At 34.5% G+C, this 57,671-nt stretch carries 53 protein-coding genes, 1 pseudogene and 1 other annotated feature; of the genes and pseudogenes, 23 read left to right on the plus strand and 31 right to left on the minus strand.

All coding sequences use genetic code 11. The annotated features are described in order from the left end of the window. The coding region (locus tag AC1Q51_RS18820) for an SH3 domain-containing protein (RefSeq protein WP_492331640.1) at positions 1-815 on the minus strand (815 nt) is incomplete at its 3' end. A gap of 213 nt (positions 816-1,028) precedes the next feature. Continuing rightward, complete coding sequence (locus AC1Q51_RS18825; RefSeq protein WP_016512657.1) at positions 1,029-1,520, minus strand: hypothetical protein; 492 nt, start codon at positions 1,518-1,520, stop codon at positions 1,029-1,031. 97 nt (positions 1,521-1,617) lie between these two features. On the opposite strand from AC1Q51_RS18825, the pseudogene AC1Q51_RS18830 reads away from it, so the two are divergent. From AC1Q51_RS18830 to AC1Q51_RS18845, 4 genes and pseudogenes are all read left to right on the plus strand, one after another. Continuing rightward, positions 1,618-1,770: pseudogene (locus AC1Q51_RS18830) on the plus strand (GNAT family N-acetyltransferase); the annotation flags it as partial. A gap of 155 nt (positions 1,771-1,925) precedes the next feature. After that, entirely contained in the window at positions 1,926-3,263 is a 1,338-nt protein-coding gene (locus AC1Q51_RS18835; protein WP_016512656.1) for an FAD-binding oxidoreductase, read from the plus strand. 336 nt (positions 3,264-3,599) lie between these two features. Then, a complete protein-coding gene (locus AC1Q51_RS18840) occupies positions 3,600-4,082 on the plus strand; it encodes a hypothetical protein (RefSeq protein ID WP_016512655.1) in 483 nt (160 codons plus the stop codon). 121 nt (positions 4,083-4,203) lie between these two features. Continuing rightward, positions 4,204-4,554 carry a hypothetical protein gene (locus tag AC1Q51_RS18845; protein ID WP_003270899.1) on the plus strand — a complete coding sequence of 117 codons (351 nt, stop codon included), beginning with the start codon at positions 4,204-4,206 and terminating at the stop codon, positions 4,552-4,554. Positions 4,555-4,688: 134 nt separating this feature from the next. On the opposite strand, the gene AC1Q51_RS18850 is transcribed toward AC1Q51_RS18845, so the two are convergent. Next, positions 4,689-5,735, minus strand: coding sequence for a DUF2332 domain-containing protein (locus AC1Q51_RS18850; protein ID WP_090977735.1), 1,047 nt, complete (start codon positions 5,733-5,735; stop codon positions 4,689-4,691). A 382-nt stretch (positions 5,736-6,117) separates the two neighbouring features. Between AC1Q51_RS18850 and AC1Q51_RS18855 the strand changes: the two genes are divergently transcribed. Beyond that, positions 6,118-7,620, plus strand: coding sequence for a malate:quinone oxidoreductase (locus AC1Q51_RS18855; protein WP_023522282.1), 1,503 nt, complete (start codon positions 6,118-6,120; stop codon positions 7,618-7,620). Between the two features lie 49 nt (positions 7,621-7,669). Here the strand turns inward: AC1Q51_RS18855 and lsrB are convergent, their stop codons facing one another. Genes lsrB through AC1Q51_RS18875 form a run of 4 tightly spaced genes read right to left on the minus strand, consistent with a single transcriptional unit; the run spans position 7,670 to position 12,127 of the window. Next, positions 7,670-8,713, minus strand: a complete 1,044-nt coding sequence (lsrB, locus tag AC1Q51_RS18860) for an autoinducer 2 ABC transporter substrate-binding protein LsrB (protein WP_000823652.1) — start codon at positions 8,711-8,713, stop codon at positions 7,670-7,672. After that, complete coding sequence (locus AC1Q51_RS18865) at positions 8,710-9,699, minus strand: ABC transporter permease (protein WP_139213292.1); 990 nt, start codon at positions 9,697-9,699, stop codon at positions 8,710-8,712. Before AC1Q51_RS18865 ends, lsrB begins: the two co-directional genes overlap by 4 nt. Beyond that, positions 9,696-10,649, minus strand: coding sequence for an ABC transporter permease subunit (locus AC1Q51_RS18870; protein ID WP_492331641.1), 954 nt, complete (start codon positions 10,647-10,649; stop codon positions 9,696-9,698). The genes AC1Q51_RS18865 and AC1Q51_RS18870 overlap by 4 nt, the downstream gene beginning before the upstream one ends. Then, a complete protein-coding gene (locus AC1Q51_RS18875; protein ID WP_100910180.1) occupies positions 10,646-12,127 on the minus strand; it encodes a sugar ABC transporter ATP-binding protein in 1,482 nt (493 codons plus the stop codon). The genes AC1Q51_RS18870 and AC1Q51_RS18875 overlap by 4 nt, the downstream gene beginning before the upstream one ends. 179 nt (positions 12,128-12,306) lie before the next feature. Between AC1Q51_RS18875 and AC1Q51_RS18880 the strand changes: the two genes are divergently transcribed. The 5 genes from AC1Q51_RS18880 to AC1Q51_RS18900 all read left to right on the plus strand — a co-directional run bounded on the left by AC1Q51_RS18880 (position 12,307) and on the right by AC1Q51_RS18900 (position 16,667). Next, positions 12,307-13,257: a sugar-binding transcriptional regulator gene (locus tag AC1Q51_RS18880; RefSeq protein WP_139213291.1), complete on the plus strand. Its 951-nt coding sequence runs from the start codon at positions 12,307-12,309 to the stop codon at positions 13,255-13,257. Further along, on the plus strand, positions 13,257-14,819 hold the full coding sequence (lsrK, locus tag AC1Q51_RS18885) for an autoinducer-2 kinase (RefSeq protein ID WP_090977731.1): 1,563 nt from the start codon (positions 13,257-13,259) through the stop codon (positions 14,817-14,819). The genes AC1Q51_RS18880 and lsrK overlap by 1 nt, the downstream gene beginning before the upstream one ends. A 25-nt stretch (positions 14,820-14,844) precedes the next feature. Next, the gene (locus tag AC1Q51_RS18890; RefSeq protein ID WP_000909986.1) at positions 14,845-15,207 is read left to right on the plus strand and encodes a cupin domain-containing protein; all 363 of its coding nucleotides are present in this window, start codon (positions 14,845-14,847) and stop codon (positions 15,205-15,207) included. A 6-nt stretch (positions 15,208-15,213) separates the two neighbouring features. Beyond that, entirely contained in the window at positions 15,214-15,996 is a 783-nt protein-coding gene (lsrF, locus tag AC1Q51_RS18895; RefSeq protein WP_000219782.1) for a 3-hydroxy-5-phosphonooxypentane-2,4-dione thiolase, read from the plus strand. Between the two features lie 65 nt (positions 15,997-16,061). Next, entirely contained in the window at positions 16,062-16,667 is a 606-nt protein-coding gene (locus tag AC1Q51_RS18900; RefSeq protein WP_492331642.1) for a hypothetical protein, read from the plus strand. 104 nt (positions 16,668-16,771) lie between these two features. Here AC1Q51_RS18900 and AC1Q51_RS18905 read toward each other — a convergent pair whose 3' ends face one another. The 4 genes from AC1Q51_RS18905 to AC1Q51_RS18920 all read right to left on the minus strand — a co-directional run bounded on the left by AC1Q51_RS18905 (position 16,772) and on the right by AC1Q51_RS18920 (position 20,164). Continuing rightward, on the minus strand, positions 16,772-17,191 hold the full coding sequence (locus AC1Q51_RS18905; RefSeq protein ID WP_000773084.1) for a VOC family protein: 420 nt from the start codon (positions 17,189-17,191) through the stop codon (positions 16,772-16,774). Positions 17,192-17,425: 234 nt separating this feature from the next. Then, positions 17,426-17,752 (minus strand): heme-degrading monooxygenase HmoA, encoded by a 327-nt coding sequence (gene hmoA, locus AC1Q51_RS18910; RefSeq protein WP_000469496.1) that lies wholly within the window; start codon positions 17,750-17,752, stop codon positions 17,426-17,428. Positions 17,753-17,848: 96 nt separating this feature from the next. Next, complete coding sequence (locus AC1Q51_RS18915; RefSeq protein WP_000843810.1) at positions 17,849-19,063, minus strand: MFS transporter; 1,215 nt, start codon at positions 19,061-19,063, stop codon at positions 17,849-17,851. Between the two features lie 57 nt (positions 19,064-19,120). Beyond that, positions 19,121-20,164, minus strand: coding sequence for an ArsR/SmtB family transcription factor (locus AC1Q51_RS18920; protein WP_492331643.1), 1,044 nt, complete (start codon positions 20,162-20,164; stop codon positions 19,121-19,123). 165 nt (positions 20,165-20,329) lie between these two features. Between AC1Q51_RS18920 and AC1Q51_RS18925 the strand changes: the two genes are divergently transcribed. Then, positions 20,330-21,523, plus strand: a complete 1,194-nt coding sequence (locus AC1Q51_RS18925; RefSeq protein ID WP_000545482.1) for a NupC/NupG family nucleoside CNT transporter — start codon at positions 20,330-20,332, stop codon at positions 21,521-21,523. A gap of 49 nt (positions 21,524-21,572) precedes the next feature. On the opposite strand, the gene proA is transcribed toward AC1Q51_RS18925, so the two are convergent. Both proA and proB read right to left on the minus strand, forming a co-directional pair. Next, the gene (gene proA, locus AC1Q51_RS18930; protein ID WP_088022207.1) at positions 21,573-22,820 is read right to left on the minus strand and encodes a gamma-glutamyl phosphate reductase; all 1,248 of its coding nucleotides are present in this window, start codon (positions 22,818-22,820) and stop codon (positions 21,573-21,575) included. Positions 22,821-22,836: 16 nt separating this feature from the next. Then, complete coding sequence (gene proB / locus AC1Q51_RS18935; protein WP_098329298.1) at positions 22,837-23,940, minus strand: glutamate 5-kinase; 1,104 nt, start codon at positions 23,938-23,940, stop codon at positions 22,837-22,839. Between the two features lie 139 nt (positions 23,941-24,079). Continuing rightward, positions 24,080-24,290 (minus strand) — a binding site (T-box leader). A gap of 340 nt (positions 24,291-24,630) precedes the next feature. Between proB and proC the strand changes: the two genes are divergently transcribed. After that, entirely contained in the window at positions 24,631-25,449 is an 819-nt protein-coding gene (gene proC / locus AC1Q51_RS18940; protein WP_000360722.1) for a pyrroline-5-carboxylate reductase, read from the plus strand. Between the two features lie 179 nt (positions 25,450-25,628). Here the strand turns inward: proC and AC1Q51_RS18945 are convergent, their stop codons facing one another. After that, positions 25,629-27,293 (minus strand): M20/M25/M40 family metallo-hydrolase, encoded by a 1,665-nt coding sequence (locus AC1Q51_RS18945; RefSeq protein WP_003274521.1) that lies wholly within the window; start codon positions 27,291-27,293, stop codon positions 25,629-25,631. Between the two features lie 53 nt (positions 27,294-27,346). After that, on the minus strand, positions 27,347-28,096 hold the full coding sequence (locus AC1Q51_RS18950; RefSeq protein WP_000250751.1) for an IclR family transcriptional regulator: 750 nt from the start codon (positions 28,094-28,096) through the stop codon (positions 27,347-27,349). Positions 28,097-28,364: 268 nt separating this feature from the next. Here AC1Q51_RS18950 and AC1Q51_RS18955 point away from each other — a divergent pair, with 268 nt between their 5' ends. From AC1Q51_RS18955 to AC1Q51_RS18965, 3 genes are all read left to right on the plus strand, one after another. Continuing rightward, positions 28,365-29,789 carry an amino acid permease gene (locus AC1Q51_RS18955; protein WP_254488264.1) on the plus strand — a complete coding sequence of 475 codons (1,425 nt, stop codon included), beginning with the start codon at positions 28,365-28,367 and terminating at the stop codon, positions 29,787-29,789. 338 nt (positions 29,790-30,127) lie between these two features. Next, a complete protein-coding gene (locus tag AC1Q51_RS18960) occupies positions 30,128-30,475 on the plus strand; it encodes a VOC family protein (protein WP_098836304.1) in 348 nt (115 codons plus the stop codon). Positions 30,476-30,925: 450 nt separating this feature from the next. Continuing rightward, positions 30,926-31,384: a VOC family protein gene (locus AC1Q51_RS18965; protein ID WP_492331696.1), complete on the plus strand. Its 459-nt coding sequence runs from the start codon at positions 30,926-30,928 to the stop codon at positions 31,382-31,384. 247 nt (positions 31,385-31,631) lie between these two features. On the opposite strand, the gene desA is transcribed toward AC1Q51_RS18965, so the two are convergent. From desA to AC1Q51_RS18985, 4 genes are all read right to left on the minus strand, one after another. Beyond that, positions 31,632-32,663 (minus strand): Delta(5) desaturase DesA, encoded by a 1,032-nt coding sequence (gene desA / locus AC1Q51_RS18970; protein WP_090977721.1) that lies wholly within the window; start codon positions 32,661-32,663, stop codon positions 31,632-31,634. Positions 32,664-32,970: 307 nt separating this feature from the next. Next, a complete protein-coding gene (locus AC1Q51_RS18975; RefSeq protein ID WP_000727446.1) occupies positions 32,971-35,358 on the minus strand; it encodes an immune inhibitor A domain-containing protein in 2,388 nt (795 codons plus the stop codon). A gap of 289 nt (positions 35,359-35,647) precedes the next feature. Continuing rightward, entirely contained in the window at positions 35,648-36,478 is an 831-nt protein-coding gene (locus AC1Q51_RS18980; protein WP_016081140.1) for a VanW family protein, read from the minus strand. A 610-nt stretch (positions 36,479-37,088) separates the two neighbouring features. Next, positions 37,089-38,762, minus strand: coding sequence for an alkaline phosphatase (locus AC1Q51_RS18985; protein WP_097923925.1), 1,674 nt, complete (start codon positions 38,760-38,762; stop codon positions 37,089-37,091). Positions 38,763-39,059: 297 nt separating this feature from the next. Between AC1Q51_RS18985 and AC1Q51_RS18990 the strand changes: the two genes are divergently transcribed. Further along, the gene (locus AC1Q51_RS18990; protein ID WP_000809125.1) at positions 39,060-39,542 is read left to right on the plus strand and encodes a DUF2975 domain-containing protein; all 483 of its coding nucleotides are present in this window, start codon (positions 39,060-39,062) and stop codon (positions 39,540-39,542) included. A 10-nt stretch (positions 39,543-39,552) separates the two neighbouring features. Further along, positions 39,553-39,768, plus strand: a complete 216-nt coding sequence (locus AC1Q51_RS18995; protein WP_000974623.1) for a helix-turn-helix domain-containing protein — start codon at positions 39,553-39,555, stop codon at positions 39,766-39,768. 146 nt (positions 39,769-39,914) lie between these two features. Here the strand turns inward: AC1Q51_RS18995 and AC1Q51_RS19000 are convergent, their stop codons facing one another. From AC1Q51_RS19000 to AC1Q51_RS19025, 6 genes are all read right to left on the minus strand, one after another. After that, a complete protein-coding gene (locus tag AC1Q51_RS19000) occupies positions 39,915-40,763 on the minus strand; it encodes a P-loop NTPase family protein (RefSeq protein ID WP_001093199.1) in 849 nt (282 codons plus the stop codon). A gap of 364 nt (positions 40,764-41,127) precedes the next feature. After that, a complete protein-coding gene (locus AC1Q51_RS19005; RefSeq protein ID WP_000845548.1) occupies positions 41,128-41,439 on the minus strand; it encodes a hypothetical protein in 312 nt (103 codons plus the stop codon). A 256-nt stretch (positions 41,440-41,695) separates the two neighbouring features. After that, positions 41,696-42,274, minus strand: coding sequence for an HAD-IA family hydrolase (locus AC1Q51_RS19010; protein ID WP_016512647.1), 579 nt, complete (start codon positions 42,272-42,274; stop codon positions 41,696-41,698). Positions 42,275-42,297: 23 nt separating this feature from the next. Continuing rightward, positions 42,298-42,879 (minus strand): kinase, encoded by a 582-nt coding sequence (locus AC1Q51_RS19015; RefSeq protein ID WP_016512646.1) that lies wholly within the window; start codon positions 42,877-42,879, stop codon positions 42,298-42,300. Further along, positions 42,879-43,421 (minus strand): GNAT family N-acetyltransferase, encoded by a 543-nt coding sequence (locus AC1Q51_RS19020; RefSeq protein WP_000506652.1) that lies wholly within the window; start codon positions 43,419-43,421, stop codon positions 42,879-42,881. Before AC1Q51_RS19020 ends, AC1Q51_RS19015 begins: the two co-directional genes overlap by 1 nt. Before the next feature lie 14 nt (positions 43,422-43,435). Further along, positions 43,436-43,819, minus strand: a complete 384-nt coding sequence (locus AC1Q51_RS19025; RefSeq protein ID WP_492331644.1) for a VOC family protein — start codon at positions 43,817-43,819, stop codon at positions 43,436-43,438. 280 nt (positions 43,820-44,099) lie between these two features. Between AC1Q51_RS19025 and AC1Q51_RS19030 the strand changes: the two genes are divergently transcribed. Both AC1Q51_RS19030 and AC1Q51_RS19035 read left to right on the plus strand, forming a co-directional pair. Beyond that, positions 44,100-44,345: a hypothetical protein gene (locus tag AC1Q51_RS19030; protein ID WP_000433609.1), complete on the plus strand. Its 246-nt coding sequence runs from the start codon at positions 44,100-44,102 to the stop codon at positions 44,343-44,345. Between the two features lie 145 nt (positions 44,346-44,490). Next, positions 44,491-44,787, plus strand: a complete 297-nt coding sequence (locus AC1Q51_RS19035) for a hypothetical protein (RefSeq protein ID WP_075720573.1) — start codon at positions 44,491-44,493, stop codon at positions 44,785-44,787. Positions 44,788-44,900: 113 nt separating this feature from the next. Here AC1Q51_RS19035 and AC1Q51_RS19040 read toward each other — a convergent pair whose 3' ends face one another. Together AC1Q51_RS19040 and AC1Q51_RS19045 are read right to left on the minus strand one after the other, a co-directional pair. Beyond that, the gene (locus AC1Q51_RS19040) at positions 44,901-45,437 is read right to left on the minus strand and encodes a DUF2812 domain-containing protein (protein WP_075719993.1); all 537 of its coding nucleotides are present in this window, start codon (positions 45,435-45,437) and stop codon (positions 44,901-44,903) included. Between the two features lie 7 nt (positions 45,438-45,444). Beyond that, a complete protein-coding gene (locus AC1Q51_RS19045) occupies positions 45,445-45,762 on the minus strand; it encodes a PadR family transcriptional regulator (protein ID WP_000991891.1) in 318 nt (105 codons plus the stop codon). Between the two features lie 206 nt (positions 45,763-45,968). On the opposite strand from AC1Q51_RS19045, the gene AC1Q51_RS19050 reads away from it, so the two are divergent. From AC1Q51_RS19050 to AC1Q51_RS19060, 3 genes are read left to right on the plus strand one after another with little or no spacing between them, the layout of a single operon-like run. Continuing rightward, the gene (locus AC1Q51_RS19050; protein ID WP_098236888.1) at positions 45,969-46,898 is read left to right on the plus strand and encodes an AAA family ATPase; all 930 of its coding nucleotides are present in this window, start codon (positions 45,969-45,971) and stop codon (positions 46,896-46,898) included. Next, positions 46,895-48,058, plus strand: a complete 1,164-nt coding sequence (locus AC1Q51_RS19055) for a DUF58 domain-containing protein (RefSeq protein WP_089171324.1) — start codon at positions 46,895-46,897, stop codon at positions 48,056-48,058. The genes AC1Q51_RS19050 and AC1Q51_RS19055 overlap by 4 nt, the downstream gene beginning before the upstream one ends. Further along, positions 48,033-49,145 (plus strand): DUF4018 domain-containing protein, encoded by a 1,113-nt coding sequence (locus AC1Q51_RS19060; RefSeq protein WP_098236887.1) that lies wholly within the window; start codon positions 48,033-48,035, stop codon positions 49,143-49,145. Before AC1Q51_RS19055 ends, AC1Q51_RS19060 begins: the two co-directional genes overlap by 26 nt. Before the next feature lie 56 nt (positions 49,146-49,201). On the opposite strand, the gene AC1Q51_RS19065 is transcribed toward AC1Q51_RS19060, so the two are convergent. Further along, positions 49,202-50,659 (minus strand): MFS transporter, encoded by a 1,458-nt coding sequence (locus AC1Q51_RS19065; RefSeq protein WP_001186932.1) that lies wholly within the window; start codon positions 50,657-50,659, stop codon positions 49,202-49,204. 238 nt (positions 50,660-50,897) lie between these two features. Then, complete coding sequence (locus tag AC1Q51_RS19070) at positions 50,898-52,115, minus strand: aspartate aminotransferase family protein (RefSeq protein WP_492331645.1); 1,218 nt, start codon at positions 52,113-52,115, stop codon at positions 50,898-50,900. Positions 52,116-52,416: 301 nt separating this feature from the next. On the opposite strand from AC1Q51_RS19070, the gene AC1Q51_RS19075 reads away from it, so the two are divergent. Beyond that, positions 52,417-53,796, plus strand: a complete 1,380-nt coding sequence (locus AC1Q51_RS19075; RefSeq protein WP_098509126.1) for a catalase — start codon at positions 52,417-52,419, stop codon at positions 53,794-53,796. 218 nt (positions 53,797-54,014) lie between these two features. Here AC1Q51_RS19075 and colA read toward each other — a convergent pair whose 3' ends face one another. Together colA and AC1Q51_RS19085 are read right to left on the minus strand one after the other, a co-directional pair. Next, a complete protein-coding gene (gene colA, locus AC1Q51_RS19080; protein WP_098839829.1) occupies positions 54,015-56,651 on the minus strand; it encodes a collagenase ColA in 2,637 nt (878 codons plus the stop codon). A 504-nt stretch (positions 56,652-57,155) separates the two neighbouring features. Next, the gene (locus AC1Q51_RS19085; protein ID WP_000719367.1) at positions 57,156-57,668 is read right to left on the minus strand and encodes a hypothetical protein; all 513 of its coding nucleotides are present in this window, start codon (positions 57,666-57,668) and stop codon (positions 57,156-57,158) included. Positions 57,669-57,671: the final 3 nt, after the last annotated feature.

Below are 57,671 nucleotides of genomic sequence, written 5' to 3' on the forward strand. Positions count from 1 at the left end.
ATTTCTTGCGCTTTCGGTTCTTCTTTAACTTTTACTTCTTCTTTGACTTTTGCCTCTTCTTTAGGCTTTACTATTTCTTGCGCTTTTACTTCTTCTTTAACTTTTGCCTCTTCTTTAGGCTTTACTATTTCTTGTGCTTTCGGTTCTTCTTTAACTTTTACTTCTTCTTTGACTTTTGCCTCTTCTTTAGGCTTTACTATTTCTTGTGCTTTCGGTTCTTCTTTAACTTTTACTTCTTCTTTAGGCTTTACTATTTCTTGTGCTTTCGTTGTTTCTTTCGCTTTTGCTACTTTCTGCGTCTTTACTTCTTTCTTTTCTTTAACTGATTTTTGTACTTTCGCTACTTGCTTCGTTTTCTCTTCAGTTTTCTTTTCAGTTGGTGCTGTACTTGATAGGAAAGAAACGTTTGCATAAGCAATTTTTCCTTTATACTCAAATTCCAACCATCCGTCTTTTACTTGATGCGTTGATTCAATTACATCATCTTTTTTTAGTCTGCCAAGAATTTCTGAATCTGTGTTTGCTTCGGTACGTACATTTAACAAATTCGCCGTTACATGATACACATCTTTTGTAAACTCCGAACTTACAAACACTTCTTTACCGTTCAATTCAATTTTTGACCAGCCATCTTCGGTATTGATGACTTTTAACTCTTGCCCATTCTTTACTTTTTCGACCACTTTTGATTCTGTAGTCGGTTTTTCACGTACGTTAAGTACATCTGCTGTTACGATTGTTTCTGCGGTAGCAGTTGTGGTAAACGCCCCCAATCCAAAAATAGTTGCTGTTGCTGCGCCAATTACTTTTTTCATATTAGCCTCCATTATATTTTTTTGAATTTTATCAAATGTCTCTGTAAAATTGTATAATTTTACATAATATCAAAACATTTGCAACAGTATATTAATACGGCTTAATATACTGTTATTAAAACTCCTCACTTCAATACTAACAAATTCTTATTTCTAATTCTATATATTATAAATCTCCTTATCTTTTATAAAAGCTTCATGCCCTTCTTCACACTAAATAGTTGTTGCAATTCCCGCCAAAAATAAACTTACGATTGCTAAAATTTGAGTAGCGACTATAGCCCCTCTTAAATGAAACTTATAATCTTTATATCCTTTCATACCTGCCGTACTAGGAATCACAACAAACCTTGGAGTAATCCAGCAAAAAATTAGCCAATCAATTATAAGTAAATCTACTAAATTGAAAATCATTAAAATACCAAAAGTGTGTAAATAAGCATCAATATACAATAATTTTTCATGCTTATGTAATATATATGTAGAAACGAAAGGACAACCGAAAAGAATAGCATTGTATACAATATTAAAGTAAATGGTTTGCTTTTTTTCATGAATCGATTTTGGAAAAACTACTTTTTGAATATCTTTTGGATAATCAGTTAATGAAAGTCGAGGATTATAATATAAGGACCCTAAAATCATTACGGATAGTACAATAGACATGATGATACCAACGTACATCATTTGCTCAAATTGATTCATATGCTTCATTCACCCTTTTCTGTAATTACTATGTTAATCATTCACTTAATTACACATTGTATGTACGTACATAATCAAAAATTAACATCTAGCTTTAATAGTGAAGCAAACAGATGTAAACCTACTAAAAGCAATGATCGATCCAAATAATATCCCTTCTCGCAAAATTTTACTAAGCGTAGGTTTTACATCGGAGAAAGTTTGTGAGATTGATGGATTACCTGGGGAAATTTTGAGCACATACATATAATTACAAAAAGGCAGTGCTACTTAAGTAGCACTGCCTTTTTCTTTATTGGAATAATCCTTTTCCTTTATTCATTTACTTATAAAGTATTGTCAGTTCTTCTTTATGTTCTGTATTTCCACATTATAAATATTTCACGTCAAGGAGAGATGACTGAAATGAATAATCAAAAAATTGAACTTACTGGTCGTATCGTTACACCTAATGATCCTGATTATAATTCAGCGCGTGAAGAATTCAATACATTCTTCAACAAATTTCCGTTAATCATTATTTTTGCTCAAAATACGCAGGATGTAGTAAACGCTGTTCGCTGGTCAAGGCTACATAACGTTCCTATACGCATGCGCTCTGGACGTCATAATTATGAGGCATTATCCGTCAGTAATGCTGGTCTTGTAATTGATGTAAGTGAAATGAAGCAATTAGAAATAGATCACAATAATGGAACTGTAACTATCGGGACTGGATGGAGAAATATTTCTTTAATTGAAACACTTGCAGCTGAAGGATTAGTTGTGCCGAGTGGTGTTTGTCCTACTCCCGGGATTGCAGGTGTTACTTTAGGTGGCGGACATAGTATTCTCTCTCGTCCGTTTGGATTAACTCTCGATCATTTACTTGAATTAGAAATGGTAGACGCGAATGGTTGTATAATACGCGCTAACGCCAAGTGTAACTCCGATCTCTATTGGGCTTCGCGCGGTGCTGGTGGTGGTAACTTTGGAATATGTACTTCGTTTAAGTTTCGAACACATAAAATTAATACGGTAGGATTTGCAGAAATAAGCTGGGGGATATCAGATTTAAAACCTGTATTAACCTCTTGGCAAGAATATACGCTACCTTGCGCTAATAAACGACTTACAACTACTCTTTTTATGTCTGCAGGATTAGAACCATCATTATTAATGCAAGGTGTATTTCTCGGTTCTGTACAAGAATTGCAGTCGCTACTACAGCCATTACTAGAAGCCGGTTCACCACTGCAAGTAACTATCGAAGAGATACCATGGGCAGAAGCAGCAGCGAAAATAGCTGAGAAGCAACCTGCAACACCTTTACCATTTAAAAGTGTTGGTCCATATGTATATGAACTATTACCAGAAGAAGGACTATCCATTATCGATCACTTTATTAATAATGCACCTCCCTTTTCCACCACCTCCGTATTTTTCCACGGATTAGGCGGTGCTGTTGCTGAGGTGCCAAATGAGGCGACTGCTTACTTTTACCGAAAAGCACTATCAAACATGTCAATATTCGCTACTTGGGAGCAACCAGAAGGTGCTGGCGGAAGTATTCGATGGGTTGAAGACTTCCGTTTGGCAATGCTTCCATTTACAAAAGGTGTCTATGTTAATACTCCTGACCTATCCATTAAAAATTGGCCAGATGCATACTTCAGTTGCAACTTTGACCGATTAATGGAAGTAAAAGCAAAATATGATCCGAAAAATGTCTTTAACTTTCCGCAAAGTATTCCGCTTTTTTAAACTATATATTCCACCTAGTATATCAAAATATAAAACATCCATTTTTTAAATGGGTGTTTTATAAACTAAGTTTACATAATATAATTATTAGTTACTTTTTTTGCTAAATATCTATTCAACAATCCAAAGTAACACTTTCTCAAACTCTTTTTTGGGCAACATACTTTCTTTTATATAGCCATTCTTTTAATTGTACTTCATCCAAAGTTTCGTTCCCCTCTCGTAATCTTTCACACTATATTCGCTCGTTTTTCACAAAAGGTTCATTTTACATGAAAATTTATTTATTACAATAAAAATATAAGGTATATTTTTAAGAAAAGGAGGATTTCAAGAATGAATCAAGAGGATAAAATTTACGCTGAAAAAGTGTTGGAAAATCTATTCATCGGATCACAAGTTGATGGATTACAATTTGGTATTTCTCCAGCCGCTATAAAGATTCATTTCACAAACTTTCACGACTCAGTTGATTATGACGGACAATTATATATCAATATCGAATCCAAATGGTGTTTATTTAATAAACCTCAAAAAAGATACCCATTAAATGAAGATGAATTTGAAGTTTATTCTGAGGAAGAAGAATATGAAAGAATATTTAAGATAAGAAGACAAAAAGTTACCGATATACGACTCGGCTTAGAAAGCCCTCATTTAATTATTACATTAGAGAGTGGACAAATTATTTTTGTAAATGGTTTTCATGATTATTATGAATGTTGGCAATCTGGTGTTCTATGTGAGCAATGGCTTGTAGTCGCTGCACCTGGGAATGAAATCGCCACTTGGGCTCCCGATGAGTTTATCGATAAATAAACTGTCTTCACGAAGAAGAACCGAAGATATTTTATGAACTACATAACTATTTCTATTACACTTAAACGAATGACCATTTTACTTTAATAGAACTCACTTTATTAAAGCTGAAAGGATGATAATGATGGCATGTGTCCATGATTTTGGAATAATTGACGATTTTACTTCTCAAAAAAATTACGAAGATTATACACCAGAGAAATATCATTGTATTTCTGTTGATGATGATATTATCAGTAGCTTAAATCGAAATTTATCAATTATGAAAACCTACTTTCATACAGTCAAAAATCAAGAACACGGTTTAGCTCATTACGGTATTACAATTATCCCGCCTGAATCATTAGCAATTTTCTATGAAACAGTTACATCTTCAAAGTTCTTCAGAAAATATGATGAGCTGAATGAGTTAGCTTCAAAAATTGTACAAGCCGCAGCAGAACAGAAGTACATGATCCATTATGGGGTTTAAATGTAATTCAAAAAATGCTTAGGATTTCTCCGAAGCATTTTTTGTATGTTACTAATAAATTTATTTCCTTAACCATTTAGTCCATGATTGAGCCTATGGCCCCACCTTTTACAAGTGAGGGCGCCCCTATTAATCTAAATAGGCGTCTCATTTCCAATCTTCCAGCTAAACCATTTCCCATGCCCTTCTGTTTCTCCAACCGTTTCACGATATTCGTTTCCGTTAATATAATAATCAATATGAAGGTCACGATCCCACATGTTGTTATAAAGGTGGAATACATCACGTTTTGCGCCAATTTCTTGTATTTGTTTTTCTAACTTATGTTTTACTTGTTCTGGTATTTGATTTGCGACGTGTGTATGGAAAATACAAATAACAGCTTCTTCACTTATTTGTTCAATAATAGATGATAATAGCTCTACACCGTCTCCTTCTATGAATTGGACAGATTCATTTTTCACTAAAGATGCAGCTTGATCAAACATCTCAAGCCTTTCTTTATGTTCTGGCCAAATTAAAGCACGTAACCATAAATAATCTTCCTCATTATGTAAATCATTCACATGTAAGTCCAGTCCGATTCTTTCTACGACAGATGGGCCTTCTTTTAGAAAATGCGGTACATTCTCCCCTCTTATTTCAGAAGTTACATGCACATTTGAATTTATATTTCCGTACATTTCATCCGTCCCGTACGAATAACTATATTGGTCCCAGAACAGTTGCAACCCAGAACTTGTCCCAATTTCAATTAACGCTAACGGCTTCTTCACTTTGTTAAATATGTAGCAGAAACTTGGGTATAAGTATGCACACCGTCTTACTTCATTCGTTTGAACGAGTTTCGTTTGTAACAATGTAATGATTTCTTCTCGGTACTCTTTACAGAAATCTTTAAAATGATCAAAAGCTTTATTTAAATTTGTATCGGCATTTTCAACTAAACTACTATAATACGTTTTTAAATGATGTTCTTTCCCTGCTAACAATAAATAATGTACTGCACCTAATAGTAAGTTTGGGACTGGTTGACCTACCTGAGCACAGGACGATAGTGTAAGTACTTCCTCATCTTCAGCAATTTTCATTGATAAATATTCATATAAATCACTTGACCCTTTACATTCCTTTATTGAAAAGTTTCGAAATAAGTTTGAAATTTGTTCTTTTGTACACATTAGAGTCCCTCCTTTTTATTTTTTTCAGAATAATCTTACCATTACAGAAAGAATAATCCCATAAAAAGGTACTCGATTTAGTCACTTAAGGATACGTAAGCTTTTTCGAGATAATTTCAAACTGTAATTTTTTTCTATTTATCACCTTAAAAGAGCTTGTTAAATAAGATTTTTAGCGAATAAAACGTTAAATAGTTTAAAATTATCAGATAACACTAGATATTTTAGTCTATTAATTATTATAATAGAGTATGAGATGGTTATATAATTGAGACAAAAAAGGTATACACCTAGGTGGGGCCTAGGCGGTGTTTCTCTTTTACGGCTTAGACATAGAAAACACCTACACTTTTTTGCCAATATAGGGGATGGAGAGATTATCATGAGCAACATGCAGCAAAAAACAGACGTTATCTTAATTGGTGCAGGAATTATGAGTGCAACGTTAGGCTCATTACTAAAAGAATTAGCACCAGAATGGGAAATTAAAGTTTTTGAAAAACTCGCAAGTGCCGGGGAAGAAAGCTCTAACGAATGGAATAATGCAGGTACAGGGCATTCTGCGCTATGCGAACTGAACTATACTTCCGAAAAACCTGACGGATCTATAGATATTAGTAAGGCTGTAAAAGTGAATGAGCAATTCCAGCTTTCAAGACAATTTTGGGCATATCTTGTAAAGAGCAAATTAATTCGTAATCCACAAGATTTTATTATGCCACTACCTCATATGAGTTTAGTACAAGGGGAAAAAAATGTTGAGTTTCTAAAAAACCGTTTTGAAGCGCTTTCGAAAAATCCACTGTTTCAAGGTATGGAATTTTCCGATGCTCCTGAAACATTAAAAAAATGGCTTCCACTCATTATGGAAGGCCGCACATCTAATGAATCGATGGCGGCAACGAAGATTGACTCTGGAACAGATGTTAACTTCGGTGCATTAACACGTATGTTGTTTGATTACTTAAAAACAAAAAATGTCGAGCTAAACTACAAGCATAGTGTTGAAAATATTAAGCGCACGAAAAATGGTTTGTGGGACGTGAAAGTACACGATATGAATAGTGGTAAAATTGAGCATCATACTGCTAAATTCGTCTTTATTGGCGGCGGTGGCGGTAGTCTACCTCTACTTCAAAAGACTGGTATCCCTGAATCAAAGCATATCGGTGGATTCCCGGTAAGTGGACTATTTATGGTATGTAAAAACCAAAAAGTTGTAGAGCAGCATCATGCGAAAGTGTACGGTAAAGCTAAAGTTGGCGCTCCGCCAATGTCTGTACCTCATCTAGATACGAGATATATAGACAATAAAAAAGCTTTACTGTTTGGACCATTCGCAGGCTTTTCACCTAAATTCTTAAAAACTGGTTCAAATCTTGACTTAATCGGTTCTGTAAAACCGAATAACGTCTTAACGATGTTAGCTGCTGGTGTAAAAGAAATGGGACTTACAAAATACTTAATTCAGCAAGTTATGTTATCGCACGAAAAACGTATGGAAGAATTACGCGAATTCATTCCGAACGCGAAAAGTGAAGATTGGGATATTGTAGTTGCTGGACAACGTGTACAAGTAATTAAAGATACTGATGCTGGCGGTAAAGGAACACTTCAATTTGGTACAGAAGTAGTAAGTGCAGCTGACGGCTCAATCGCCGCATTACTAGGTGCATCACCAGGTGCTTCTACTGCTGTTCACGTCATGCTTGAAGTATTAGAAAAATGTTTCCCAAGCCGCATGGTAGAATGGGAAGAAAAAATAAAAGAAATGATTCCTTCATATGGCATTTCACTAACTGAAAATCCAAGATTGTTCCAAGATCTTCACACTTCGACTGGTCGTACACTTGGATTAAACGAAAAAGAAACTGTTCATAATTAATGAAGAAATAAAAAAAACGTCCGATATATTCGGACGTTTTTTTTGTCTACTAAAAATTATACTTATCAATATTATCTTTCGTAAATACAACTCGTTCTGGCAATACGATAATTCCGTTTCCTTCTGCCTCATAATCATATCCTTGAATGGAGTTTGGCTCTACTTTCACTTTTCCGATTCCTTTTACTTCAAAGCTATCCCCTACTTTTAACTTCTTTCCTTTTACAACAATCTCATTTGCTACATAAGTTGCCAACGCACCTTGCTGTTTGACATCCCATAATCCGAATTGTTGTACTGTTCCTCGTTTTACATAATCACGCATAACGTTCGGTGTAGAAAATCCAGTTACCACTACTTTTTTATCCATTTTTAAGTTTTCAGCTGCTTGCGCCATGGCTGGGAGTGCTGTTGCATCTGGACAAATAACTGCGTTAATATCTGGATACGTTTTTAATATGTTCTCCCCTACGGATAAAGATTTTTGTGCATTATTTTCACCGTACTGCGTCGTTACAATTTCCCAGTTCGGATATTTCTTTTTAATAATTTCTTTCGCTTTCGTTACCCATTGGTTTTGATCCGTTACTGTTGGACTAGAATAAAAGAACGCTACTTTCCCTTTATCTCCAATTTGCTTGGAAGTCATTTCAATTAATAAGTTAGCAAGTTGGTCTGGTGTCCCTTGACTTATATAAAAAGAACGGTCTTTGGGATTCACATCAGAATCCCACGTTAAGACAGTCATTCCTTTTTTCTTAGCACGTTGCAATGATTGCGATAAACCATCAACTGATGTAGAGGAAACCATAAGTGCATCATAATTTTGGTTAATAAAATTATTTATATACTTTACTTGCCCTGATACACTCGCTTCAGACGGCCCATCATATTTCACTTGTACGCCTAGCTTATCTCCCATCTCCTTTGCTCCTTCACCGCCCGATGTAAAGAAGCCAACTCCAGTTAATTTCGGGATAAATGCAAATTTCACATCATCCGCTTTTTTCTTATCTGCCGTTTGACTAGAACAAGCGATTAAACCTATTAAACAAATACATACAATCAATACAATCCCTAGTTTTCTCTTCATGACATTTCCCCCTTATGCCAACTCTGTCTTTTCCCCGCTAAAAATTGATGTAATTTGAAATGTCTCATAATAACTGAAAGAATAAGGATAATACCTATTACGACATTTGATTGTTCATTTGTTAAGCCTGTCATTTGTAGGCCATATTGCATAAGGCCTATAAAAATACTTGCAAGTACAGTACCGAAAATACTTCCTTTTCCACCTGTAATAAGTGTCCCGCCTAATACGACTGCTGTAATGATTGGTAATATTGTTTCACTTCCTATATCAGCACGTGCAGAACCGAAATATGCAGTTAAGAAAACTCCCCCTAATCCACCTCCTAACCCAGAAAGTATGTAAGCAATGATTACTACTTTCTTCGTCTTAATCCCGGTGTATTTTGCTGTATTTTCATTCGCACCTGTTAATTTTACGTAGCGTCCATATATCGTTCGGTGAAACAAAATTGTGTATACAATTGTTAATGAAATAAGTAACCATAATAAATTGGGTATTCCTATAAAACTACCATTTGCTAGTTTTACATAAGTATCAGGTAAACCGCTTATCCCTTCATATCCAGAAGCACCCGCCCCTCCTGAAATGACAAGCGCAATTCCTCCGTATAAAAACATCGTTCCGAGTGTAACGACTAGTGGTTCTACATCTGTCATTTTTATAATGAGTCCATTTAAAGCTCCTGCTAAACAACTAATTATTAGGGCGATTATGACAGCAAACAAAATAGGTATTCCGTTCATCCAAAGTACACCAATCAAGATCGAAGTGAGCCCCATTATTGATCCGACCGATACATCAATTCCTCCTGTTACAATAACGAAAGTCATTGGTATCGCCGCAATTGCGATAAATAGGAAATCATTTGTACTAAAAAGGAGATTACTAATATTTAAGAAATCACTATTTATAAAACTAAAAAGGATGAATTCTATAAGAAGTAATACAATTAGAACCCCTTCCCATCTATATAAATACTTCATAGATTCATCCTCCTTTTTGCCTTCCACTTTTTCATAACACTATCTAATATGATGATGAGTAATAATAAAAAGCCTGAAATGGCATTATTCCAAAATGCTGGTATTTTTAAAAAGACGAGTGAGCTGCTTATTGTTTCTAAAAATAACGCTCCTAATGCAGCTCCAAATATAGAACCTGTTCCTCCTTTTAAATGAATTCCTCCTAGTACAGCGGCTGCGATTACTTGTAATTCTAATCCTGTACCTGTTTGATTTGGGACGAACCCGATATTCATAACAAATATGCAACCAGCGAGCGCAGCGCTTATGCCTGAAATCATAAACGCATATATCTTCACTTTATTAACAGGTATACCAATAAGCCTCGCGCCATCTTCATTATCACCTACTGCATAAAAGTATCTTCCCAATGGCACTTTTCTTAAAAAGAAGTATAGTAGTAGTAAAATAATAAAAACGAACCATACAGTTATAGGTAAACCAAGAATGATGATAGATGACAGCTGCTTAAAATCGTTTGGAATATCTTCAATCCACTTCCCGCCTGTGAAAATTAACATTGCACCTCTAACAATTCCTAACATGCCTAATGTCATAATAATGGCTGGTACCCGAAACTTCGCAACTCCAATACCATTTACGAAACCGATAATGGCCCCAAGTATAATAGCTACAAATATCGACAAGAATGCACTATCCCCATTCGTTAACATCATTCCGCAAACTGCTGCACTTAACCCCATGCTTGAACTAACTGATACATCTATATTTTTCGTAAATAAGACGAACGATTGGCCAATTGCTAGCACGACTAAAATAACGCTAGATTTCATCATTAAAGATAATGAATTAAATTGAATAAAACTAGGGTTTATCATTCCTACAATAGCTATATACATTAGTAGTAACAGTATGATAGACGTTTCATGCATTTTTAACATACGTTTCATTTCGCTACACCTCCGTTTGCAAGGCGTGTAACTTCATTCACACTCAGTTGTTCTTTTTCCATATGAGAAACAAATCGTCCATTTCTCATTACATATACACGGTTTACTAATTGAACAATTTCTTCAACATCTGAAGAGATTAATAAAATTGCAAGTCCTTCCTTTTTCATTTTTTCTATCGTCTCATACACTTCAAGCCTTGCTTTCACATCAATTCCGCGAGTCGGTTCATCAAGAATAATAATTTTCGGATTACATGCGAGATACTTCGCAAGTACGACTTTTTGCTGATTTCCTCCCGATAAAGATGCGAGTTCTTCATTCATATTCTGTACAACAATTCGGAATTGTTCTATAAACAAATTAACTAAAGCGCTTTCTTTTTCTTGATTTATAAAAAAGCGATTATTTTGCTGTAAACTTGCTGCTGCAATATTTTCTTTAACAGAAGCAATTGAGAAAATTCCATTCCTCGCCCTATCCTCTGGCACATAAACTAGTCCTTCGTCTAGCCTTTTATGCAAAGAACACGTATCAATTGATTTTCCATCTAATAAGATAGACCCTGATTTTATAGTTTTCAATCCAAATATCGCTTCTGCTAATTCCGTTCTGCCAGATCCTATAATGCCAGCAACACCTACAACCTCTCCCGCATGTACAGTGAATGATATATTTTCGAATGCGTGACCATTTATATCAACCACTTCTAATATTTTTTTCGTCTTTGCTGTCTCTTGAACTACTTCTATTTTCTCTTTCTGTTTATATCCTTTTGGCAATAGTCCTTCCATCAGCATGTCATATGTATAGTCACATACATCACCTTGGCTTACAACCATTCCATCACGTAGTATTGCTACTTTGTTTGCAATTTCAAAGATTTCTGGAAAACGATGCGTAATATAAATCATCCCAATTCCTTTTTCTTGCAAGCTTTTCATCAGCACAAAAAGACTCTTAATTTCATGAGTTGTTAATGTCGATGTTGGCTCATCTAAAATAAGAATCTCAGCGTCTCGTATTAATCCTCTAATGATTTCTACTAACTGTTGCTGCGCAATGGATAACGATCCTCCCTGTTCATTAAGATCAATATCCCAACTTAAACTGTTAATTAATTGCTGAACTTTTACTTTTAGTTTCTTTCTATTCCCCTCTAATCCAATACATATATTTTCTTCAATGGTCATATGAGGAAAAATGAGCGGTTCTTGTGGTATTAAATAAATCCCTTCTTGGTGTGCTTCTTTTGGATTTGCAAACTGCTGTCTCTTTCCTTTCACATACATTTCTCCACTATCATACGAATATAACCCCGTTAATATTTTCATTAATGTCGATTTCCCGGCGCCATTTCCACCAACTAAAGCGTATATATCACCATGCTCTACTTGTAAGTTCACTTCCTTTAGCACAAGTTGATTCGAAAACGCCTTACTCATTTTCTTCACTTGTAATAAGGGCACATTCTCCACATGATGTCACCTGCCTTTACCCAGAACATTTTTTGAGAAAATGATTATTTGTTCTACTTGTTTTGTAGCATTGTATATTCCTTTTTTCATATCTAGAACACTTTTTTCAATGTACTATTAATCGTTTCAACTGGAATAAACAAAATATGTGACACATATGTTTAAGCATTGGTCAATTGTTGAAAGGGATGAAGAGTATGTCACAGCTGAACTTTGAAGAAAATTTATTAACTAAAGTAGCCTGGTACTATTATAAAGATCAATTAACACAACAAGAGATTGCTTCACTTCTTCATATTTCAAGAAATAAAGTCGTCCGGTTATTAGATAAGGCACGCAGTGAAGGTATCGTTACATTTCACGTAAAAGGAACCGGTTTGCATTGCTTGAGCATTGAACGTGACTTAATGAAAAAGTTCCACTTGAAAGATGCCTTTATTATCCCTACTCCAATAGACAATTATGCTACTTCTCTCGGAAAAGCCGCTGCACAATATTTAGAGACTCATCTCCAACAAGGTGATTTACTCGGCATCGGCTGGGGTGAAACAATAAGTAAAATGCTAGAAAACATTCATTTTGAAAGTTCTATTAATCTTTCATTCGTAACGCTAACAGGCGGAGTAAACCACTATCTTCCAAGAAAACAAAACTATTTACACTACATGCAAGGTGATCTTCATATTATTCCTACTCCTTTTCTAGCATCTTCTACTGAAATGGCACAAAGTATTTTATCAGAACCAAGTGTGAAAGATATGCTTCATGTCGCTTCACTTGCACATACGGCAGTTGTCGGTATTGGCGGGTTATCTCAAGACGCTACGATTGTAAAAGAAGAAAAATTAACGCTACGTGAAATGACATATATTCGAAGTCAAAACGGAGCGGGCGATATTTTAGGACAGTTTTATAATACGAATGGTGAGTTATTAGAGCTCTCGCATCATAATCGTCTAATTGGCACACCACTTACGATTCTTCGCAGCATGAAGCATGTCATTGGTGTGGCTGGAGGTACTCAAAAGATAGATGCCATTTATGGGGCTTTAAAAGGGAAATTTATTCATACATTAATTACTGATGAAGAAACTGCGCTCTCCTTATTAAGAAAGGAAGGTGATTCTTAATGTCTACTTTATTAGCTTTCGATGCTGGTACAGGAAGCATTCGAGCTGTTCTTTTTGATTTACATGGCAATCAAATTGCAGTAAGTCAAAAAGAATGGGTTCATAAAACTGATCCTCGTTACCCCGGTTCTATGAATTTTGATGTAGAAGAAAACTGGCAACTTGTACAACAGTGTACGAAAGAAGTTCTGCAAAAAAGTAATATACTTCCCTCTTCTATTCAAGCTATTAGCGCTACAAGTATGCGAGAAGGTTTTGTTTTATATGATAAAAATGGGCAAGAAATATGGGCATGTGCAAATGTTGATGGCCGTGCATCCGCTGAAGTTAGTGAGCTAAAAGAAATCCGCTCACATCTTGAAGAAGATTTATACAGAAAATCTGGGCAAACTTTTTCATTAGGTGCTTTACCACGTCTACTCTGGATAAAAAAACATGAACCCGACGTCTATAATAATATTTACTCTTTTACAATGTTAAACGATTGGATTTTATATAAACTAAGCGGCGTACTACAAATTGATCCCTCAAACGGATGCACGTCAGGTATTTTTGACTTACAAAATAGAGTGTGGGATAACGATGTCGCTAAGGAGTGCGGTCTATCTTTGCCATTTTCACCAACAGTAAATGAAGCTGGTACAGTAATTGGCAACGTTACAAAAGAGTGTGCAGCACTAACTGGTTTACTTGAAGGGATTCCTGTCGTCGCTGGTGGCGGTGATGCTCAAATGGCAGCACTCGGGACTGGAGTCGTAAAGCCAAATCAAACTTTAATATGCGGCGGCAGCTTTTGGCAACAGGAAGTGAATATTACAGAGTCAACAACGGATCCAAATGCTGCAATTCGAGTAAATTGTCACGTCGTTCCGAACCTTTGGCAATATGAAACGATTGCCTTTTTCCCTGGCCTCGTTATGCGTTGGTTTCGAGACGCTTTTTGCCAAGAAGAAAAAAAGTTCGCTGAAAAACTCGGTGTAGACGCTTATGAATTATTAGAAGAACAAGCGAAAGACGTACCTGTCGGTTCATATGGTATTATCCCTACTTTTTCAAACGTTATGAACTACATTTCTTGGCGTCATGCCGCACCTTCATTCTTAAATTTAAGTTTAGACGCTGACAAATGCGGAAAAAAGGAAATGTTCCGTGCTATTGAAGAAAATGCGGCCTTCGTTACACTTGGAAACTTAAAACTAATTGAAAATCTTACTGGTACATTCCCTTCTGAAGTTGTTTTTGCTGGCGGTGCCGCTAAAGGGAAACTATGGCCACAAATTCTATCAGACGTACTCGGCATTCCTGTAAAAGTACCCGTTGTGAAAGAAGCAGCTGCTTTAGGAACTGCAATTGCTGCTGGAGTTGGCGCTGGCATATATTCATCTATGGAAGAGACTGCCGAACAATTTGTACAGTGGGAAAATACATTTGAACCAATCACTGAAAATCACGAACTATATAAAGAGTTCTATGAAACATGGAAAACTGTATATGACAGTCAGCTCGCTTTAGCTGATAAAGGGCTCACCTCACATATGTGGATTGCGCCTGGTGCACTGTAACACATTACATAAAGGAGTGAACTGTATGTTAAAAGCGAATGAAAATGACTTCTCCTATCGCTTCGGTGATAACGGGCCGAAATATTTAATACAAGGTCCAAATATTGATCTTGGCCTTGTTGTCATTCAACCGGGCCAGGAGTTTCAAAACCATTATCATACGACGTGCGAAGAGGTCTTTTATGCATTAGAAGGTGAAATAGATTTCTATGTGAATAATGAAAGAGTTCCAATTAAACAAGGTGATGTCCTGCAAGTTCGTCCTCATGAATCTCACTATCTTATTAACCATTCTGACAAACCTTTTAAAGCTGTTTTTATTAAGTCACCACATTTACCAAATAAAGATACTGTACAAACGGAAAATCCAACATTAACGAAGGAGTGATTTTGAATGACTTGGGGATTTAAAAATCGATTAAATACAATTTTACCTGATGGTAGAGCGGTTATGTTAGCAATAGATCACGGCTACTTTTTAGGGCCAATTCACGGGCTAGAACAACCACTTGAAACAGTTAAAAACTTACTTCCTTATACAGACTCCCTCTTTTTAACACGCGGTGTACTTAGCTCCTGTATTCCTGAAAACTGCAGCACACCGATGGTTATGCGTGTATCCGGTGGCGCTACTGTCGTCGGTAAAGATTTAGCGAATGAAACAATTGTTACACCTGTGAAGGAAGCAGTGAAGCAAAACGCAATTGGCGTTGGCGTTTCTGTTTTTGTCGGATCAGACTATGAAACACAAACTGTTACAAATCTCGCAAATGTAGTTTCTGAAGCTCATGATTACGGCCTACCAGTACTCGGCATTACCGCAGTCGCAAAGGAATTACAAAAACGTGAAGCTCGCTTTCTAGCACTTGCTTCCCGCGTATGTGTTGAAATGGGTGCTGATATTATTAAAACGTATTACTGCGAAGGATTCGAAAAAATAACGAGCACATGCCCTGCCCCAGTCGTCATCGCGGGTGGCCCAAAACTAGATTCAATTGAAGACGCATTAAACATTACGTACAATGCATTGCAAGAAGGCGCTATCGGAGTAGACATGGGCCGAAACATATGGCAATCCGAGCACCCAGCTGCGATGATTCAAGCAATACATGGTATTGTGAAAAATGGATTGAATGTGAAAGAGGCACTTGAACTTTATGATGATGTGAAGAATTAATGTGAAAAGACAGACTATTTATTAGTCTGTCTTTTTTGTTAAAATAAAGTAAAGGAGGAATGATTATGCGAAGAATGACTTTCGAACGTCCTACCGATCATTACGATGAACGCTTATACTCTATTGATGAAAAAATTTGCGCCCTATTAAAAGAACGAAAAGAACTTTCAGGTGATGACCCAAGTTTTCCACATGATGAAGCGATTTATAAATGGGCTAAGCAATACGAATTCTATCCAGACTATCTAAACTCATTATTCTCTTCCATGATGGATGAAGAAGAATTTAAACCTCGCGTTGAACCAACTGGCTTCAAAAAACATGTACCTGTTTTTAAAACTTATGAACATAATGGCGTCATGTATACTGTAACTTTTATTCGGCAATATGCAAATGCTAGTGTAGTTTATTTATATAGCGATTGGGATTCCACGGATGAAGATTTTATTGAAAATAAGCCTCATAGTTTCTTCCAATTATTAATAGATGATACATACGATTGCTGGTCAGAAGGTGGTGGCGGCACCGATGGACATATGAATCATCAATTCGTTATATCTCCTGTCCTTCCTGATAATTTGTCTGGAATAAGCTTACGATTTAAAGAACTCAGTATGCCGTTTAGGAAAGATCAAGCTGTGCTTGAATTTGAAATTCAGATAGACAAATAAAGTGAGACTTTACTCAATCCACAAATAGTAAGATAAATAAGGTAATAAAATAAACAAGCCCCTTTCCAAACTGGATAAGGGGCTAAATATGCACCTTCAAATGATTACTCTTGGTGATTACTATTAAGCTTTGAAACTTTCTTACCTTCTCTATAATCAAGACAAGACACTTCAATTAATAAGCCATTAAATACTGTAAAATAAAAACCATAACTACTACCTCGCATCGAATAAGGTTCCTTATCTATTTCAATGCCGCCTGCTACTAAACGATTATACGCTTGATCAACTTCATTTGAAGTATCCACTAAAAAACCAATATGAAAAGCTTCCGGATACGTAACTTCCTTATTCCCTTTAAATGCTTTTGGATCACTTAGCACAAGTATAAATCCACTCTCATCACTCATAACTACAAGTGCTTTCCCTTTTTGTTCCAAAAATTGAAAATCAAAAAATGTTTCAAAGAAATGTCTCGCTTCTGATAAATCATCAACACATAAATTTAAATGATTCAGCTTCATGTACTCATCTCCTTTTAAACAGAAGGGATATAGACTCATTTTCATAACCCTTAAATATGTAAGGCAAGATATTCAAGCGTTCCATCTAAGACTATGCTTTATAAGTCTAATATTTTTTTCTATATCCTAGAACATTTTTTTAATGAATGAAAGATTTCCTATCATTTACATCCCCCCAGTAATAAAAAAGAGGATACATGTTTGCTTCTACAACATGTATCCTCTACTTATATATTACGACTGCTGATAAGCCGCTTTCGATGATTTTACATAATAAACTGCATGATCCACATTAATAATATGATCTGGTTTTGGTTTACCACGGCCTGCTCTATGTCCAGCTAAATGTTCTTCACTTGTTTCCCAGTTTTTCCATGCTTCTTCAGATTCCCAGCGAATCATTACGACAACTTCTTCGTCGCCGCGTCTTACTTTTTTCACAAGAACACTTAAATCGATGAAGCCTTCAAATTTTTCAATAATACCTTCTCCAGTGAAACGTTCTACAACTATATTTGATGTACCTTCTTTTACTGTAAATGTTTTCGTTTCGATAAACATATATCCCACTCCCTCTTTGTTATACGAATACTAGTATTCTTCTATTATAATTGATTATGATAATTATTTTCAATTGTAAAGTTTTAATTTTTTGAATTATGCTGATTTCTTTTCTATCGCCTCATCTAAAAATTTGAAATATGGAAGTAACATCCCTATTAAAGATGTAACACATATAATTGCACCGATGATTACATATAGCGCTCTTACTCCCCACATTTCACTCAATATTCCCCCTACTAACACACCTAATGGCATAGCGGATCGTATAAAAAATAAACGCACTGAAAATACTTGCCCTATCATATTATTTGGGACGGTTTGTTGGCATATTGTTGTGTTATGAACATTGAAAAATGCAATACAAATCCCTGCTATTACTTCAATTATTATTGCAATGATAATACTATGATTGAATCCTAATGAAATGTATGTGAGTCCCCCTATAAACAATCCTCCGAGCATAAGTATACGCCGGCTTTTATATGTTACTTTTCCGACTAGTATAGATCCAACTACATAGCCAAGTGGGAATCCGGCCATAAAATAACCATATTCCGCATATCCCGCTGATAGCTCGTCTTTTATATAAGGAAGATTTGTGACCATCGTTACCCCAACTCCAAATTGCACGAAAGTAAGAAATATACCGAGCCAAACGATGATTGGTTTTGTGAAAAAATATGTAAAACCGTGAAGAAATTGTTCTAGCCACGTTTTCCGAATAGGTTGCGACGTTCTATTTTCTTTTATATAAAATAAGAAAGCACCACTAACAAATAGACAAATACATACGAAAGATAATGTAAGTTCTGTTCCAATCAAATGAATGACTACTCCGCCTAATACTGGCGCAAGAAACATCATAAGGCGAGTCATTCCATCAATGTACGCATTTGCATCTTGAAGTTGTTCTTTCCCTACAATGCTCGGTGTAATTGCTTGACTTGCAGGTGTATAAAGTGGTGTAATAAGTCCTACTACAATTTGAACAACATAAATGTGCCAAACTTCTATACTACCTGTAACTAGCATCACTAAAGGTAATAAGAATACGGACGCTCGTATCCATTGTGAACAAATCATAATCCACTTCCGGCTCCATTTATCAATAAATGGGCCACTTATTAATTGCAATATGAGTGATGGGATGAAATATAATAGCCACATACTACTTAAAGCCATTTCCGATCCTGTTAATTCATATACTAGAATTGAATTACATAACGTTCCGAAAGCCCCTCCTAATTCTGAGATTGCACTACCAATCCACATAAAAAAGAAAGAACGATTTTTCAATACACTCTTCACTATAGCTCACCAACTTTTCTCTTAAATTCCTCCCTTTATGTACATTCTTGTTGCATATTATCTATTCAAAAACGCTTCTAATTCTTTTGCTAACGACTGTACTGCTTTCTTCCTTAATACATATTTTCCGTCATGTATATCAACTAACTTCGCTGCACGTAACAATTTCAAATGATGGTGTACTGTCGATTTACCAAGCTGCAATCTTTCCGTTATTTCCTGTAAAGTAAGTTCTTTTTCAAACAACATTTTTACAATTCGCAATCTCGCTTCATCCCCAAGAGCCTTATGTTTTTGAACTAAAAAATAATTCGGTTCATACGAATCTTCAGGATGAATGCTTTCATTCGCAACTGGATAATGAAATACTTTCGTATCTTCAATATCTGCTTCAATATTCCACGGTCTGTACGTCATTTGCGGAATAAGAAGTACGTGATGAACACTTGGCTCTGGCATATAGTTCACTCCGCCAGTTGCCCACTCGACAAACTCTTCCGGTTTCATCTTTTTATTCATTTCATTTTTTGCTTCATAATCTCGTTTTAATATAGAAAGTATTTCTTCTTCCTCTTTCTTAATTACACTCTCATACCAACCTGTCATAACAGCAATTAAATGAGATTTCAGCACTTGGACATCAACATCACATATAAAACGAATATACATAGAGAAAAACTGATGTTCTTGTGTCAGTTCCATTAGTTCATGTATTGCAGTTACGTTTCCACTTGCCGCTAAAGTTCTTTTTTCTTGGTACTTCTCTCCTAAAAACGGTAAACATATATACTTCAAACCTTCTTCTGAAAGTAAATCAATTTTAAAATTAAACTGCGATAAATCTTGAAAATCCTCTTCATACAATAACTGAAGCAATGCTTTCCACGTATTATGTTCTTCTACAAACTGTAAGTGTTCTTCCATCTCATCTGTTAATGATTGTCTAATTCCTTTCCATTCACTTTCAGTCTTTTCAAGAGTATCAATTAACCTTTTATGAGTAATTGCTGCAATGCCAAGTGCACATTCGAAAAGTATCGAATATTTCACCTGAACGTTGTATGTTTCCCTCTTTTTACTCTTTATGTGATAGACCTCCATTTTTATCCCCTCCTTGTTTGCTATGTATTAAATTCTATTTTTATCGAATTTTACCTTCTATTCTTTTAGAATTTACAAAAATATAAATTAAACCACATTCATTCTAAATTAAGAAGAATAAGAGCTTTTTTATATACAAATAATAAAGCTCAAGGAGTGGTTGACATGCATTTCATATTAAATATGTTAGGGATTTTCGTTGTCATATTAATCGTTTTCTTATGTTCGCCTAATAAAAAACATATAAAATGGAGACCAATTGTAATCCTCATCATATTGGAGCTTTTTATTACGTGGTTTATGTTGGGCACAAAGCTAGGCAGTATTATCATTAATAAAATTGCGTCATTTTTCAGTTGGCTACTGGCATGTGCGAATGAAGGAATTCGATTTGCATTTCCTTCCGCTATGGACAGTCCACACATTGATTTCTTCTTTAGCGCGTTACTTCCTATCATTTTTGTTATCACGTTCTTTGATATTCTTTCTTATTTTGGAATCTTAACTTGGATTATTGATAAAGTAGGTGCAGTTATTTCAAAGATTTCTCGTTTACCAAAGTTAGAAAGTTTCTTTTCGATTCAAATGATGTTTTTAGGAAACACCGAAGCACTTGCGGTTGTTCGTGATCAATTATCTGTTTTAAAAGAAAATCGATTATTAACTTTTGGAATTATGAGTATGAGTAGCGTTAGCGGATCCATTCTTGGTGCTTATTTATCAATGGTTCCAGCAACATATATTTTCAGTGCAATCCCATTAAACTGTATTAACGCATTAATTTTAGCCAATGTATTAAATCCTGTGGAAGTTTCGAAAGAAGAAGACGTTGTTTACACACCTTCCAAACATGAAAAAAAGGATTTCTTTTCTACTATTTCAAACAGTATGTTAGTCGGGATGAATATGGTTATCGTTATTTTAGCCATGGTAATTGGATATGTAGCTTTAACAGCATGTTTAAATGGGATTTTAGGCTTTTTTGTAACGGGGTTAACAATTCAAAAAATCTTCTCCATTATCTTTAGTCCTTTTGCATTTTTACTCGGTTTATCAGGCAGTGATGCTATGTACGTAGCTGAATTAATGGGGATCAAAATAACGACGAATGAATTTGTTGCAATGATGGATTTAAAATCAAACTTAAAGTCGCTACAACCGCATACGGTTGCGGTTGCAACGACTTTTCTAGCTTCTTTTGCTAACTTTAGTACAGTAGGTATGATTTACGGAACTTACAATTCATTATTTGGCGGAGAAAAATCATCAGTCATCGGTAAAAATGTTTGGAAGCTTCTTGTTAGCGGGATGGCTGTTTCTTTATTAAGTGCTATGCTCGTTGGGCTATTTGTATGGTAAATAATTTTTATAATAAAAGACACTCAGGCCAATTGAGTGTCTTTTATTATTATTTTCGAATTTGTCCATTTCCACGAATCACATATTTTGTAGAAGTTAATGCTGGAAGCCCCATTGGTCCTCTTACGTGTAACTTTTGTGTACTGATACCAATTTCCGCTCCGAATCCAAATTCGGATCCATCTGTAAAACGAGTCGATGCATTATGATAAAGTGCCGCGGCATCTACAGAAGTAAAAAACTTGCTGACGTTTTCCTCGTTTTCAGTAATAATTGCTTCAGAATGCATAGATCCATACGTATTTATATGATGAATCGCTTCTTCAACAGTGGAAACCACTTTCACTGCTAGTGTAAGAGATAAAAATTCTGTCCCCCAGTCTTCTTCTGAAGCAAGTACAATTGAAGAATCCATTGCAAATGCTTTTTGATCACCACGTAGCTCCACGCCTCTACCCTTCAAAGAAGAAAACAACTCGCTACCATATTTCTCTGCCCACTTCTCATGAAGAACAATCGTTTCAATCGCATTACATACAGATGGACGCTGCGTTTTTGCATTCACAATAATATCCAATGCCATTTGTTTATCCGCTGTTTCATCAATGAAAATATGACAATTTCCCGCACCTGTTTCAAGTACTGGAACAGACGCTTCTCTCACAACAGTATCGATTAATTGTTTGCCACCTCTTGGAATAAGAACGTCTAGATAATCCTTCATTGTAAACAACTGCTTTGCGCTATCTCGCGTTGTATCTTCTATAAGCTGGACGCTTTCTTGAGGTAAGCTTGTTTGTTTGAGCGCCCTGTGAATAACGGCAACGATCGCTTTATTAGAATGAATAGCAGAAGAACTACCACGTAATATGACTGCGTTTCCTGTTTTCAAACAAATTGTAGCAGCATCCACTGTTACATTCGGTCTTGCCTCATAAATCATCCCAACAACACCAAGTGGTACGCGCATTTCCTGAATAGATAGTCCATTTGGCCTTTCCCATGCACTTACACATTCTCCTACAGGATCACGTAATTCAATTAGCTGCTTAATCCCTTCTGTCATATCAACAATACGCTGTTCATTCAGCATAAGGCGATCAAGGAGAGAATCAGAAAACCCTTTTGCCTTACCTTCTTCTATATCCCGTTTGTTTTCCTCTAAAATATAAGCTGTTTCACTTATTAATTGATTTGCAATTGCAGCAAGTGCTTCGTTTTTTTGATTTGTAGATTTTAGTACAAGTTCCCTAACAACCTCTTTTGCTTTTATCCCCTTTGCCAACACTTCATTCATTTTTATTTCCTCCTTTTTAAAGTGAAACCCAATGATCCCTATGGATGACTTCATAACTATGTCTCTCGCCTCTTACTTGAATATCTTGGCTTTGCATACCTTTTACATCTCTTAGTTCCTCTGCACTATATGTGCATTGTCCTTTTCCTATTACGCACCCTTGTTGCGTTACAACCTCTACAACTTCACCCACTTGGAAAAATCCTGATACATTCGTAACACCAGCTGGAAGTAAACTCTTACCATGCTGAATGATGGCAGTAGCTGCCCCAGCATCTACTTCAATTTGTCCGCTAACAAGCGAATGCAAGGCTATCCATTGCTTGTTCATCTTCATTTCTTTTTGAGGAGCATTACCGACATACGTTCCATCACCCTTACCCTTCAAAACATCTACAAACTTTTCCTGTCCACGTCCTGTTCCGATAAATACACTCACACCAAGAGAGAGTGCTGTCTTTGCAGCATCGATTTTTGATTTCATACCGCCAGTCCCAAGTTTTGAGCCAGCATCTCCTGCAAGAGAAGAAATTTCTTCCGTAACTTCAGGAAGAAAATAATATTTTTTTGCATCCGCATTTTTCTGAGGATTTTTGTCATATAACCCGTTCACATCTGTAAAGATCATAAGCATATCCGCCGAAACAAGCCCGCTTACTAAAGCTGACAGCATATCATTATCACCGAACGTCAGCTCCTCTAAAGAGATGGAATCATTTTCATTAATAATTGGAAGAGCGGAACGGTTTAATAATTCTCCTAACGTAGCGTAAGCATTACTATACTGTTCTTTTCTAGAAAAATCACTTCTCGTCAACAAAAGTTGCGCAGTAACGATGCCATATTTACGGAATTCCTCCGTGTACGCCTGCATTAACAAACTTTGTCCGACAGCTGCTGCAGCCTGTTTCCCTTTAATCGTTACAGGTCTGCTAGGATATCCTAGCGCTGAAAAACCTGCAGCGACGGCTCCAGATGTAATTAACACAACCTCGTGCCCATCAGCTTTCAACCGAGCCAATGCGGCAACGTGATCTGAAAGCTGTTCTGTAGAGATGCCTCCGTGACTATCTGCCAAGGAACTACTCCCAATCTTTACAACAACTCGTTGTTTTTTCACTTTTTTATCCCCCAAGTCTAAAATCAAAGTTTTTTATAAATTACACTTCATTCACTTTGTAACTATATCTATTCTCATCAATGCTGCACTGAAGTATTTAAGAGCAAAATAAAAATGACCGCTTCGCCCTTAATAAAATAAAAAGGACGAAACGGTCATTGTTCCGCGGTACCACCTTAATTGATATACATAGATATCCACTTGGTGCCTATAACGCAGGCGAACGCCTAAACTTTCATTTAAGACTCAGGGATAGGTTCGATATATTCTATACGAGGAATCTTTCAGCCGGTGAATTCCACTCTCTTTCGCAAGAAGACATATGTACTAATTCCCTTCAACGATTTTCAATCTAATTTTTTTATATTATGCGATATAGTTCGATTCGGTGTCAAGAGGTATTTTTAAAAATAAATAGAGCCACAAGTTATTTGTATGAAATTATCGCCCTACTGAATGAAAATACAAAATGATATAAGTTTAACTCATATTCATAAACATAAAATCTTAAATTATAGTGTATATATTTACATAATGTCGAATATAATTAATTTTTATCTTTTAGTGTTGCAAAAAGGAATATATTCTCTTAGAATGTTTCTTTATATTGCACAGGGATGTTATTCTTATTCTAAGAAAATAATATCAAACCGATATAATTGATTATAAAAGGAGCAAGATTGAGTTATTATGGATAAACAAATTGGATTCATCGGTTGCGGAAATATGGGAATGGCTATGATTGGCGGAATGATAAACAAAAATATAGTGTCTTCAAATCATATTATTTGTTCAGATTTAAACACTGCTAATTTAAAAAATGCTAGTGAAAAATATGGGCTAACTACAACTACCGACAACAATAAAGTAGCTAAAAATGCTGATATTTTAATTTTATCAATCAAACCAGACCTATACGCATCAATAATTAATGAAATAAAAGAAGTAATCAAAAACGATGCTATCATCATTACGATCGCTGCTGGGAAAAGTATTGAAAGTACTGAAAATGCCTTTAATAAAAAATTAAAGGTTGTAAGAGTAATGCCTAATACTCCTGCTCTTGTTGGAGAAGGAATGTCTGCATTATGCCCTAATGAAATGGTGACAGAAAAAGATTTAGAAGATGTACTAAACATTTTCAATAGTTTTGGTCAAACAGAGATCGTAAGTGAAAAATTAATGGATGTTGTAACATCTGTAAGTGGTTCTTCACCAGCTTATGTATATATGATTATAGAAGCGATGGCAGATGCTGCTGTACTAGATGGTATGCCAAGAAATCAAGCATATAAATTCGCTGCTCAAGCTGTGTTAGGCTCTGCAAAAATGGTACTAGAAACAGGAATACATCCAGGTGAATTGAAAGATATGGTTTGTTCTCCTGGTGGAACGACAATAGAAGCTGTAGCAACATTAGAGGAAAAAGGATTACGAACAGCGATTATTTCAGCTATGCAACGTTGTACGCAAAAGTCTGTTGAACTATCTGGTCAAACTAAAAAATAAAACTATAAAAGAGATTACGTTAGCTATGAATTCACATAATTTTAATTAAAAATTCACTACATGATAAACGGCCAAACTCATATAAAATTGAGCTTGGCCGTTCCGCTTTTTAATTATATTAAAATAATTTAATTCAAATCTTCTTTAAAGGTTCTATTTTATCCCTTACCTATTCCCTACTATGATTGTGTAATTTTATTAGAAACTAATAATTTTTCAATGCATTTCGGTAACATATCTATTAGTGTTTCAAATGCGTAGTTTACATCTAGACGTTCTGTCCATTGATGTGCATCTTTTCCTACCGGCCCCATATTTAATACTGGAACATCAAACTCTTCTAATTCCTGAAGTGGAATTGAATAACCTTTATCCCATAATGGCATATTGTCTACAAGAGAACTCATTGAATCCAGTGGATACTGCAAGCCTACATAGCTTAAATCTGAAATCCCCCCAAAATAATTTTGGTTTTCAAATGTAATCTTATGATTGTAGTGTGCATACTTTTCCATTTCTACAACTACCTCTTTTATTAAAGGATTGTTGCGCGAACTCACAGCTGGATAGTACGGCGGAGCGAAGAAAAGTACAATCATCGGTGCCTTTTCTTTACATAAAATCGCTAATTTATCTACTAAATCAATCGTTACCGCACGATCATCTTTATCTTCTCTATTTTTTATAATATTAGATTGAATATGATTTATTTTTTCTTGTCCATGTTGCTCAATTGCATATGTGATAAGCTCTTCATAAGTTAATACATTTACTTTGAGATTAGGTGGTATAAATGGATTATATTTAGAAAAACGATATGCATGTTTTTCATACGACTCTTCTATTTTCTCTGCTACTTTCGTTACTTTTTGACGTAACAATGAAACTACATCTGTCATTGATTTTTCTAATAAAAACAAATTAAATAATGTAACTGCACGATGCGGAATTTGTACAGAATAATCCTCTTTTAAGTCCCTTTGAAGTAAGTTAGTTGGCGGAGGACTCGCTTCCCCTTCTACAATGTCACAAAGGTCTGTGTTTAACTCTAATTCTGCTGTTATTAATGAGGCCATATAACTCCCATTTAAGCCTGCAAAAGGTTCACCTACATGTGTCTCTTTTCCATAGCAAAGAAAACCAGGTAACACTTTACCAATAGAGCCAGTGTAAATATACTTATTTTGGTCACCAGGATGTCTTGAAAACATAGGCTCTGAGTTTAAGACCGTTTTATAATCTAAGTTATGCTCTCTTGCTAAATCTAACAATCTCGGAACAGCCGCCCTCATCCCTATAGAATTCACTTCTTCATCTGGTACAGCCAATAAAAGAACATTCCCATCGAATCTTCCTTCACATGCTTGTTCAATCATTGCCATTTGTAATGCGAGGCCGCATTTCATATCCATTGTTCCTCTACCAAACAGCCATTCTCCATGTTCTATATCTTCACGTACATGGTCTGGAAGTTCATCTTTATGAGAATAAAACATAGATGTTAACTTTTTAGGATTAAATGCATCTTCTTTCCACACTCCGTAATCTTGTACATCTACAACATCAAAGTGACTTACTAGAATTACAGTATTTTTTGTACTATCGCTTTTCTTTACTAGTGCTGTAACAAAATATCGTCCGTCCCCTGTCGGATTTTTTTGTAAATGATGCGGGTTTTCTTTGAAGTACTGTAAATCAGATAACTGTTCCACAACAAAGTCTGGCAATATTACTTCAGCTTCTGAACCGGTAATACTAGGAATTTCAACAAGACCGCTTAATAATTGAATCAATTGTTCTTTTGATTGCCACTTTGACATATAAATCCCCCTATTTTTCCGCATTATGAAAACTAATTCCAGTATATGAATAAAAAAAATGACGACAGCTATCAAAATTATAGTTCTGATGTACTGCCGATTTTTATTGATATTTCATGAGCCGCTTGTTTTACCTTGCTAATAAGAAAAGATAGTCGATCATCATTAATACGATGACTAATTAACCCAACACTTAATGCTCCTACTACTTTATGATTAAATCCGATAATAGGTGCAGCTACTGAAGCTGTCCCTTCTGTTTTTTCACCATAACTGACAGCATATCCTTCATTTTTTATTTGCTTTATTTGATTAAGAAGAATTTGCTTTTGTTCTGGTAATGAAGAAAGTAAATTTTCTACAATATGTTCCATTTCATTCGTTTTCATATTGGCAAGCATCGTTTTATTTGCGGCACCAATTGAAAGTGGAATTTGTTCCCCTAGATTATCGATAACTCGAATTTTTAAAGGACTATCAATTCTTTCAATGATAATAGAATGTGTTCCGTTTGGAATATTTAAATAGACACTTTCCTCCACTTCAGCAGCTAAACGTTTCATCACTTCTCTTGCAACAGATCTGTAGTCTACCTTCTCCAATTGACGTAACCCTATTTCCATCCACATTGGTCCAATTTTGTACTGTTTTGTCTCTGAAATTTGTGTAACTAACCCATGCTCCATTAAAGAGTTAAGTAATCTATGTACTGTACTAACCGGGAGATGTGTTCCATCAGCTATATCAGAAATAGCCCAATACTCTTTTTCATTTGTAGAATTCAATAATTTAATAATACTTATCGCTCGATCAATGGACTGTACCATAACTCGCCTCAACTTTACTCGTAATATGTTAGTATGCTTAATTAACTATCAATTTAGCAAACATTCAAAATGAAATCAATCTATTTATTTAATTTTCTAACAATAAAAAACGTATCACTAACAAAGAATTGAAAACGCAAACAAAAAATTATTGACTTTTCTTTTTAATTATCTGAAAATTATAACAAGATTTCACATCACGGAATACATTCCATAATACGGAAAAACATCAAACTTTATTCTATCAACTATGAAAGTGAGGAAAACAATGGCGCAAGTAAGCAATACAAACAATGAATTAAAACGGACGATGAAAAGTAGACACTTATTCATGATTGCACTCGGTGGTGTGATTGGAACGGGGTTATTTAACGGATCTGGCTTTATTATAAGTCAAGCTGGACCTGGCGGATCCGTACTTGCCTTTATGGCCGGTGGATTATTAATGTATTTCGTTATGCTATGTCTTGGTGAACTTGCTGTAGCCATGCCTGTTTCAGGTTCTTTCCAAGAATATGCCACTAAGTTCATCAATCCTGCAACTGGCTTTACAATCGGATGGTTGTATTGGTTAAGCTGGGCGAATACGACCGGTCTTGAATTTACAACTGCCGGCATTACAATGCAGCGCTGGTTTCCTGATATTCCTGTTTGGATTTGGTGTTTAATATTTGGCGTTACAATCTTCACTATTAACGCATTATCTGCTCGTAGTTATGCAGAAACAGAATTTTGGTTTTCAAGTATAAAAGTATCTGCCATTATCGCTTTCATTATTCTTGGCGGCGCCGCTATGTTCGGTTTTATTGATTTAAAAGGTGACGAACCCGCTCCGCTATTATCAAATTTCGTAAATCATGGTGGTTTATTCCCAAATGGACTTGCCGCTATTCTTTTAACAATGGTTACAGTCAACTATTCCTTCCAAGGTACAGAACTTGTTGGAATCGCAGCAGGTGAAAGTGAAGATCCAGCAAAAACTTTACCTCGTTCTATTAGAAATATTATATGGCGCACGATGTTTTTCTTCGTCTTAGCAATCTTTGTTCTTGTTGCTTTAATTCCTTGGGAAGAAGCTGGATTAACAAAGAGCCCATTCGTTGCTGTTTTTGATAATATCGGTATTCCATATGCAGCTGATATTATGAACTTTGTTATTCTTACTGCTGTTCTTTCTGTTGCAAACTCAGGACTATACGCTGCTACTCGAATGCTTTGGTCTTTATCAAAAAACGAAATGGCTCCAGCCTTTTTAAAGAAATTATCATCACGTGGGATTCCTCTCAACGCTTTAATCATGACGATAGCTATTTCTGCTTTTTCTCTTTTGACAAGCGTAGTAGCTGCTGAAACTGTTTACTTGTGGCTCATTTCAATTTCCGGAGTCATTACCATTATTGTTTGGATGTCAATTTGTGTTTCTCAATTCTTTTTCCGCAAACATTATTTAGCAGACGGCGGAAAATTAGAAGACTTAAAATTTAAAACGCCACTTTATCCACTCGTACCAATTCTTGGTTTTGGATTGTATGGCATTATATTAATCAGTCTTATTTTTATCCCAGAACAACGACTTGGAATCTATTGCACTGTCCCATTTATCATCTTTTGCTACACTTACTATCACTTTAAAGTTAAGAAAAGAAATTCTACTAACACTCATAGTGAAACTAAAATTAGCGAGACTTCGTAATATTTGACGATACATAAAAGACCACACATGGCGTTTCACTTCATGTGTGGTCTTTTATCGTTCCTTCTCTCATTTCCCCCTACTATTGAAAGAATTATTTATAACACTTTAAGTTCTGGATTGCTCAGGTGAACTTTGGGTTGAAAAATGAGCATTTCTATACCTTTCCCGAAATTTCAAGTTCTGCTAATGATGTTGTAGAAAGTGTTAATGTAGTAAATACTATAATACTAACAATTACTATTTTTACTATTCATAAGTTGATGATTCTGCTTACTATTACTGTTTTGTTTTGATATATTTAATATATATTTAAAGACAGACAGGAGTTAGATACGATGATAAAAGGTTTTGGAGGAATATTTTGGAGAACTAAGAATCTTGAAGTTATAAAAAAATGGTACAGTGAAGTGTTGAAACTTGATATAGAAGATTGGAATGGAACTGTGATTAAACCCCAGTTAGGAAATGAGACCATCTTTTCTTTCTTTACAGAGAATGACAATTTTTTTCCAAAAGAACAACAAGTGATGTTAAATTTCGAAGTACATAATCTAAACGAGACTATAAAGCATCTTGAGAATATTGGTGTACCTCTTGAGAAGAAAGAAGAAATCAGTGAATTTGGACAGTTTATTTGGATTAAGGATCCTGAAGGTCGATTGATCGAACTTTGGGAGAAATAGTGGATTCTACTTATTTACTATTAAGTTAACAGCTGCGTTAATACATCAAGGTAAATAAAAAAGTCGATTCCTTTAACTCCACAGGAAATCGATTTTTTTTTTGGAGTTAAACTTCTTAGCTTTGTAAATCCTCATTTTTCAAATTCTACCCTATGGCCACCAACTTAAAAACATAAAAAAACGCTATTCTTACGAAAAGAATAGCGTTTTTCATTATTTAAATATGATTTCATCTGAATTTAATAGATATATCCCCTCTCCTACAAAAGTAGTAGAGTGTTCATTTAAACACTTACTACCTCAGTGGGATTTATCACATTCCAATTTCAATATAATAGTAAATAGGTATATCGGATATAGATGTACATTACTAGGCTTATACATATTTCAACTTTAGAATTACATTCACTATTTAATTGGTAGTTACCAATAAAGAAAGGAATGATCATAATAATACAGAACATATACGAAACTCATTTACATGTAAGAAATTTAGAAAACGCAATAAATTTCTATCAAAACAAGCTAGGATTAACGTTAGCAAGAAAATTCTCCAAAAGAAGAGTGGCTTTCTTTTGGGTCGGAGAAAATAAACAACAAATGCTTGGACTATGGGAAGTACATAACATTGAAGACTTTGAGCCGAGACATTTTGCTTTTGGTGTAAATTTAGAGTTTTTAATGACTTCTAAAGCGTGGTTAGAGGAACGTGGAATAGCAGTGATAGGAAGTCAAGGAAAAGGAAATCAAAAGCCAATTGTCCAAAGTTGGATGCCTGCTGCAAGTGTATACTTTCTAGATTGTGATGGAAATAAATTAGAATTCATTTCTATGTTACATAAGAATCCAGATGAATTAGAATATGCGTCCTATTTAAGTGTATGGAATGAGGAACACCAAGAAAAATGAATGGAATTTCCGTTCAAGTTTTTTCTTATTTTTGGATATAATGTTGTACGATTCCCCATTTACTATAAATTTGTTAACATAATGCATTTACTGTCATCTTATATTTGTACTTACGTACGAGCTATTCCTAATCTGCTTCAATTACAATTTGAATTATGTAAATTTTCTTCTTATCTGGCATCTACTCTTTAAACACAAACTCCCCTTAAATCGAAAATGATTAAGGGGAGTATTATATACGATGCAATTATAGTTCAGATTTCACTCGAACAGAAACATTATTTTTAATTATATTTTTGACATCTTTAAAGCTAACAAAATTGTTACTTTTCTCATCCCAAAGGCGGAAACGTAGTGATTGTAAGCTTGTAGCAAGCGTAATCGTTGGTACATTTTTTAACGGAAGCGTATTATTGTGTGCCTCTTCTAGTTTATAGTTAGGTACTCTTGGGCTTAAATGGTGAACATGATGGAATCCAATATTACCCGTTAGAAATTGCAAAATTTTAGGAAGCTTATAAAAAGAACTTCCTTCCACTGCCGCTTTCACATATTCCCAATCTTTATCCTCTTCAAAATAAGAATCCTCAAATGTGTGCTGTACGTAAAACAACCAAATCCCTACTGAACCTGCTATTAAAAATATAGAACCATGTACTAAAAGAAACGATTGCCATCCAATTTCCCAGCAAAGCATTCCTATAATAGCAACGATTAAAATATTCGTTAAATAAGTGTTCATACGTTCTTTTTTTCTAGCACCTTTTCGGTTAAATCTATTTTTAAGCAGGAAAACATAAATCGGGCCTAACCCAAACATAACGAATGGATTGCGATATAAACGATATGCTAAACGGAGTCTAAATGGTGCAGCTACATATTCATCAACTGTAAGCGTCCAAATATCCCCTGTACCCCTCTTATCCAAATTACCACTTGTAGCGTGGTGAATAGAATGTTCATGCCCCCACTGATCAAATGGGAATAATGTTAAAACACCCATACACGTTCCAACTATTCTATTTGCACGTCGACTTTTAAAGAACGAATAATGGGTGCAATCATGAAAAATAATGAAAATCCTTGTCATAAATCCAGCGGCTAACAGTGCTGGAACTAATGTTAACCAATAAGAAACTGACAAACTTTTATAAGCAAGGTACCATAAAATAATAAATGGCACGATTGTGTTGATCAGTTGCCAAACACTTTTTTTAATCGTTGATTTTTCAAAAGGAGCAACTTGTTTTTTTAAATTTTTAGTATTTTCTAAGGTCATTGTTCTAATTCCTTTCCTTTTTGTTGCTAATTCATATTATAGCACACTATTAGTATCAGGTGTTAAAAGTAGCTATAATAAATATTTTATACTATGAAAATCTCTTTTTTCTTACTCATTACTTACAAATTTCTTACGTCCAAAATAGCTTCTATAATTGGACAGACGGAGCATTTTATGTATCAAAGAAACTTCGAATTTTTCCAATAAGTACATAAAAAAACAGAGAGTTTTTTCACAAGAAGAAAAGAGCTGTCATAAGTCAGTTTCACCGACTTGTGGCAGCTCCTCTTCGTTTTACCTTATTTTATCGATGAAGCCAAACCGCACCTGCAGACTTGTCTTCAGCTTGGCCTACTACTTCAAACTTCAGTCCTAGTTTCGGCAACTTACGTCCTGCATCAGGAATGATGCTGTTGATATATTGCTTAGAATCATCAAATTTTGCCACTCCTGGTAATCCTTTATAATCAAAGATACCGCGAGTTGGTGAATTTACTTTCCATGCTGGTGTTTGATCAAATGAGAATGCCGCATCGGCAATTTGATAACGCGTACTGCTCTTCACAGTAGGTTGTCCGTTTAATGTCCCTACAATTGCCTCTGGATGGGAATCTACTACTCCTAAGAACCCTTCACCTGGATGAACGCCTACCCAGTTATCTGTAAAGCTTTGATCCGCATACCATACAACCATTCCTGTATTAAATACTGGGCCACGTGCATGTTGTAACGCAGTGTCAGAACCAGCGTAATTTCTCCACTCTACATAGTAATTATGTTTTTTCTGTTCAAATCCGTTAGACACAGTAAAGCCTTTTAACGTCATTGCTGGCTGACCTTCTGCATCATCAGAGAAAACAACTTTTCCATCTACAGTTAATGCTGCATTATCTAACGCAAATCCTTTATAAGCTACTGCAATATCTGTTAAGTACTCAAATTGCAGTTTTACTTTTTTTCCTTTGAATTGGCTTAAATCGTATGATTTATCAACCCACTTACCATCAGTTGTATCCGCGCCGCCTTTTACATCTTTTTCGCCCATTCTATCAATGCGTGTCTTCGTTCCATCTTCTGCAATCGCATATACGTCAAGGAAATCATACTTCGCTTCAAGTTCGTAAAATGCCTTATAATCGAACTTAGCATCCTTTGCATTTGTTAAGTCAAATACTGGTGTCTCAAGTGTTGTATGAATGTCATTTCCTTTTGTACTATAATAGAACTTCTTACCAAACGCCGATTCGATATTTTTTATATCTTTGTCCGGCAAGTTAACACGAACGATTCCAGGTCGTTTAGATTTTGTAGTACTTTGATCTACATATGTCGCAACACCGATGCCTTTGCTAAGTTTGTCATAATCTACTTCAAGGATATTCGCCCAATTCCCCTTCATATTCTTTTGGAAAAACTCTTTATTTTGTGGTGAGAAACTCGTTGGCTCTGTTCCTGCAATTTTTCCAGCCCAGCTACCACCACTCATAATAGACCATGACTCAACAGGTTCACCTTGTCCTGAGTACTTTGTATCATATTCATCTGGTAAGCCTAAATCATGGCCATACTCATGTGCAAACACACCAACCGCTCCGTCTTCAGGCTCGATTGTATAATCGTATGCAGCCATCTTTCCGCCCCAGTTCGAAACAGAAGATTTCGTGCCATCAATTGCATATGGTTTTGAACCTAGTTTTGAACGATGTGACCAAATCGCATCATCTTTCAATTTACCGCCGCCAGCTTCTTGACCAACGCCAGCATGTACAACCATTAAATGATCAATAATTCCATCTGGCTCATTTTTATTTCCATCACCATCTTGATCATATTGATCAAATTGGTCATAGTCTGCTAAATTGATTCCTTTTGCTACCGCTGCTTTTAATGCTTCTTTCACAAAATCTTTTGGTCCTAAAGGCCCCTTGTTATCATGCCCAGTACCCGCATCAGCACCATAATCTGATGCTTTTCCTGGAACAGTAAGCCATTCTGTTACAGTCCCATCAACTGTATAGCTACCACCAGATTGTTCTTCATAATATTGCTTAAATGTGTTAATCTTCGATCCATCAAATAAAGTGAATGGTTCATCACCAAATAACATTTTTTGATAATGTTCACGATTAAAGTCCTTAGAATACATGTATCCTGGCTCTTGATCAATATTGTTATGCTTAAAATCGCTAAATTCTACAAGTAAAACAAGTACTTTATCTTTTCGAACAGCTCCATTGTATTCTTCTTGCTTCGCTGATGTAGTAGGTACTTTTCCATTTAATTTCCCTGGATTTAATGCTGCACCTTGTCCAGCTACTGGGCCTACTTCAGGCTGCTGTGCCTGTTCATTTTCCTTCATTTTTGCATCTTTTACTTTTTTCATAAAATCAGAAGCTTCTTGTGTAAGACTATCTCCTGTTAAGATTTCTTTCCCAGGGTTTTCCCCTTTCTTTTTCTCAACATATTTTTCGACAGCTTTTGACGTCTCAGCTTGTGATGCAGATTGATCAATTACCCCCCGCTGTTTTAGCGCTTCTGCCAAACGCTCCTCCGGTATTAAGTGCTCATCTATTGGTAGAGATGATGTTGGTGTCTCAGCATACGCTGCGTGACCTCCAAAAGCAAACGTACTACTTAGTACCGCTGCTGTTGTTAATACCGCTAATGGTTTTAATTTCTTTTTCTTTTTCAATGTATTTCCTCCCCAGTGTCTGCAAATTATCGTTTTTTGCCGATAACAACATAATATTCGTTATAATACGAATATTCAATCTTTTTCAACAAATAAAATGTTGAGAAATATTTTTTTATGCAGAGTGAAATACAAAAGATAGAAAAACAAACAGGCTCTCCTATAAATAACAGTGAACTTTTATATGTTCTTAGTTACAATCAAAATCCAGTAAATCTGAGATTTATATTTTTTTAATAAAAATAAGAATTAAATATTTTCTATACTATTTAATCTATGGATTACCACATTACTCACTATTCTCATTATTACAAGCTAATAGTGGTTCGTACATCATTATAGCGTGATTCTCCGTTACATATTGATCTTCTATTAACTGTTTCTGTTGATTATATACTTTACGTTGAATCACATTATGTCGTATATAACCGCCCCAGTATGCAGGTTGAATTGAGTGTTCTTTCTCATACACTTCATATTGATAAAGTTGCGGATAGACTGTTCTCCATTCACCAACTAAATATTCATCTGTCATATAAAGGTGAAGTTGATACGGTTGGTCCGTTTCATTTTTAATTTGTAAATCCAAATAGTTATAGGAACAAGTCGCTCCACTCCCAAACGGTTGAGTTCGCCTAGAATCAGGAAAGACATCAAAGCTATGACGATATCGTTCTGTTACTGTCAGTGGTGTATGTAAAGTCATCCAATATATTAAATTCGAAAGCTGACAAAGACCTCCTCCAATACCTGTTTGAAAAGATCCGTAGTGTAATACCATACCTTCTACATACCCTTTTTTCCTCGTAGGCTTACCTATTAAACGCCAGTAAGAAAATGTTTCTCCTGGTCTAATGACGATACCATTTAGTTTTTTAACAGCAATTTTCAAATTAACAACCTTATTCTGTTGATACCACATATCTACATCTTTGAGCTTACGAAGTAATATCGTTCGGTGCTGAATTGCTGTACAAGGTAGCTTTTCTTGTTGGAGCCTTTTTGCATATGTTTTTCCGTCTACTAACCACTGAATGTATCTCTTTGTAGAGTAATACCACGTCCCTAGCATAATGCGATACTTAGACCGCTGTTTAGGACGTAAGTGCACTATATTCATTTTATTCCCTCTCTCTTTCTTCAACTAAATTCTAATATACCTCTAATTCAATGAACTACGGTTTTCTTAGCTGCATAATAATTTTCGTAAATAAAGTGAAACTTTAATTAGCCCTCACCAATCGGGCTTTTACAGGCAGCCCGATCCCCACCTAACTTCTTTGCTTTCGCTGAATTTTGAGGTGGGGGTCTTACTGCCCAGCAAATAGCGGGATAAAAAAGACGCAAAAAAATAATAAATTTACTCTAGTGGAGATTTTATTTTGATGCTTGCTTTATAATTATATGAAACTGCGCTACAATACGATAAATTGAAATAAACATATTATAAATATAACGAATAATATTAAATAAGAAATAATGAAAATTAAAGAAATTCTAAATTATTAATATATTTTTCATAAATATTAATTGATAATACATTAGACTTTACTATATGTATAAATTCTCTATTCTACAAAACGAAATTTTTTAATGTAAGAAAAAAATATAATTCCCCTTTAACATTTATACAAGTCTCATCTGGAAAACTTTCCAAAACAATCCGAACCCTTATATTTAGAATGAACGCAAAAAATTGCCACCAGTTAGCTTAACTGGTTAGCAATTTTTTAACGAGAATGCTTTACAAATAGTTGAATTGCTTCTTCTGGTACATAGCACTTTCCATTACTCTCTACAATAATACTTCCTAATTCATACCCTTTACCATTGATACGAATTATATTTTTGTTACCAAATAGTTGTGCTTCTACTTTATTATGTTTTACCACGAGTAACGAGTTTGCTCCTTCGGTTTTGTCAGCTGTTACAGTTGCACCGACTTTCTTAAAGGCTTGTTCACTCTCTAAAAATATTTTATTCGTTACTTCTTCTAAGTTAAAGCCCATCGCTTTCGCCATCGTCTTCGCAATGTCTGTATTTTGGATTAAGCCTTCTGGTTTTTGAGGTCCATAAGAATGTAAAAATACATCCTCACCTGTATGTCCTCCTGTCGTAAAGCCGATATTTGCACGATTAGCCAATAATATAGTAAGAATTCGTCCTACATCCATTTTCTTTTTTGCCGCTTTTAATTTTTCTTTTTCATCATGAGTTAGATTATCCAAACCGTATAGTTTAGCTACATCTTCTACATTTGATAAATCAGATTTCAGTTTATTTATAGTTCCTTCAAGTGTCATTTTCGCCTTTTTCAATGAATCAATGTATGCAGAAACCGGTGTAGTATTGTATCCTTTTGTCGTATTTCTATTCCCTATAGAGATACCGCTGTTACCATGATCAGTTAAAGCTATGAGCATCGTATCCCCATCTTTCTTCGCAAATTGTAATGCCTTTGCTACCGCTTCATCAAATGCCAATACATCACTAATCATCCCAATTGGATCATTAGCATGCGCTGCCCAATCAGGCTTACTACCTTCTACGAATAAAAAGAAACCATCTTTGTCTTTTGATAATGTTTGAATTGCTTTTTCTGTCATTTGAGAAAGTGTTGGTTGTTCTGGATTTGTTGCTATACGATCTATATCAAACGCAAGAGCATGATTTGAGAAAGAGCCCCAAATTTTATTAGATTTGGAGTTCAATAACGCATCTTTCGTTTCAACAAAATCGTATCCTTTGTCTTGAATCACCTTTACTAAATTTTCACCATCTTTTCGGATTCCATTACTTTTCATAGGTAGCAGCGCCGCTTTTCCCCCGCCTAATACGACATCTATATTTTGATATACTTGCTGCTTCGCAATTACGTCAAATTGCTTGCGATTGACATGGTGAGCCGAGAATCCCGCCGGAGTAGCATGCTGAATTTCAGATGTAGCAACAATTCCAGTTGCACGGCCAGTACGTTTTGCACCTTCCAATACGTTTGCGACCGGTCGTAACTTGTCCTCTTCTTTTATTGGCTTTAAGTTAGGTGAATTTACAATAGAAGGTAGTACGCCTACATATCCTGAATTCGATTTATTTCCAGTTGCTAATGCTGTTGCTGCTGGCGCTGAGTCTGTAATAGCTGATTCCGCCGAAAACGTACGAACACCTCCTGTTACAATTTGATCTAACGTAAGCGGTGCCCCTTTATACCAGCGAGCCAATGTTGTCGCCGTTGAACTCGTTCCGTCCATAACCATCATAATTATATTTTTAGGCTGGTGTTCTACTTTTTTCACCTTAGCTTTGACCGCATGATAATTCATCATACTTTCCGTACTTAATACGCTTACTATTATAGCTCCCACTAATAGTAATTTTTTCATCTTCACACCATAATTAACCATGATTGTTCCTCCATAAACTTTGCATTCATTTCAATACACCTTATTTCCTTTTTCATTCCACAACCTACATATGTTTTATTAGTTCCCAATTCTTATAAAGCTAACAATAGTTACTTTCTCTTTCTTTCCTTAATTAAATACCGGTATGTGTCATCTATCTTATAAAAAAGATTTAGCATCCTTTTCATTAATTACTTGCGTAACAATAAATCCTCGATTAAAAGGAATAAAAATTTATTGTTAAACAATAAATTTCATGTTAAATTAATAAGATAATAAATAAATGAGGTGCTTTTTATGAAACAAGGATCCACACTCTTTTTAAAGACCGTTGTGATTCTGATCGGAATCCCCGTTCTTGCTATGTGCATTTTTTTAGTCCCTAAAATAGGAAATTTCGCCGCAGAATTATATCCAGATATTTCATATATTAAATATCTTGTATTTATCAATTTATACGCAACAGCAATACCTTATTACTTCGCACTGTACCAAACATTTAAGCTTTTAAACTATATTGATAAAAACAACGCATTCTCAGAGTTATCTGTTCAAGCTTTAAAAAATATTAAGTACAGCGCATTGGCAATTAGTGTATTATATGTATTAGGTATGCCACTTTTCTATCTCGTGGCAGAGAGAGATGATGCCCCTGGCATTATTATTATCGGAATGATTATGATTTTTGCTTCAATGGTAATCGCGGTCTTTGCTGCCGTTCTCCAAAGACTATTAAAAGATGCTATAGATATAAAATCAGAAAATGATTTAACGGTCTGAGGTGAATAATATGGCAATTATTATTAATATTGATGTAATGTTAGCAAAAAGAAAAATGAGTGTAACGGAACTTTCGGAGAAGGTTGGAATTACAATGGCTAACCTTTCTATCTTGAAAAATGGAAAAGCAAAAGCAGTCCGTTTTTCAACTTTAGAAGCAATATGTAAAGCATTAGAATGCCAACCGGGGGATATTTTAGAATATCAACCTAAAGATACCGAATAAAAAGAGTCCTTCATACGAGTAATGGGTTCAGTTTAGGAAGAGAAAAATGCTAATAAACATTAGAAATAACAAACTAAAACGCTCAGAAAATATTCTGAGCGTTTTTTATTTCCTTCTTCAACTAAAGCACCAGTTAGTGTAAAAAGCTATTTCACCATTTGTATGGCTAACTTATCTTTTAACATTGACCTATATGAGTCAATTTCATATTTTGTATTATTGATTGTTTCTTTTTTCATTTTTAACATATCGAATATTTCTAATTCTAAATTCCTTCTAGCTTCAAGAACTTTTATCGCTCCTTCTACACCTGAATGGTGATGTTCTTTCCCATAGCCTTGGTTAGTGTAATAGTCGATAATTCCTGTGGACCATTCTGGAGTTCTTTCTTTTAACGCCTTCCTAAATGAAAATTCAAGATTATCTTGTTCTACATACAATAACATTGGGTTTAAATTCTCTATGATTTTTGCAACTTTCATTACATAATTTATTATTTTTTCTTTTTGTTCACCATATTTAATCATCCCAATAGTTAATGGATTTTGTATGAAACAACATTCAAAGATATAAACCTTATTGTCTTCTAGAGCGATTTCAGTAAAGTCATTCCATTTGTCAGCAATTAATTCAACATTTTTATCGAATGGTAATTCGTATATATCATTTTTTAAAATAATGTTAAATAATTCGTCCGAAAACTGGTCACCAAACTCATTTTTCATCTTTCTGTATGGTAATAAATAATTGCTTCCTTTTTTTAGAACTTTCTTAAGGAGCACTTCTTTAAAATCTCCACTGTTAGATAATAATCTATTGAACTCAAATTTATTAAAACAAGATACACCATCATAGTCGGCTGGGTGGTTCAAATTTCCCTCTAAAAATAGTTCAACTTCAATTTTATTTTGGCTTAGAATTTCATTTATTAGCTTTGCAGTGGTTGATTTTCCAAATCCAGGTAATCCTTCTACTATTATTAGTTTTGTATTCATAGTTATAAACCCCTATCTTCAAAGTATTTAACCAAGATTAAAAAAATCACTTAATCCACTACAATCACCCCTTCAAAATATGATATTTACCATTACCTTTGAAAAAACCTTCTTAAAGTAATCTGAACGCTAGTTTAAGAACATTTTTTCACAATCTCTATAATTATTTTAACATAAATTTTCCATTTATCTTATTATTTAGAACGCTATTTAACTATATAAAAGCGCTTAAACACTGAAATAACAATAAAAAAAGGGATGCTAAATCATAAGTGATTTACATCCCTAATTTGTATGTTATTTTATATTTTCACTCCCGTAACTATACCCGTTATCATACGAAAAGGACTCTTTTTATTTCACATTACGGCGCAAAACTAATTTGACCAGTAAACAATAGGATAATCGCTATGATCCAAAATATAAAAAATGATGAGGACAGTATTAATGAAAGGATAGCAATCCCCTTCTTCTCTGTTTTTTTCGTCATTGTGATTATTGAAAGCATGATACCTACACCTGTCAGGGCAATTGTAATATAATCTCCAACTATATTACCTGCATTCGCTATCCTTGTTGGCGTTATAAAAACGAATAGAAAACACAAAATGCCGATGAGTAAAGATATATAGCTTATTATACTGTACTTCTTTTTAGGAACTATTTCTGTTTTCATACTAATCCCACCCCTTCTATATAGCTATGAGTTTATATTAGCATGAATAACCATAATTTGGTTATGATAAAAAGCAGATAAAACGGACACTATCACTTTATCTGTCAGTTTATTTCTATCTAACAACTAACCTGACTATTTCTTTACTAAAGATATACAATCATTCTTTAATCCACGGCAATTGGTATATAATAGCTCTAAAAAATAAAGACTGTACCTTTAAAATGAAAGATACAGTCTTTATTAATAACTTTTTTTATAAAGAAAACTCTCTATCACTCACTACCTTAAAAAACTCCGAGTAATGTGATAAAGAATAATCCGCTACATCACAATTACCTTGAAACATACATGTTGAAATACCTAATTCTTTTGCAGGTAATAAATCTAATTCTCTATCTCCAATAGCTAAATCAATATTGTATTTTTTATGCAGATGATTATAAGCTAAAGAGTTTGGCTTTCGAGGAAAGCCATCGTCAATTGTAACCATATCTACGAAGTATTTTTCCCAGCCGTAATATTTTAAAATGCCCATAACCCCTTCCCTATGTTTATGGGTCATAATCACATTTTTATTTGCAAATTTCAAAACCTCTTCGACACCTGCAAAAGGTTTCATATCTTTTGACGTGAATTTTCCCTTCAAAACTTTAATCTTTTCTTCCTGCTCGCATGAAATATTATAATACTGAATTGCATGAGAGTATGATATTTTTAAGTTTTTGTATATTTCTTGTTTTTCTACTGAATCACCTAATATTTCAGAAAGCATCATTGTATATGCAGGATACGTATCAAATAACGTCCCATCAAAATCCCATAAAATATTCATTCTATTCACCTTCTATGTTCAAATCATTTAATGACTAAATCCGCCCTATCCCTCGGCGATTCCATTTCTAAGTAATAATCCTCTGCTTTCCAATACCTATTTTCAAACTTTGAAAGGTTTTTCTGTGTCTCCTCACTCTCACGTAGAAACCTTGTCTCTCTTGGACAGTCCAAATAGACCATATAATGAAAGAAATCTCTCCATTCTTTTCGCTGCAGAAAAACTCCTTCAATAACAATTACGCCTACAATAGGAATCTGTACTTTTTTCATTTCACATGAGTCTGTTTCCTCTTGATAAAAAGGCAAAATTAATTTTGTCTCATGTTGTAACTTCTGAAAAAACTTCTGCCTCAAGTATGTAATATCCCACTGTAAACAATAATACTCATACCATTCTTCATGGTTTGTATAATAGCGTCGATTACGCTCCACTATATGATCATCAATATGGAAAATATGAAACGGAATGCCTTCTTGTTTCATATTTTCTTTTAAATTTGCTACGAATGTTGTTTTTCCTGAACGACTTAAACCATCTATACCTAAAATGAATCTATTTTCCCTATGATTCTTCATAATCGTTATAAGTTCGTTTGTACTCATTACTTCTTCCACTCTTCTTTTAATAAAGAATATAAAATGGTATCATGAGCAACTCCATTTTGAATCATATGTTTTCGAAGTAATCCTTCTTCTTGAAATCCTGCTTTTATTAACAACTTTTGAGAAGCTTTATTTTCTACATATACAACCGCTGCGATTCTTATCAGTTGCAGCATTTCAAATCCGTAAGCTAAAATCGCTTGTAATGCTTCCGATGCATATCCTTGTCCCCAATATGTATCATCTAATTCATAACCAATTTCAGCTCGTTTATGATTATTATTAATTAAATGAAATCCGCACGTTCCGATTAATTGGCCCGTCCCTTTTTTCTCGATTCCCCAGCGAAATACACTGCCCTCTTCATAACGATTTTTAAACGTTTGAATCGTTGTTTTCGCTTGCTCAATATTTTCAAAAGAATCCATTCCGAAATAACGTATAACTGATTCTTTCGAAAAATATTGGAACATCGTTTCTGCATCTAATAGTGTAAGTTCTCTTAAGAGTAAACGTTCTGTTTCTAGTTTTGGAAATCCCATCTCTCTTTCTCCCTCTATTCTAATGAACTGCAAATTTCAATATAATTTCCATCTGGATCAGCAATGTAGGCAATTGTTTGTCCCCACGGTTTTACAATAGGTTCAACTAAAATCTTGATTCCTTGTTCTCTAAATTGCTCAATCGTTTCTTGTACATTCTCAACAACGAATCCTAATTCGAAATGAGAAGACTTTAATTCACCTTCTGTAAGCGGTAGTCCTGTTAATTCTTTCACATCTTGCCGCGTATTCATCACTAAAATGGTAGTTCCAGTATTAAATTCAATATATGTACCGTGCTCTGCTTTTATAGGTAACTGTAAAATATCTTTATAGAATTTTAAACATTCCTCAAACTTTTCTACATATAAAATGATGTACTTCATTTTCAAATCCATTTTACATCCCCCTTTATATCTATCCCTAAAATTTCGACAAAAGTCTCACAAAAACCTTGTTCCTTGTAGTAATGAGCAAAAAAAATGAGGCCGATTTCTCGGCCCCCCAGCTTATTGGCATAAAACAGGAGATTTGGTTTGGACATAACCAGTTCGTGCTTTTATTATATTTTATTTTTTCTGAATTTTAAATACATTAAACACCTATTTATATTGAGAAAGTTTTTGCTTGCATAAAATTAAAGATTTTAAGAAATGATACAAATGGAGGTGTATACATATGGAACCAATGCTATGTCCAAGCTGTAAAACGAACCGTACTCGCTTTAATATTCTTGAACAACAAGTAAAACCAGTCAAATTAAATCCACAAACTGGTCAAGTAGAAGAAGAATACACAAATGAAACGATGAATGCTTTTCATATGGCCTATCAAGGACCTACATACCGTGTCCAGTGTGCTGTATGCGGACTTGTTGAAAACCCAGAACAATTTATTAAACCTGCGCAAAATCAGTCTTTCTAATAAAAACATTATTATCCCTTGTAGAAATAGATTTTTCTATAAGGGATTTTTCCATTTAATAAGTTAATTAAAGATGTATTTCTTCCTTATTATATATTAAAACCCACACCCTTTTGGTAATATTTACATAAGGGGGGTATAACAAATGATTTTAAATAAAAAGATAATGCTTCCATCAACATTTCTACTAGTAACTTGCCACATAGTCATCTTTTACTTTTGGATCTTCGATTTTGAAAAAATAACGACTCCTTACGGTCTAACAATATGGATTGTTTCTACTATTTGTGGTCTTTTACTTTATTACCATTTTAAAAATCAAAAATCTAATAAAGTGATATTTATTGCTAATTCTTTATTATTAATTATTTCTTCTTCATTTATGATTTTTTTAGGTATTGTTACTAGTATTATCTTTGTAACTGTTAGTTCTATGAATTAAATATATATTTTTATTATATAAAAAATAGTTAACAAAATAGAATTACATGAAAATTAAAGAAGAAGATAATGATGTCATTGTCATCATTATCTTCTTCTAGAGTCTAATCTTTATTATAATATTTCACTTTTCAATTTCTTGATTTTCCAAAAAATTCTCATGAAGAAATAAGCATACATACAACCTACAAGCCCTGTCATAACTTTCGCCCAAATTGGCACTCTTGATTCTGTTGAACTTAAAAATACGCTATACATTGAGGGTAATATAGTTATTGAAATTAATGCGAAAAATTGTAATAATTCCTTCATTTTTTGCACCTTCGTGTCCTTCTCTGAATATATGTCAGGTAACTCAATTCCCTTCTCTACCTCCTTACAAAAATAATTCCATCTTGTAAAACTTGTGACACGTTTCCAACCAGACATTTCATATATTTCAAAGTACTCCTGTTGTTTTTCTTTTGAATCCCAATAAACCAATCTAAAATCCGCTTTATATATTACATCTTTCGGTTCTGTTTTCTTAAACGTATACAACAAATTATACCTTTGTAACGCCCAACCTTTTTGATGCATTTTCCGTAAAAAAGCTTCTTCTTTTTCTAAACTCCATGCCATGAAAAATTTAAATACCTTCTTTGTCTCCATCTCTCATTCACTCCCCTAATATACTATTCCCATTCCTTACAGATCTCTGTAACCTGTTATACTCGAGCTCTAACACTTCTCTCCCAAACGGCGTTAACTCATAGCACTTCTTTCTATCTGTAGAGGCAACTTCAACAATTAATTTTTCTTTAAGTAATTTCGTCGTATTCCCGTATAACGTACCAGGACCGAGTTTTACTTCTCCATTTGTCATCTCTTCTACCATTTGCATAATTCCATAACCATGCATTGGCTTTACAAGTGACAATAATATGTAGTATGTCGCCTCAGTTAACGGAATATATTTTTGCGCCTTCGCATTCATTATAACTACCTCCGATACATCGCCTTATGATATATCGACTAGCGATACATCGTATACCGATATTGTATAATCATATTCCAAAATATGCAAGAGTAATTTAATAATTAAATATCTATTCCTTTGAATTTAAAAATGATACCAATTTTCTGAATAATTTATTAAAATATAGAAATATTAGCTCTTTTATACTGAAAGGAATGGTACATATGATAAATAAATTGAAAGAAAACATAGGATCTGTGTTTGTTGGTAAAGAAAATGTTATTGATCTACTGCTTGTTTCACTGCTTGCTGATGGACATGTACTACTCGAAGACGTGCCTGGTACTGGGAAAACGTTACTGGCGAAAACCATTTCAAAAAGTATTGGCGGTAGTTTTTCTCGTGTTCAATTTACCCCTGATGTACTTCCAAGTGATGTAACAGGTATTGAATACTTTAACCCAAAAACAAGTGAATTTGAGTTAAGAATTGGACCCGTTATGACAAACATTTTGCTAGCAGATGAAATTAACCGTGCAATGCCGAGAACACAATCTAGTTTGTTAGAAGCGATGGAAGAGCGACAAGTGACGCTTGAAAAACTGTCTACTCCTCTCCCAAAACCGTTCTTTGTTATTGCAACGCAAAACCCAATTGAATCACAAGGGACTTTCCCTCTTCCAGATGCACAGCTTGATCGCTTTTTAATGACGATTTCAATCGGTTATCCAACTCCTGAAGATGAGTTACAAATGATGCGACGTTTTCGTAACGATATACCGCTAGAACGTGTCACACCTGTTATCTCTTTAGAAGATATATTAGAATCACAGAAACGAATAAAAGAAATTTTCATATCAGAACCGTTAGAACATTACATAATTAAACTTGCACAAGCTACTCGAAATCACGATTACATCGCTAACGGTGTAAGCCCACGTGCCACACTTTCTTTAGTGCGCGCAGTTCAAGCATTAGCCTTCTTACGCGGGAGAGAATATTGCACCCCTGAAGATATACAATTTTTAACTCCTTCTGTTTGGAATCACCGTATTGTCTTATCAATGGAAGGTGCCCTGCGCACGACTAAAAATGATATAATGCAAAGTATTTTAAAAGAAGTTGACGTACCTGTGGAGATTGAGCAAGCATGAATGGACAGCGTGTTGTAACTGTACCTTTATTTTTTCAACTCCATATTATTCAACTAACTGTGCCAGGCGCTATACTATTTACCTTTTTTATGCCGCAACGAATTATAATGTTTCTCTTTTTCTCCTATTATTTATTTGCGATTTTCATTTATAAATATGTCGCTTACATAGAGAAAAAATTTGAAGTTATAAACGAGAGACAAACAACTCGGCTTTTCCCTGATGAATCTGGAAAGTTTTTTATTCATTTGAAAAACGGTGCACATATCCCTCTCGTTAATGGTGTTTGTTATTTTCATTTAGATTCGTCTCTTATACAGCATAAAGATCAAGGAATTGAACGAATATCAAAAACGTTATTCTCTTTTCCATTTTCACAACCTGCACATTCGGCGCAAAAATGGGATTTAACATTAACCGCAACGAAACGTGGTGTGTTTCAAATTGAACAGTTCGAATGCGTTTTAAAAGATCCTTTTCATTTATTAAATGTACACTTACCTGTTTTCGATAAGTTAAAAACTGAAATTATTGTGTATCCTTCTCCTAAAGAAGTAGCAGGTTTGCAAGAACTTCAGCAACTTCTAACTGGTTCTTATCGAACTAATTTTTCTTTTTACAATGATGAAACATCTATTATCGGTGTAAAGCGATATGAGCGTGAGTCTTTCCGCTCTATTCATTGGAAGGCATCTGCTAAAATGCAAGAATTACAAGCGAAGCAATTTGAACCTGTAAAAAATTATAGTTGGACGATTTGTCTTTCTTTAGCTGCCGATCGTGGATTTGGTTGGAAAGATAATGTTGAAGATTTAATTTCATTCGCAACATACATTTGCCAATATGCAACGAAGCATCACATACCGTTTGAATTATTTATTAGTGTATTAGCAGAAGGTGGTGCATTACATTTATCGTTACATGAAGGGCAAACACAATATGCAAAAGCTTTAGAAGAATTAGCACGTATTTCAGATGATAGTACGTTACTTCCGAAACAAGGATTCCTTCATTATGTAACGAGAAAGAGAGAACGTTCGTCTACAATGATATACATTGGTTTACAGAAAAATGAACTCCCTCTTCTCTCGCAGCCAACGTTCCTCATTAATAGCGAAGGGATGGTGGAATCGGTTGAAAACTTGGCTCTATCACGTTAATGACTTTATTTTGCTTCTCCTCCTTTCATTATTAACAGAAAGGGATGACCTTGTTGCTATTGCCATATTTTTAGCAACAGGCTATATAGGCGTATTTCTTATTCATAAATTTATGAATAAAAAAACAAACGGATTTGTCATACTGTTCATTACTCAAATAATTGGTTGTTCTTTCCTTCTCCCATTCTCTCTATTCGGCACAATTATGTTACCGCTTTTCTTCTTTATCGTACATGTAGTCGGACCAGGATATCCAGTTCAAAAATCGTTAGGCGGTATTGTTTGGTTTAGTATTTCAGCCATATTTTATGCGCCCTTTCCACCTTTGTGGAAGCTGTTACTATTAGTTATACACATTATGATTACATTTTGGTTAACTGGGGCAAATCGGAATCAACAGTTATTACGTTTCATTTCTATCATTACGATTGGTGTAATGAGTATAGTACTTGTTTTAGTTTTTCCTTTTATTCGTCTTATTTTTAGCTTTATCACAGAAGTAGTCGCGTTAGGAGTCGGTTATGTTATAAATCCATTTCTCATAGCAGCTGAATTGAAAGATACTGAAGGGGTTTGGGCAAGTAAAGGGCATCTCTTAAAACCTAAAATTGAAGACAATGGGGAAAAACTTCCTGATTTTGACCCCACACTCATAAATAGCATTACCATAATAGCATGTACAGCTATCGCTATTTACGTCGTTTGGAAAATAGTAAAAAAACGAAAACAATTCAGTTTACCAAATATGCCCGCCTTCGAATCTACTATTATTACTAATAAAGAAGGAACAAACCAAAATCGTTTTAAACGAAATAAACCGCCGCATAACGAAATTCGGAAGGAAATTTTCAAGCTAGAGAGTAAGTTAACCCCTCCTTTAAATAGAAAACGGGGAGAAACTGTTGAAGCTTGGCTAGAAAGAATAAATGATGAAGAAGATGTAAATATTCAAAGTGATATTATTATAGATGCTTATAATACGGTGCGTTATTCAAATGGTAAAAGCATTGTACTTCTGCATGAATTTAAGGAAGAGATTCATAAGCTTTATGCCTATCAGAAAAGTTTGAAGAAACGAAAGAAATAACGTAACAAAAAGACTCCTATATTCATAGGAGTCTTTTTATACTTCTACGTTGCTTTTTAAATGGAAGCATTCTTCCCTGCTTCAATTTCTAATGACTCTTCATGCCACCAAAGTGTTTCTTCAGGGTCTTCTTTAGCGATTAGGTGTGCTTCTTTTTTCGTTTCTACTGTAGGATATGAACCTTTTAGCGCACGCCCTGAAGTCGTAACAAATAATACACTAAATACAACTAATCCAATAATACTTACACCCGTCAAATAAAATGCTGGCGCAAGCGGGTTACCAGTTGCATGAACTAAGTATGAACATACGAGCGGTGTTGTTCCACCGAATATCGATACAGAAATATTAAATGAGATCGAAAGTGCTCGATAACGTACATCAGTGAAAAAGAGTGATGGTAATAATGAAGGTAAAGTTCCTTCATATACACTTAAGAAGAAACCTAGTACGAAAATACCTGCAAATATAGCTGCAATATGTCCGTTACCTATTAGTAAAAATGCTGGAATTGCAAATACAGTTAAACCAAGTAAACCAATTTGCACAACGCGTTTATTACCAATTTTATCACTTAATTTACCGAAATATAGTGCTAGTGGAATCATAAGTGCCATCGTAATAGAAATAATTAATAAGCCCGTTGTTTCTTTGACTTTAAGTACTTGAGTTAGATAAGAAGGAATATACGAAAGAATCATATAATTCGTAATATTAAAGAAGGCGACAATTACTGTGCTTAATAAGAAGTCTTTTTTGTGATATTTAATAATATCCATAAATGAAAATTGTTCATTGTCTTCAGATTCCTCTTGTGCTTTTTCCATCTCTTCAAAGATTGGAGATTCATCTAGATGACGGCGTAAGTATAAACCGACCAAACCAATTGGTGCAGCTACTAAGAACGGAATACGCCATCCCCAGCTGAGCATTTGCTCATCTGTTAACAATAACGTCAAAATGGTAACAATTACCGATGCAGCAATGTAACCTGAGAGTGTTCCAATTTCAAGACCACTACCGAGTATACCACGCTTTTTATCTGGAGAAGATTCTGCGATATAAACCATTGCTCCTGAATATTCGCCGCCTGTAGAGAAGCCTTGAATCATCCGGGCAACTAAAAGTAGTATTGGTGCCCATACACCAATTTGTTCATAGGTTGGTAGTAATGCGATGAATAATGTAGAAAGTGCCATTAAAATAATAGTAGTACTTAACACGATTTTTCGGCCGTACTTATCTCCTATTCTACCAAAGAATACACCTCCGATTGGTCGAACGAGAAAGGCTGCTGCAAATGTACCGAATGTAAGTACAAGTTGCAATCCACTATTATCAACACCTGAGAAGAATAATTGACTTAAGATAACCGCTAAATACGCGTATAATCCGAAGTCAAACCACTCCATTGCGTTCCCTATACCAGTAGCAATTACTGCTTTCCTGGCTTGTTTAGGATTGACAATATTAACGTCTTGAGGTTCAAAATTTAAATCATTATTTTGTTGCATATAATAAAACAGCTCCTTATTTAATTTAACTTCTTTAAGCACACCTTCTCTTATTGAATAAAATTAATTCGAAGCACTTAAGGAAAATTAACGTCTCCTTATCTGTTATTATTGTTTCACATAATTAATTATTTGTCCAATGAGATGCTCTCTATGTTAAGTAATTTACTATTTTAAAAAGCTGAAGAAGCCGCTAAAATAGCGGCTTCTTCAGCTTTTTATATTTTTTTATATTTTTTTAAATACTTGCTGTAGCAGCTATGTTATGAACACAGGAAATAAACTCATAAGTGAATGCGTCAATTTCCTCTTTCGTAATAATATACGGCGGAAGTAATCGAATAATATTCCCTTGTGTTACATCGACTAACATCCCTTTATTCATTAACTCAATCTGTAATTTCTTTACATTTTCATTCGTGTCATTCACACTTATCCCAAACATCATCCCCGCATGACGTACTTCCTGAATATAATAAGCATTTTCTTTCTGAATATCTTGCAGTTTGTCATTCAAATATAGTGACGTTTCATAAGCTTCTTGCATTAACCCATCATCAAGTAATGTATTTAATACAGTTAAACCTAAAGCTGTTCCCATTGATGAATGAGCAAATGTTGTCCCGTGATCTCCTGGTGAAAATACATCACATAACCTTTCACCTACAATAATTCCTCCTAGCGGTATCCCGCCTCCTGCTCCTTTACCAATTTGAATAATATCTGGTGTAATATTAAAATTTTGATAAGCAAATAATTTTCCCGTTCGCCCCATACCACTTTGAACTTCATCAACGACAAGAAGTACATTATATTTTTCACATAAATTTTGAACACCATGTAAATATTCACTTGATAAAGGATAAATCCCCCCGCTACCTAAAACAGGCTCTAGCATAATCGCAATTGGATTTTCTTTAATAATGGTTTCTTCTAATTGGTCTATATTCTCGCGCTCTACTTCATATACAGGAATAGATGTTTTAGGGAATTTTTGATATACCTTTTCTTGTCTCGTAAAATGCAGTGCCCCTAACGTCCTCCCGTGAAAACTATCTTTTAACACAACTACTCCATCACGCTCTTCATTCGCAATAAATCTATATTTATCAATTAATTTTAATGTTGTTTCTGTCGCTTCCGTACCAGAGTTTGTAAAAAAGACTTTTCCGCTTTTTAAAGTACAATCTACTAATTTCTTTGCATACTCAATTGCAACTGGGTTTAAAAAATGAAACGGTAAATGCAACGATTTCGCAACTTGCTCCATTGTCATTTGTACAATTTTAGGATGATTGTATCCTAATACATTTACTCCTACGCCAGAAAATAAATCTAAATACTCTTTACCATCTACATCATACAGTTTACACCCTTCTCCTCTTTCCATTGCAACCTCTGTACGACAATATGTAGACATCATATATTCTTTATCTAATTGAAACCAATCCGACATGTTAAATTCCTCCTAGTTATTTTTCCTTTTTTAACGTTCATTCTCTATATAATCGTTTATAAATTAAGTTTTAAGATTGAAATTTTAATAGTGGTTTTCTTCCACATTTTTAGTAAAACGCGTGCTTTCTCTTCCCGATATTCATTTTTCCATAATTTCTTCTATTTCAACAGGTCCACTACATATGTGTTTTTTTCATCTAGCGGTATGTTACTGCTTTGAACTGTGCGTGTCATACATAATTAAGGCTATAGAATCATATTTAGTAACATTGGACAAAAAAGATTTGGAGGCTATATCGATGGATGAAAACTATGATAAACAGGGGCAATCTATACTAGGGAAAGACTTTAATGAAAATGACGAACATAATGAACAAGCTAAACTTCACTCTCAAACAGTTGGTTCACGTGGACCCGTACTAGAGCAAGATAGTGTACTGCATGAGTCATTACAAGAATTTATTCATGAAAAAATTTTAGAAAGACCTGTTCATGTAAAAGGATTTGGTGCGTTCGGTTATTTTCAAACGATATATTCGATGTCTGAACATACTAAATTAAGTTTTTTACAAAATTCTAATGAGAAAGTTCCTGTTATGGTGCGATTTTCGTTAGCTGTTAGTACGAAAGGAACACCGGATACTGCTAGAAATGTACGCGGTTTTTCTACAAAATTTTATACAAAAGAAGGAATTTTTGACCTTTTATGTAATCACATTCCTGTTTTTTCTGTTCGTGACCCAATGCGTTTCCCTGAAACGATTCAAGCATTATTGCCTTCACCTAAAAATAACTTAATAGACCCTAATAGATTTTGGAGTTTTGTCGCTAAAGCACCTGAATCTATTCATTTTGTTGTCCGTTTATACTCTAATAATGGTACGGCCAAAAGTCTTCGCCACATTCCAGGACATAGTGTTAATACATATGTATGGAGAAATGCGGAAGGTAATCGAAAGTATGTAAAGTATCATTGGTACCCATTTGAAGGTGTACAGTACATTACTAATAAAGAAGCAATTAAACTAGCTGCTGAAAATCCTGATTATAGCGGGAAAGATTTATATGATGCTATTGAAAATGGTAAACCAGTGGAGTATGGTTTATACGTCCAGCTCATGGATCCGAAAGATGAAGCTTACCTATCTTATGATCCTTTAGATGACACAAAAGTATGGGATGAACAGACGTATCCTCTCATACCAGTCGGGAAAATGGTATTAAATAAAAATCCTGAAAATTTTATGGAACAAGTAGAGAAAGTCGCATTCTCCCCTTCTAATTTACTGGATGGTGCAGAACTATCAGATGATAAAATGTTGCAAGGGCGCGCTAACATTTACAGTGATTCACAAAGAAGAAGAATTGGTCCAGAATTTCGCAAATTAACGATTAACCAACAGCAAGATTGGACACCCACTAATCAAATTACAAGCGGTGACGGAAGGTACGTTGAAGGTAAACTTGAAAGAACTTCTATAACAAAACAGAATGACTTTACGCAGGCTGGTGAATTTTATACGAAGTTAAAACCGATAGAAAAAGAACATCTCGCTGAGAACTTAGCTAGTGATTTGAAAGTTATATCCGATGATATTAGGGAGATCGTTTTGGGGTATTTCAATCAAGTATCAACTGATTTGAAAACAAGCATTGAGACAAAAATGAAAGAGCATTAAGAAGATTAAAGTATTCTTTACGAATGAGAATTCAAATCTATATTAATTATTTTCTTGTCAAAATCCAATGAGATTATTTAATTTAAAAATATAAAGCCAATATATCCCTGTTCTATAATTAGAACAGGGATATATTGATATAGTTTAATTTTTAACATTACATACTTTATTTTGCTAAAAAATGCAATAAGTTTCCTTTCAAAATAAATTATAGTAAACTATTTTACTTGTACCGTATAATTCCCTGTTCCACCACCATACTTATATACACTTAAGTAATATTTCCCTGGCTTTGCATTATAATTTCCAAGCAATTTGTTTCCATCACGTTTTGTTGCATAAGCTACATAATTATTTAGATCTGATTCAGAATATAATACCCAGTTCAGTCCAAGATTTTGTTCGTTCGTAACAGAAATTTGTAAATCTTTTTGATCCTTTACATCAATAACAAATTTATCCCCCTGATCTTGATCGCTCAAGGTTCCTCTTAACAAAATATTCAAAGATAGTGGGTTTGCTGTTTCAAATGAATTATTTGGTTCTTTTTCTACAGCCGTACCTTCTTCCGTATTCACTCCGCTAAACACAACATCATATTCATATTGCCCAGCATTATTTACACGGTAATTTACAAAATAAGCAGTCAATGTTTTATATCCAGTCCACTCTTTTCCTGAAAGACGTTTCAACATATCATTTGTTGCTTCATTCATCACTTTCCAGTCCTCAACTTCTCCTTTAGCCGCACTTCCTGTATATGTCCCCTGTAGTGTAAATGTATTAAAGAATTGTGATTTATTCTTTGTTACTTTCACATCTTTTAATTTCGCTTCATTTGTAATATCTGAAGTAATGTCCGAAAGCGATTTTGGATCATGCTGAGTTAAATACTCATCTGATACTTGTGGAATTGTATACTTATCGCGACTATCAATAAGCATTTGCATATAAGATTGATATTCTTCATTTAACTTATTATCTTTGCTTAATGTAGCACGGTATGCATCGTAACTTGAAACATCATTTGCGCGAATCAAATCATGCACTTTATCGAACATTTCAGGGCGCTTATTATACATATATGATTGCAGCGCAAACGAATAATTATAAAAATCCCACGTTCCATATTTCGCATTTAATGTTTGTGATGCTGTATAACGTTTTGCAGGATCATTAGATAACCCACCAATTATACTTTTTCGCGGTACTACACTATCTAATCGCGTTGCACCTGCAAAGAACTCTGCGTTTCCTTCTTCAAACCATGTTAAACGTTCATTTTGATACATTTCTCCTTGTCCCCATAATCCCTGAACTTCGTACCTTCCCTGTAAGTAGTGCGTAAATTCATGGCGGAATAATTCTTCCAAACTATAAATACTTTGCTCTGGTGTACGTTCATATGTAAAGAAAGTCCCTGTCCCTTCAATATAAATCCCACCATTATTCGTTTCATATCCGTACAGTTGACGATTAAATTGATACTCATCTGGGCTATTATAAATAACCATCGTTAACACATCATCAGCATGTCCACTTTCAAGTGGTTTATCGCTACCAACTGTACGATAAAATTGAGAACGTACTTCTTTTGCCGCCCAGTATAGACGTTTAATTTTCTCTTCGCTAACTTTATCCCCAGCTTTAAAGACAATTGCTCCATCATCAAACGTATACGTTTTCGGTAAATATTTCTTTTTACCCTCTTCTCGAATTTGATCTAAATTTACAGTTTTTCCGTTTGCATCTATTCCTCCATAATTTGTAGTAATTTGTTCTGCCGCAACAAAGTATTGCTCTCCTAAATATGGATAAATTCGCATTGCATCTGTAACAACTTGTTGTCCTTTTGTCGGCGTGCTATGAAGCTTGCCCAATCGTCCAGCATAGTAAATCCCATTATTAATTAACCATCCGTTTCTATTTGTTACTGTACCAAGTAGTGCAAAACGATTTACTTCATTAATAAAGTTATCAATATTTCGAAACCACATCGTATCTTTTGGCTCTTTTCCAGTCGTGTACATATCCGTCTGAATATCAAAGTCAATTCCCTTCATCAACTCATATATAGCGTCTCCTTTTGTTCGATCTTCAATGAAAGTTGCAAGATTATCATTATATTGTTTAAAAATTTCACCTGCATATAAAACCGTTTCAACATCTGCTGATGCATTTCCAATTAATTTTCCATATGATGCAATTACTTTATTTTGTTCTGATGTACCAAGTTTGAAATTTGGATTTTTTGCAATTGTTTTTAAAGCTGGTAAACATTTATCATGGTAGCTACGCTCATTTAGTTTGCTTAATTCATCATGGTAAAAACCTAAATAAAATGCTGCACGTAGAGCTTCTACTAATGTTTCAATCCCTTTTGAATCATCTTTCGTATAAGCTTGTCCTTGTTCTGCTAGTTTATTAATAATTGCTTGCATTCGACTATCATCTTGATAGAATTTAAGACTATCACTATTAAACTGAAATAATTCTGGAATTTGATACCATTTAATTGTCACAAGAAGATCAGTTAATTGTTTATTATTTAATTGATTTAACTCAGCCATTGAATACTTTTTTTCTTCAGCTAACGGTTTAATATTATCGTTTGGTGCTAGTGGACGCTGCGATAAATCCGCTAATTTTAACCGTTTTGTAAAAGATGCATTTTCTTGTACTTTTGAAGGGTGCGCCAATTCATCAACAGATTTCTGTATTCCTACCGGCTCCATTTGTAATACGTTCTTCACATTTTTCTCTTTTGTCTCTGCTTGAATTTGCAAACCATTACATGTTATTGTCACTAGTCCAACACCAAGAATCCACTTAGAAATTTTCGAATATTTAACCATACCATTGCCCCCTAATAATTTAAAAGAAAATTCAGAATTTTTAAACCAAAAACCTACTTATTTGTATGTATTTACAGTTCCGCTATAAATACAACTATGATTAATAATGCAATAGTAGCTTGTTTTATACTATTACGAGTACAGATTCCTTACATACAATCTCCCTTCCTTACATTTAATACAAGCAAAAACTGTGCCAATCATATTTCTTATGCATGGCCAATATTCTTTTATAAATACTGTAGAATAAAATATACATAGGTGGTTCGGCAATGTATAAATCATTTGACACAAAATCTAATGTTTATGAAGAACAAATTCATTGAATGTTATAAGTTCATTAGCCAGTACATAATTTCCAACTAAAAACATCCCCAATTTTTAAATCTCTCAAAAAAAGGTAAACAAACATATTCCATAAAGCTAATATGTTCGTTTACCTTTTTCTATTTCAAATCAACAGCAAAATATCGTTGAATAAAAACAGCATGAATAAGTATTTTGTTATTCATTTCTCTTTTTCATATAATCTTTTTCACATTGCAAAGGCTTGAATTTCACTTTTTTCCCTTTCTTCTTTTTCGTTTTTATAACGAGCCATTCCCCTTTTTCAACGTCTAGTTTTAGGCGTTTCATTACATTGATATTATCTTTTTCTTTATAAAGTAAAAATGCTTCTTGCGCCCTCACAAATAAGCTGGGCTGTTCGCTAAATCCACCACTATCATAAATTTTAGTTAGCGAATTATAATAAGAATCATTTTCCTTTCCACCATACATCAAATGGGCAGCCTCCAGATCTCTTTTACTTACTTCCCAAAAACTATGTTCATCAATATTTAAATTAAATGTGGATTTAATGTCCTGTATTATATTCTTCACATACTTTTCATCTCGAACTTTTCTTTCTTCGAGACAATCCGAAGATAACCTTGGTGCATCTGATTGGGAATGTACAACGTGTTGTATCGATACACACAGAATAAATATGCTTAAAATGTAAAATATTTTTTTCATATT

The organism is Bacillus sp. MT94 (assembly GCF_058792475.1).

Excerpts from the sequence above, each read along its gene's own strand:
- AC1Q51_RS18825 (WP_016512657.1), bottom strand. The coding sequence starts at position 1,520 with ATGAATCAATTTGAGCAAATGATGTACGTTGGTATCATCATGTCTATT.
- AC1Q51_RS18835 (WP_016512656.1), top strand. The coding sequence starts at position 1,926 with ATGAATAATCAAAAAATTGAACTTACTGGTCGTATCGTTACACCTAAT.
- AC1Q51_RS18840 (WP_016512655.1), top strand. The coding sequence starts at position 3,600 with ATGAATCAAGAGGATAAAATTTACGCTGAAAAAGTGTTGGAAAATCTA.
- AC1Q51_RS18845 (WP_003270899.1), top strand. The coding sequence starts at position 4,204 with ATGATGGCATGTGTCCATGATTTTGGAATAATTGACGATTTTACTTCT.
- AC1Q51_RS18850 (WP_090977735.1), bottom strand. The coding sequence starts at position 5,735 with ATGTGTACAAAAGAACAAATTTCAAACTTATTTCGAAACTTTTCAATA.
- AC1Q51_RS18855 (WP_023522282.1), top strand. The coding sequence starts at position 6,118 with ATGAGCAACATGCAGCAAAAAACAGACGTTATCTTAATTGGTGCAGGA.
- lsrB (WP_000823652.1), bottom strand. The coding sequence starts at position 8,713 with ATGAAGAGAAAACTAGGGATTGTATTGATTGTATGTATTTGTTTAATA.
- AC1Q51_RS18865 (WP_139213292.1), bottom strand. The coding sequence starts at position 9,699 with ATGAAGTATTTATATAGATGGGAAGGGGTTCTAATTGTATTACTTCTT.
- AC1Q51_RS18870 (WP_492331641.1), bottom strand. The coding sequence starts at position 10,649 with ATGAAACGTATGTTAAAAATGCATGAAACGTCTATCATACTGTTACTA.
- lsrK (WP_090977731.1), top strand. The coding sequence starts at position 13,257 with ATGTCTACTTTATTAGCTTTCGATGCTGGTACAGGAAGCATTCGAGCT.
- AC1Q51_RS18890 (WP_000909986.1), top strand. The coding sequence starts at position 14,845 with ATGTTAAAAGCGAATGAAAATGACTTCTCCTATCGCTTCGGTGATAAC.
- lsrF (WP_000219782.1), top strand. The coding sequence starts at position 15,214 with ATGACTTGGGGATTTAAAAATCGATTAAATACAATTTTACCTGATGGT.
- AC1Q51_RS18900 (WP_492331642.1), top strand. The coding sequence starts at position 16,062 with ATGCGAAGAATGACTTTCGAACGTCCTACCGATCATTACGATGAACGC.
- AC1Q51_RS18905 (WP_000773084.1), bottom strand. The coding sequence starts at position 17,191 with ATGAAGCTGAATCATTTAAATTTATGTGTTGATGATTTATCAGAAGCG.
- hmoA (WP_000469496.1), bottom strand. The coding sequence starts at position 17,752 with ATGTTTATCGAAACGAAAACATTTACAGTAAAAGAAGGTACATCAAAT.
- AC1Q51_RS18920 (WP_492331643.1), bottom strand. The coding sequence starts at position 20,164 with ATGGAGGTCTATCACATAAAGAGTAAAAAGAGGGAAACATACAACGTT.
- AC1Q51_RS18925 (WP_000545482.1), top strand. The coding sequence starts at position 20,330 with ATGCATTTCATATTAAATATGTTAGGGATTTTCGTTGTCATATTAATC.
- proA (WP_088022207.1), bottom strand. The coding sequence starts at position 22,820 with ATGAATGAAGTGTTGGCAAAGGGGATAAAAGCAAAAGAGGTTGTTAGG.
- proC (WP_000360722.1), top strand. The coding sequence starts at position 24,631 with ATGGATAAACAAATTGGATTCATCGGTTGCGGAAATATGGGAATGGCT.
- AC1Q51_RS18945 (WP_003274521.1), bottom strand. The coding sequence starts at position 27,293 with ATGCGGAAAAATAGGGGGATTTATATGTCAAAGTGGCAATCAAAAGAA.
- AC1Q51_RS18950 (WP_000250751.1), bottom strand. The coding sequence starts at position 28,096 with ATGGTACAGTCCATTGATCGAGCGATAAGTATTATTAAATTATTGAAT.
- AC1Q51_RS18955 (WP_254488264.1), top strand. The coding sequence starts at position 28,365 with ATGGCGCAAGTAAGCAATACAAACAATGAATTAAAACGGACGATGAAA.
- AC1Q51_RS18960 (WP_098836304.1), top strand. The coding sequence starts at position 30,128 with ATGATAAAAGGTTTTGGAGGAATATTTTGGAGAACTAAGAATCTTGAA.
- desA (WP_090977721.1), bottom strand. The coding sequence starts at position 32,663 with ATGACCTTAGAAAATACTAAAAATTTAAAAAAACAAGTTGCTCCTTTT.
- AC1Q51_RS18980 (WP_016081140.1), bottom strand. The coding sequence starts at position 36,478 with ATGAATATAGTGCACTTACGTCCTAAACAGCGGTCTAAGTATCGCATT.
- AC1Q51_RS18985 (WP_097923925.1), bottom strand. The coding sequence starts at position 38,762 with ATGGTTAATTATGGTGTGAAGATGAAAAAATTACTATTAGTGGGAGCT.
- AC1Q51_RS18990 (WP_000809125.1), top strand. The coding sequence starts at position 39,060 with ATGAAACAAGGATCCACACTCTTTTTAAAGACCGTTGTGATTCTGATC.
- AC1Q51_RS18995 (WP_000974623.1), top strand. The coding sequence starts at position 39,553 with ATGGCAATTATTATTAATATTGATGTAATGTTAGCAAAAAGAAAAATG.
- AC1Q51_RS19000 (WP_001093199.1), bottom strand. The coding sequence starts at position 40,763 with ATGAATACAAAACTAATAATAGTAGAAGGATTACCTGGATTTGGAAAA.
- AC1Q51_RS19005 (WP_000845548.1), bottom strand. The coding sequence starts at position 41,439 with ATGAAAACAGAAATAGTTCCTAAAAAGAAGTACAGTATAATAAGCTAT.
- AC1Q51_RS19010 (WP_016512647.1), bottom strand. The coding sequence starts at position 42,274 with ATGAATATTTTATGGGATTTTGATGGGACGTTATTTGATACGTATCCT.
- AC1Q51_RS19015 (WP_016512646.1), bottom strand. The coding sequence starts at position 42,879 with ATGAGTACAAACGAACTTATAACGATTATGAAGAATCATAGGGAAAAT.
- AC1Q51_RS19020 (WP_000506652.1), bottom strand. The coding sequence starts at position 43,421 with ATGGGATTTCCAAAACTAGAAACAGAACGTTTACTCTTAAGAGAACTT.
- AC1Q51_RS19025 (WP_492331644.1), bottom strand. The coding sequence starts at position 43,819 with ATGGATTTGAAAATGAAGTACATCATTTTATATGTAGAAAAGTTTGAG.
- AC1Q51_RS19030 (WP_000433609.1), top strand. The coding sequence starts at position 44,100 with ATGGAACCAATGCTATGTCCAAGCTGTAAAACGAACCGTACTCGCTTT.
- AC1Q51_RS19035 (WP_075720573.1), top strand. The coding sequence starts at position 44,491 with ATGATTTTAAATAAAAAGATAATGCTTCCATCAACATTTCTACTAGTA.
- AC1Q51_RS19040 (WP_075719993.1), bottom strand. The coding sequence starts at position 45,437 with ATGGAGACAAAGAAGGTATTTAAATTTTTCATGGCATGGAGTTTAGAA.
- AC1Q51_RS19045 (WP_000991891.1), bottom strand. The coding sequence starts at position 45,762 with ATGAATGCGAAGGCGCAAAAATATATTCCGTTAACTGAGGCGACATAC.
- AC1Q51_RS19050 (WP_098236888.1), top strand. The coding sequence starts at position 45,969 with ATGATAAATAAATTGAAAGAAAACATAGGATCTGTGTTTGTTGGTAAA.
- AC1Q51_RS19055 (WP_089171324.1), top strand. The coding sequence starts at position 46,895 with ATGAATGGACAGCGTGTTGTAACTGTACCTTTATTTTTTCAACTCCAT.
- AC1Q51_RS19065 (WP_001186932.1), bottom strand. The coding sequence starts at position 50,659 with ATGCAACAAAATAATGATTTAAATTTTGAACCTCAAGACGTTAATATT.
- AC1Q51_RS19070 (WP_492331645.1), bottom strand. The coding sequence starts at position 52,115 with ATGTCGGATTGGTTTCAATTAGATAAAGAATATATGATGTCTACATAT.
- AC1Q51_RS19075 (WP_098509126.1), top strand. The coding sequence starts at position 52,417 with ATGGATGAAAACTATGATAAACAGGGGCAATCTATACTAGGGAAAGAC.
- colA (WP_098839829.1), bottom strand. The coding sequence starts at position 56,651 with ATGGTTAAATATTCGAAAATTTCTAAGTGGATTCTTGGTGTTGGACTA.
- AC1Q51_RS19085 (WP_000719367.1), bottom strand. The coding sequence starts at position 57,668 with ATGAAAAAAATATTTTACATTTTAAGCATATTTATTCTGTGTGTATCG.